Genomic DNA, 51,060 nt, shown 5'->3' on the forward strand with positions numbered 1-51,060 from the left:
AATTTCATCTATGGCATGATGCTCTCAGAAGGCGGCGGCTTTAAAGAAGGTCAAAAATATCTTGATCAAGCGGTCAGCCTAGGCTATACCGAAGCCGAGCAAAGCTTGGCGCAATCTGACGTATTAAGTGATCGCCGCGATAAAGCCTTAGAGCGCTTGCGCCGTTTAGCACAACAAGTGCCTGACAATGCGGTGATTCGCCAACAAATCAAACTTATCGAAGATGGTAAGTTCTATATTTGGGATATCCCTGCACCAGACGTTAATATCAAACCAAGTACTTAATAAAAAGTTATCTAAGTATTGGTTGTTTAAGTATTGATAGTTTACATATCAAGCAAAGTAACATTCATTACTAAAAATCGCGCTTAAATCCTCGTTATCAATAATTTGAGCGCGTAACTCTAGCGTCTTTGTTTTATATTGCTATGATGGCAGTATAAAATAAAGACGCTTTTTTTCGTCTAATACGCGTAACGCTAAGCTAATTATTCCTAAATTATTTACGGATTTATTTATTCGCTAAGCACGCGCCTTGCACCGAACTGACAATTTTTATGTTTTAACCTATGCTATTTTTTTCAAACACTTAGTTAAATATTAAATTCCAAGCGCTTTTATTTGAGCCCCACAATGCTGCATTAAAAACCAACGGTATTTTGCGATATTTGAATATAAGCCATCAAATACGATAGGCGCAGCACAAAAGTTACGCTACACTCATGCTGATATATGAATGAGTGATTTGTCATTTATTCATGATGCATTCCTGACTATTATTCACTGGAATTACCTATGATTTTCGCTGACCCTGCCAATGCGGCACTGACGCCAACCTCTAAAAATAAAAAACCTATTGCTCTATTGGCGGTAGTTGCAGCAATGGCAATATTGCCCGCTTGTAGTACTGTTTCTGTCAATAAACAGGCGTCGGCCAAGACCATTTCTGCTCAGCGCGGCAACATCGTCACCGATAAAAAACTCAGTAGCGATACGGCCTCGGCTTTATTGTCAGCAGGGCTTAACGAGCAAGCTTGTATGCAGCAGTTTGATCTGTGCTTAACGCAGCTTACGGACAGCATGCTCAATGAGCACTATCGTCCCGCATTGGCGGTATTTGCCGAATTGCATTATGCCAAAGCACGCCAGCTTGCAGCATCCAAAGACTGCCGCAATGCCCTTGCCCGCCCACCACTTGACCCTTACTATGCCAACGCCCCTTTAAGCGATGATGATGCCAAGGCACAGCAAAAAAGAACCGATAGCTGCTTGGTTGGTTATCAAGGCAGGCTTTTTGATGCCATCAAATCCAGTTATACCTATTTATTTTATGACAGCTTAGAACATGACTTTGAAGGCGCGGATAAAGAGATCGCTCGGTCGCAGGCGAAAAGCCGTATCCCAAGCGATGTGGATATCCAAACCCAAGATATTTATAACGCCGCCAGTAACGATGTCATCACCCAGCTCTATCAGTCGGCTGACGGCAGCAATAAAATGATGGGCAATACCAAAACAGAATATTTACCAACCACAGCAAGTAGCCGTCATAACAGCGAGCAAGCCGCGATTGCCAATCGTACCGCCGTAACTGGTCAGCCAACCGATCAAATCAAAGTCATGAAAATGCAAATAGACGACTATAATCTCAATGTCTATTTGCCCAATGAAAATAACTATCTAAAAAATGCCAATCAACAAACCTCTGCCTTAGCGGATTTGGTCTCTACCTACGAGCTGCGCCTATCCGGATTGAACTCCATTAGTAAACGCCCAGGTTTGGGTATCAGCTTGGTCGCCTCACTAGATGATCGCTATACCACCACCATTCGCCAACTATTGGTGTCCTCGTTGTCAGGCAGGCTCAATCAAGAAGCTAGCCCTCAAAAAGTCAGTAATCAAAATGCAGCTGAGAGCACAGAGGATGATTTAGTCAAGGACAACTTAGCAAAGGCAAGTGTAAACAGCGATGATGCCAGCACACGCATTTATCCAACCGGGCATTTACTGATGACCGGTTTGATTAAGCCTGCTGGTGATAGTGTGCTCGATACCCTGAGCAGCAAGCAGCTCGATATTCATTTATATAACCCGTACCGCAGCGAGAGCGCCAATATCTTGGGTGACGACTATCCGCTTGCCGCCAACTTTTCGGCAGGGTACGGCTTATGGCTGGCAGAAAATCAGCTCGATGGCGTCGGTTATTTAAACCTTATTACCCGCCAAAAAGAAGCCAGCTTACCAAAGCTCTTTATGTTAGAGCCTTATGACCCTGACAAGCGTGTCATCATTATGCTACATGGTTTGGCATCAAGCCCAGCAACGTGGGTCAATTTGACCAACGATATTTTCAATGACGATAAATTGCGTAATAATTATCAAGTTTGGCAAATTTTTTATCCAACCAACTTGCCTATACTAGAAAATCGTTACCAAATTCAAAAGCTCATCAATGCAACTTATGAGCAAACAGACCCTAAAGGGCAAAATATTGCTAGCAAAAATAGCGTCATTATTAGCCATAGTATGGGCGGTATCATTGCCCGTATGATGCTCTCTGATGAGAACTTGGTCGATGACTTGGACAGACTAGACGACCAAAATGTCCTGTCAATGAATGAGAAGCGCAAAATACGTGACGCGCTGAAAGAATCATTTGGCCAACAGCAGCTACGAGAGCGTTTTGAGCTAAAAGCCTTACCGCAAGTCGATACAGCAGTATTTTTATCGTCGCCTTTTCGCGGTACCGATTATGCCGACCGTTGGTTTACCCGTGCGCTACGCCGCATTGTTTATTTGCCCGTCGGTTTGGTAAAAACAGTCACTGATAACTTAGCAACGCTTGCCATTCAAGGCGACTTGGCACAAAACCCGCTCGGTGCGCTATATCTACAAAATGGTGCCAGTCAATTAAGCGACAAATCTTCTTTTATTCAATTAACCAAAGACATTAGTATCAATAAGCGCATCACCTATCATTCAATCATCGCTAATAACGATGCGGATATCACCAAAGGCTTGGCAGAAATGCAACCCACCGGCGCCAAGCTTGATTTATCGCATGAGATAGCAGAGGATGACGACAGTTTAAGCAAAACTATCGATTCCGATACCACCAATGAGTTAGCATCTGATGCAGATAAATTACCAAGCAAACCGCTCATTGCGGCAGTGACGGTTGATGGTGAGATTGGACAAGCATTAACAGAGCGCTTATCAGACGGTATAGTGCCCTATACCAGTGCGCATCTTGATGGTGCAGCGTCGGAGACGGTGATTAATGGTGGTCATAGCATTCAAGAAAACCCACAAACCATTTTGACCTTACGCCGTATTTTGCATCAACAATTACAGCAATAAAACAAAGTATTAGGGCATGAATATGGTTTTACTATTAGCTAGGCGCGTACACCTAGCTAATAGTACACACCCTCAAATTTTTATTACTCCTAAAAAGGTAAAAGCCTATTGTTAAAACATGTATTTTCATATTACTGTTATGTATATATTGATAACAATATTTAAACAATGGCTGTTATTTAGAATCTATTTGACTAACATTGTAAATACTTTATGACTAATAGGTGTGCGATAACCATATTGTGCAACTTGCGTGTACGAATGGGCGGGCGCATAATACTTAAGTACCAAATATCAGCAATACCGTCATTTGATGAATATTTAATAATTTGTAAGGATATGAATTATTTACTTTAGCTAAATAGTAACTATTTAGTAATTATAAACTAGTAGTTATGAAGGTATAGCAGCGATTACTGCTTAAATGACTGACTAATAGTTGCTAAAGCATAGCCGTTATTGACGCTATGTTAGCCAAAGGTTTTGTCTTAACCACATTTGCCGCTAAATAATACTTAGCCATTGCCCGTAATAATGAACGCCCTGATTGATGGACGGTTACGGACAGTTACTTGAGCGTATCATGGAAGCCAGCGCTATTCAGCTAACAGATAAGGGTAACCGTTTATGTTTGCTACATTTATGATTGATCAACTTGATGCGTTGATGCTGGCGCGTATCCAATTTGCCTTCGTTATCTCATGGCATATTGTTTTCCCCGCTTTTTCTATCGGACTTGCCAGCTGGCTGACGGTGCTTGAGTATCGTTGGCTGAAAACCGGTGAGCCTATTTATGCCGAAGTGTATAAACACTGGGTAAAAATATTTGCCGTGGTATTCGGTATGGGTGTGGTTTCGGGCGTGGTAATGTCCTATCAGTTCGGTACCAACTGGGCGGTGTTTTCAGACAGAGCCGGTAATATCCTAGGTCCGCTACTCGCCTATGAAGTATTGACAGCGTTTTTCTTAGAAGCGTCTTTCTTAGGTATTATGCTATTTGGTTGGGGACGGGTAAGTAAGCGTATGCACCTTGCCTCAACCGCCATCGTCGCCATCGGTACGATGATATCAGGATTTTGGATTTTGGCCGCCAACAGCTTCATGCAAACGCCGCAAGGCTTTTTGATGGGCGCTGATGGGCTGCTATATCCAACCAATTGGCTTGAGATTATCTTTAACCCATCATTCCCTTACCGCTATGCGCATATGATGACGGCGGCATTTTTGACCACCGCCTTTGTGATTGGTGGTATTGGTGCTTATTATCTACAGTCCAAAAAACATGCTGAACATCGAAAACACGGTCGCGTCATGCTAGGCATGGCGATGATTATGGCGATATTTGTCGCACCAGCACAGGTACTGATTGGTGATATGCATGGTCTAAACACTTTAGAACATCAGCCAGCTAAAGTAGCGGCGATGGAAGGTCTGTGGGAAAATGAGCGCGGTGCGCCTCTTGTCTTATTTGGCATCCCAGATCAAAAAGCGGAAAAAAACCATTACGAAATTAAAATCCCCTATGCCTCAGGTTTAATTTTAACCCACTCATTAGACGGTGAAGTTAAAGGACTTAAAAACTGGGCACCAGAAGATCGACCTTACGTTCCTATTGTTTTTTGGTCATTCCGTATCATGGTTGCTATCGGCATGTTGATGTTGCTCGTCGGTCTGTTTAGTCTTTATAAGTACTTTAAAAAACAACAGTTCAACCCTGAGAGTAAGCTATTTCACCGGGCATGGATGATGATGACACCACTTGGTTTTATCGCGCTACTTGCTGGCTGGTTTGTGACCGAAACAGGTCGTCAGCCATGGACAGTATATGGCGTCATTCGTACCGCTGAGAGTATGTCACCGGTTGCGGCGCAGCAAGTTGCGACAACCTTGATTGGCTTTATCGTGCTATATGTCTTTGTCTTTGGGGCGGGCAGTTTTTATATCCTACGTCTGATTGCCCAAGGACCAAAACCGTACGAAGATCCGTCAGAAGATCAGTTCTATGAGCATTCTGTCACTGAAGGCCAAGGTCGTACCTTGAGCGGTGATAAGCAGGCGGCTGATAAAACCAAAGGGCGTGAAGGCGACTTGGATAAACCTGCTGACGATGTCGATGATGGAGGGTTACGCTAATGTTTAACTATGGTGATGTATTAGATTTACCCTTAATTTGGGGCGGCTTAATTGCTCTATCTGTGTTTATTTATGTCTTGCTTGATGGCTTTGACTTGGGCTGCGGTATTCTGTTCCCATTTGCGGGATCCGATAAAAACCGCAGCCGCATGATGAACTCTATCGCCCCTTTTTGGGATGGCAATGAGACGTGGCTAGTGCTCGGCGGAGGTGGTTTATTCGCCGCCTTCCCTGTCGCTTATGGCATTATTATGACCGGTCTTTATTTGCCCGTCATCTTTATGTTATTTGGTTTGATTATGCGCGGTGTGGCGTTTGAGTTCCGCTTTAAAGCCACCTCGCACCGCTATGTGTGGGATAGTTTCTTCTTTATCGGCTCTGTCGTGGCAACTTTTGCCCAAGGTATTATGCTTGGGGCATTGGTACAAGGTTTAGAAGCCAGTAATCGTTTATATACCGGTGGTCCTTTTGATTGGTTCTCACCTTTCTCAATTATGTGTGGCTTTGCCTTGTTAATTGGCTATGCTTTATTGGGTTCTACGTGGTTAATTATTAAAACCGAACATACCCTACAAGTATGGGCACGTAGAGTCTCAGGCTGGCTGCTTTCGGCTTTAATCGTGGCGATGATTGCGGTAACGGTATTTATGTATTTCTCAGGGATTGATGCGCTTGAAGGCTGGTTTAGTTTCCCAGGTCTGCTGTATCTTGCTCCGATGCCAATTATCGTTGTGCTGTTATTTTTCTTGATGCGTAAAGATTTGACCAGCGAACGTGAATATCGTCCGTTCTTATTGACTGTCGCACTATTTTTGATGGGCTATATCGGGGTTTGTTTTGCCATATTCCCGTATATCGTACCGTATCAGATGACCATCTATGAAGCTGCTGCTGCCGATACTTCGCTATCCTTTATGCTCATCGGTGCCGGTATTATGCTGCCAATCATTTTGAGCTACACCGCTTTTGCTTATTATACATTTAAGGGCAAAACCGACCATGAGCATATGTATTAAAGCAGAATAGCCTTGGCTATTATCTATTGCACATAATGGATAATAGCTGTGCTTAGCTCAATGAGCTTAAGAATACGTTATGGGAGATTACGGAGAAATAGTTATGAAAAAGCTCAGTAAAAAACAGTCACAATGGGCGTGGTTTATTGGCTTATATGTGGCAGGGTTTTTGGTTATCTTTACGATTGCACAGTTAATTAAACTGGCAATGGGCGTATAAAACTTATCCTTTTACCTACATTCCTATATCCATAAAAAAGCAGCGCTGAATATTATAATATTCAGCGCTGCTTTTTTATTTGCTTAAATTTTAACTGTCGTAAAACAATTTATGCGCCGCGATGATTATCGACGCCGTGAGTTTCGATAAATTCGTTCACTTGCGTTAGGCGTTCAGGCGTACCAACATCTATCCAATTGTCTTTAATTACTTCAGCGGTAATTTGAAACTTTAGCATTGCTTGCTTTAGCAGTGGCGCAAGTGGCGCTGGCTGCCCTGAGACCAGCCCATCAACCAGTCTAGCTGATAGCACGCTGATACCCGCAAAAGTATATTTGTCAGCATCAGCAATCGGCTGCTCGCTTGCCAGTCCATTATTAATAGCGAAATCACCGCCATTATTATGCTCAGGATTGTCAATCAATAATAAATGTGCCAATTGGTCAGGCCCCAGCGTATAGTCCTGCAACTGAGCAAAATCATAGGTCGTCCAAACATCAGAGTTGACTAAGATAAAGGGCGCATCTTGCAGCTTGCCTGTTTGTAGCGCGTTAAAAATCCCGCCAGCCGTCTCAAGCGGCTCATCGTCTTCAACCGACCAATGCAGCTTGACGCCATATTCGGCTCCATCACCCAATGCCTGCATCAGCCTGTCCGCAAGCCATGACGCATTGATAGTGATATCGGTAATGCCAGCAGCTTGTAGCGCTTTAATATGCCAGACAATCAGTGGTTGCCCGCCGACTTCAACCAAAGGCTTTGGCGTTTCAAGTGTTAGCGGACGCAGGCGCGTACCCTTGCCAGCCGCCAAAATCATTGCTTGCGTTATTACCGACATACGCGCTCCTTGTTGTTGGCTGTTTTGCTGCCTATTGTTAATTATTGACTTTTAAGCACTATAAAGGCGGTTGATGTTTTAACCATTTTTACTTTATTAATGCTATTTAGATATATTGTTGTACAAATTTACTTTGATAAGCAGGCAAGATAACCTCTCGCAACCATTCGTTAAATGAGTTAACTGCTTGCTTCATATCGGAATTGCCGTATTCTGCCAGCCATTCTAGCTCAAAAATCAGGTCACGCATGACTTTTGGAATATCGGCCAAATAACGACTTTTGCCATCACGTTCAAATAAACGGATAAAAATACCCAACACTTTTAAATGCCGTTGTACGCCCATGACATTCACATCGTTTTCAAACTGAGCCGCATTCTCAGCGGTCACAAGCCCTGCCTGCTTTTGTAATTGCCAACAATCCTGCACCCAACTTGTGATTTGACTCTCCGGCCATTCTACATAGGCATCTCGTACTAACGATACCAAATCATAGGTATACGAGCCTACTACCGCATCTTGGAAATCAATAACGCCTAAGCGCGTATGATCTGCTTGGTCTTGCATAAGGTTGCGACTGTGATAATCACGATGCACTATCACCTGCGGCTGTGCCAAAATCTCAGCTATCAGAGTAGCTTTAAGATTTTCCCATAGCGTCTCTTCAAGCTCCACGCCAATATAAGGGATAAACCATTCGCTAAACAAATCCATCTCACGGGTTAAAAGTGCCGTATCATAATCTGGCAATTGGTGTTCAGCTTTTGCGGTGGCTACTGGCACTGTTTGTAGCGCAACTAAGGTACGCATCGCCAATTGATAATAATCATTAATCTGCACAGGCGGCGCATCTACTAATAGATGCGCAAACTCTACCGCCCCAAAGTCTTGTAATACCAAAAAGCCTTTTTCTATATCTTGGGCAACCAGCGTCGGGACATTGATTGCCGGTGACATCAGTTTTGCCACATTAATAAACTGCTGCAACGCCTCTTGTTCATCAGCAGAATCCATGACAATATAGCGCGCCGTTTCTGCCTCATTATTGTCAAGTAGCTGGATACGGTGATATTGGCGTGCGCTGGCGTCACCGGGCAAACTATCAAGAATGAATGGTTGATTGGCAAATACTTCTTGCAGCCATTGCTCTAATTGCTGCTGGCGAGTAGCGGGTACGCTAGGTTCTAACATAGTTTTATCGGTCATAAAAAGCATCGCAGGTTAAATATCAGTCGTAAATGACTAAAGTAGTGATAAGTGGGGCAAATAGTTGTTAAAATAGGGAGCGCTTGGCTTAGCCTAACAACGGCTCTAAGCAAATTAATTTCGGCTGTAAGCAAGTTAATTAATGCATCGAGCCATATTATATTACTCAGTATAGATCTAGTCTCTATATAAGCTAATAACTATAAGCTACTATCTAAGCAGTCTATTAACAATAGCTCGCCCAGTTATATTTAGCTATATTATAAATTTTGCTAAATAGTGTAGCTGATTTGGTTTTTTTTGACTATGATTAGTCGTCATTATATGAAAAACGTTCTGATTTTCGAGATTATCGTATGAATTATTGGTTTATTAGCCGTTAAATATCGCTAAAATACTCCTAGTAATTCAATGATCGCAATCCAATAGGCTCTACAATCATACATAGGTGTGCCCTTGTTATATTCTCCGCTTTACCAAAGCATCCGTTTGATTTTATTTGGCGCCTTAGGCTTATCAAGCTTGGCCGTCAGTGCCGCTATTAATAATGATGCACAGAAGATAGATATGCAGACCACTGAGCCGTTAGCGGTCGATAGTGCTAGCAGCGCTTATGCCCCAAAGGTTGCAGCTGATGCTAATAAAAATGTCAATAATAATATTAATACCGTCAATCAAGACATCAATTATCAAAGCGATTACAAGCAAAATACGGGCTATAACAATACCAATGGATTAACTGACAACATAGCAATAGAAAATGCAGCAGCTAATGTTAGTAATACAGGGACAAATAACTCTGTAGCCACTAATTCTACCTTTAACAATGATGATGCTTTAGATAATGACAATTATAATGCCAGTATAGATGTCACAGAAATTAATGACAGCAGTGATAGTAATAATGCCAATGCTAATGACAACAATCAAAATAATACCGCTGCGCCAGTAAATAATATTACTACAGCTGAGACTAAAGTTAACAGCCGCCAAGTTAACGACAGTGATGAAAGTATCCAAGAAAGCCTCAGACGCTTGGCAGAATTTTATGAACTAACGCCTGAAACTGACCCTGCAACGTTAAACAATAGTAGTAATGCTAATGTAGCAGATAACAATCAAAGCGATATTCAAAATACGTTTACCGCGCAAACCATTCCGGCCGTAGGCAACGACTTAAAACTGCTACCAAATACCATCGACAGCGCCCAACGCTGCGAAGGTCAATGGGTCTACCCCAAGAAAAACCCCAATTATCAACGAGCGGTTAATGAAACAGGTGCAAGCAATGGTCAGCCAGCACCCAATCTAAATGGCATTCTGAATAACCAAGCGCCGCTGTTTGCCGAGTCGGATTATGGTTACTATGATAATGTCGATTATGCCGAGCTATCAGGCAATGTCATAGTTGACCAAGGCACCCAGCATATCGAAGCGGACAAGATTGTTCTAGACTTGACCAATGGTGTGGCAGCAGCGCAAGGTAAAGTGATGTTTACCGATCAAGCCACTGCCAATGGTAACCCATCCACTCTTCCACCCCAAGCTGGAAACATTCAAAGCAAAAATAATAAGACCAGCCTTACTGATAAAGCTTCAAAAGGTGGTCTCATTGGGGTTGCTGACAGCTTAAATTATAATACTGAGACCGGACAATCAACGGCCAAAGACGTGGCCTTTGCTAGTGTAGAGCTACAAGCACACGGCTATGCCAAACGCTTAAACCGACCTAATGAGACACAATACGAGCTTGATGAGGTGATGTTCAGCACTTGCCCGCCCACCAACCGTAAATGGCAGTTTGATGCCAAAAGTATCGACTTAGATACCGAAACCGGTCGCGGCGAAGCTTATAATACGACCTTCCGTATCGCTGATGTGCCTGTCTTCTATTTGCCTTATTTTAACTTTCCTATAGACAATCGACGCAGTAGCGGGTTTTTACTGCCCAATGCTAGTATCAGTAGTGAAAGTGGTCTTGAGGTTGATGTACCTTATTACTTTAATTTAGCGCCGAACTATGATGCGACCCTTAATACCCGTGTTTATACCAATCGTAACCCGATGCTCTCAGGTGAATTTCGTTATTTGACTGAAGAGTATGGCGAAGGTATTTTTAATGGCTCATATCTGCCCAATGATAAAGAGTATGACGGCGAAGATCGCAGCAGTTTGTTTTATGATCATTATTGGTCATCTAAAAGCATTCCGCGCTTAAGTGGTGATGCAAAATACAGTTATGTATCTGATGCTGACTATCTTAATGACTTTGATACCTTAGGTTTATCAGACAATACCTTAAACCTACCACGCCGTGCGCGGGTTAATTATTATAATGATTATGTCAATGGCGAGTTAAAGGTAGAAACTTTTCAGACACTAGATGCCATCACCAATAATGGGCAGGTATTACAAGATAAAGATAAGCCTTATTCGCGCTTGCCGCAGCTCAAGCTTGATTATCGTTTACCGTGGGCAAAAAGCTTTGATATCACCGGCGTTAGTGACACCGCTTATTTTAAAAAGTCTATCGATGACGGCTCTGAAAATGAAAAAAGTGGCACGCGGATTTATAATAAACTCAGCGCCGTTTACCCCATGGAAAGATCTTGGGGCTATATTAAACCTAAGCTCAGCTTACAGCATCTGTATACCTCTTATGATGAAGACAGCTTAGCAGATAACGAGCTTAATAAAGACGATGGTAGCCAATCAGTATTGGTACCACAGGCCAGTATTGACGCCGGTTTGCACTTTTATCAAGCTGGCTCACCTTTTGGTGCATTTGACGATACCTTGGGCGGTTATCGCTTATTAAGTCCGCGCTTAAAATACACCTACTCACCCTATAAAGACCAAAACGAGATTCCTAACTTTAATACCCGTGTTGCCTCTATTAACTATGAGCAGCTTTTTTCGGACAGCTGGTTTTTAGGGCATGACCGTTTGCAAGATTTGCATGCCTTTACCCCCGGTATTAATTATCGTTACATCGATGCAACGGGTGTGACACGTTTTGATGGTAGCATTGCAGAGCAGTTTTATATCGATGACGGGCGTGTAACCCTTGATGAAGATAAACCTATCCTGACGTCATCATCTTCAGGAATGGTATGGGATACCAGTACTCAGCCTTATAATAACGTCTGGATAGACATGAGTGGCGCCCTTACCAATAGCTATGATTTAAACTATATCACCACCGAGCTACGTTATCAGCCGTCTGACAACAGCTTATTTAACGTCGGTTTTGTGAAGCGTATGCGTGATGAAAACACTGACCAATTACCCTTATCAGCATTTACCGCATCAGCCGTGTTCCCTATTAATAATAACTGGCGCGTATTGGCGCAAGGTCAGTATGATTATAATCGTGATAAGATGCTTGATTCGTTAATTGGTGTCGATTATGAGGATTGCTGTTTTGGTTTTGCCGTTTATGGTCGTCGTTACTATAACGACTTAAATATCAAAGACAAACCAACGCAAGCAATTATGGCAGAAATCAGACTTAACGGTCTTGGTAGCGGCAGCAGCCGTTTAACGCGCTTGCTTTCTGATAAAGTGTTAGGATTTGAGCCTGTTCAAAGCGCATGGAAGGATTAATAAAGCATCGTCTATACGATTAGATTAACGTATGATTGATGGCATTATTTATAGACTGTTATTTGTGATATAACATTCTACAACATTGTTTTTACCCTATTTATTATAGACAACCTTAGCCGCTACTTGAATATTCAAAGTATCGTCAATAGGCTTAACCGATTACCATCCGATGCAATGACATTGATGAGGAGCATCATGAGATTTTTTTCTTTAGGTCAAACTAGCCGAGCTGTATTGCTTTCTATGACTATGACTGGCGCTATTGCCCTAAGTTTTAGCGCACAAGCAGCAACCGTGAAGCCTGCAAAAGCACAAGCCTCCCAAGCAGCACAAGCAAATGCCGCAGCTGGACAAAATAGCGTGAACCGTTTGACGCCTGCCAATAGTACAGACGGCATCATTGCATTGGTTAATGAAAATGCTATTTTAAAAAGTGATTTAATCGCTGCTATCGCGCAAACCCAAGCACGTGCTCAAGCGGCTGGTGAACCGATTGCCAATTCAGCACAGCTACAGTCTGAAGTGTTAAACGCTCTTATCTTGCGCGAATTACAGCTAACCATGGTCAAACGTGTTGGCTTAAATCCTGATGAAGCCGCGATCAATCAACGCTTGGCTCAAATCGCCCAAGCGGAAGGACTTAATAGCATTGGTGCATTGCAGCAACGTTTAGACGCTGCAAAACCGGGCAGCTATGCCACCTTACGCGCGCAATTGATTGAAGATGCCGCTATCCAAGCCTTGCAACAACGCCAAATCTCTAGCCGTGTACGTATCAGTGAACAAGATATCGATGCATTTTTGGCATCTCCTGAAGCCAAGCGTTTAAGTCAAAGCGAATATCAAACTGTCCATGTGCGTATCCCATATATGGATGATTATAGCCGCTTGTCAGAGGCCCAACGTAATGAGGCATTAAAAGTCGCGCAGCGTCTACGTACACGCCTGCAAGCACCAAATGTTGATGTGACGGAAGCTATCGCAGCAAGCCAAGGCAGTTATCCTATTCAGTTGCAAGGTGGCGATATGGGCTTTCATAAAGCGGCAGCCTTACCGACTGAACTGGCAAGCGAAATCACCAAACTTGAGGTCGGTGCAGTGAGTGCACCTTTAATTACGCCTGAAGGGATTGATATCATCAAACTGGCTGATAAAAAATCCAGTGATACCATGCTAGTACCGCAATGGAATACGCGCCATATCTTAGTCAAAGTCGATGAGCTGCAAACGGATGCCCTTGCAGAACAAAAAATCAATGATCTCTATGCTCAATTACGTAATGGCGCTGACTTTGCTAGCCTAGCCTCGACTTATTCAGATGATCCCGGCTCAGCAGGACGCGGTGGCGATTTGGATTGGGTTGGTGAAGAGCAAATGATTGGTCCGTTTGAAGCGATGATGAAAAATACTGCGGTCGGCGATTATTCTGCACCATTCAAAACGCAATTTGGTTGGCATATCTTAAAAGTCGAAGGTAAGCGTCAACAAGATGTCAGCGATGAGTATCGTCGTAATATGGCACGCCAAGCGCTATATCAGCGTCTTGCCCCACAAGCCAAAGAAGACTGGCTACAAGAGTTACGTGCCGGCGCCTACATTCAAGTCCTTGGTTAGTTAGGATTAAGTTAATCAGGTATGAGTTAAAGTGCTTTATAAAAAAAGGGTATATGCCAATGCATATGCCCTTTTTTATCTAATAAGAAATAGTGTTAACTCAAATATGCTTACTTTTTGATTCCATACTTAATCCACCATAAAATAAATACCGTACTACGAGTATAAATTTTACGCAGCCTCTGTATAGGTATAGGCATAAAAAGCGAGGAAGGAAAATTTATAACAGTAGCGCGCTATAATATTTTCAAATAATGATAAAAAATCACACACAAAGAAAAGCCCCGAACCTAGGGCGATGGGTTCAGGGCTATGGCGTTTCATATTATTGTTATTATCTCTTCCGTGTTGACTCATCCTAAGTCACAAACAGTACTCTATAAGACAGCGGGCTGACCTGTGCTTTTATTAGTACAACCTCAACACTACATCCTTGCGTATCCTTGTGTTGATGGTTGTATTCTAGGCCAATTGATTGAGAACGCATAGAGGCTAATGACCTTATTTAGCGTAAGCATTTGCTTACGTCGCAATCGTTTAATTCGAGCTCTTTATAAAAGTACTTGAACCATCTTAACAATCACTCTTTTCCTCTGCTTCTGCGTGCTCTTTTGATACTTTACAGCCCTCTTTCTTGCCTGCTTCGATGGTATTTTTTGCCTCTTTGACATCCTCTGCTTTTTCAGTAGGCGCATTGCTTTGTTGTTTACTCGCCTGCTCTGGCTCATATTGTAGTGTCGTCATCACCGGAAAATGATCAGAGCCAATAGACGGCATACGCTTGATATCGACCACGGTAAAGCAAGCACTGTGGAAAATATGGTCTAATGCCCAGCGTAAAAATGGGTACTTAACATGAAAGGTATTGATAAAATGGCGCCCGATACGCGGGTCTAACAAACCCGAGATACGCTGAAAACGACGGGTGGTTTTTGACCAAGCAACATCATTTAAGTCACCCGCCAAGATAGCGGTCTGGTTATTCTCTTTGATATGTTTTCCAACCATCAATAGCTCAGCATCACGGGTCGTAGATTTATCCGCTTCTGTCGGGCTTGGTGGCATCGGGTGTAAGCAGTATAGCCAAATGATTTGTCCGCCTTGCAAGCGCATCTGCGTATGAATAGATGGTATGTCGTCTATCATCAAATACTTAACTTCAGGATTTATCAGCTCAAGCTTGGAGTACAGGTGCATCCCATACAGATTGCCTAATGGAACTTTTACTGTATAAGGATAATCTGCTTCAATTTGATTGAGCGCTGTTTCCCATTTTTTATCGGTTTCTAAAGTTATTAAGATATCAGGCTGTTTGTCTTTGACCAAATCAACCAGTTTTTGGGTCTCATCATTAGGGGTCAACACATTTGAGACCATGATTTTTAACTGACACTCCTGAACTTCCGGCTTATCCTTGGCATTTTTTACTTCTTTTTTCCACAGTTTGGTATAGGGCAATACCATACGCAGCTGAAAGGCCAAAGTGATGCTCAAAACGATAAATAGCAGCCACTGCCCAAGCTGCCATTCCGCGCCAAATGCCAGCATACCGACCCATGCAATGATGCCCAATATCATGATTTGGATACGTGGGAACTCAACGCCGCGCACCCACCAATTATCAAGTGGTAGCCAGCCCCAAATGGTAACAAATGCAATTAGCCCCGCTAACCACTGTGCGCCATAATATAATAGGGAGAAATCCATAATGTGTATCGACCGTTTCTTAAATGAATGGTGAAGCCAATGATTGTATTAATTAACTGTTTGCACTAACTGACAGTGACCAAGTTCAATTTGTTGCTATCTAAACCCTCGTTATCTAAATTGTTGCTGCCTAAATCGCCACTACCCAAACTGCGCATAGCAAAAATCTAATATCAAGTTGAGTAATAGCTGCTTACTTTAGCATTTCAGAAGTCCAACGCCTACTATTGAACATGAATTACGCTATAGCCACTATAAAAAATTACAATCTAAAGCGCTTGATAAACTGCCATTTTTCTAAACAATAACTGTCATAAATAGTTCGCTGCATAATAAGCGACAAGCCTTATTGCAATTATATTTATAATTATCACTCAGCGTGATAGTGAACATCATACTTACTGTCTATAAAACACTGTAAATTCTCTAAAAAACCTTGCTTTTTGGGGCTATTCACGGCATTGTTATTGGTTGGCGATGCAACAATTTATTGTAAAAAGGATTAAGTTTCATGAGTAATTTAACAGTAGGCTTGGTAGGCTGGCGCGGTATGGTCGGGTCAGTATTGATACAACGTATGCGTGAAGAAAAAGACTTTGACGGTATGACACCGGTGTTTTTTTCAACCAGTAACGCCGGCGGCGACGCACCAAGCTTTGATGGTATCAAGACCAGCCAACTAAAAGATGCTCATGATATTGCAGCACTTGCTGCTTGTGATGTGATTATTACCTGCCAAGGTGGCGACTACACCTCAAAAGTTCATCAACCACTCCGCGATAGCGGCTGGACTGGCTACTGGATTGATGCGGCAAGCACCTTACGCATGGAAGACGACAGCATCATTATTCTTGACCCCGTCAACCGCAGTGTCATTAATAGTGCGCTGGCAAATGGCAAAAAAGACTTTATCGGTGGTAACTGCACCGTGTCACTGATGCTCATGGCGATTGGTGAGTTATTTAATAAAGGCTGGGTCGAATGGGTCAGCGCCATGACCTATCAAGCAGCAAGTGGTTCTGGTGCCAACAACATGCGCGAGCTTATCGAAGGTATGGGCGTACTCCATGATGCCGTTAAAGATGAGCTTGCCAATCCTGCCAGCGCCATCCTTGAGATTGATAAAAAAATCGCCCAAACTCAGCGCTCAGATAACTTTCCAAAGCAATACTTTGGCGTACCATTAGCAGGTAGCTTGATCCCTTATATCGACGCGCAGTTAGAAAACAAACAGTCACGTGAAGAGTGGAAAGGCGGCGTTGAAACCAATAAAATCCTTGGTAATTCTGAAGCAGATAAGATTGCTATCGACGGTATGTGTGTCCGCGTGGGTGCCATGCGCTGTCATGCGCAAGGTTTAACGATTAAACTTAGAAAAGACATCCCGCTAGAAGAAATCGAAGCGGCATTGAAAAACAGCGGTAATAAATGGTTAGACGTGGTCGAAGACGATAAAGAAGCGACTATCAACCGCTTAACACCTGTAGCAGTGACCGGTACTTTGACGGTCGCATTAGGACGCCTGCGTAAGCTTAATATGGGTCCTGAATATCTAGGCGCGTTCACTGTCGGTGATCAGTTGTTATGGGGCGCAGCTGAGCCATTACGCCGTATGCTAAATATCATCCGCGAGCAAAACGGCTAAATTAATTGGCTTAAGCTTAAATAGAAAAAGACAGCGCTTGCTGTCTTTTTTTTGAGTCATTTTTGTTATTAATGGGTCATTTGGACTGATAAGCAATCATCACTTCGTTGCGGCGCAGAAACGGTAGTGTCCAAGGTGGATTGTAACGTGCCAACTCAGGTGTACCTGTTATGGTTAATTTTTGCGCCTGCATCCAAGATTGCAACTCCTCAGTTTTAGCAGCAACCTTTTCAGCACCAGCCAATCCTGAAAACTTAATAACACCATAAGTTTGCGCTGGCACTTCTACAATTTCGATATTTGGATTGTTAGGTTTGGGTAGCGTTTGCATAGTGTATTGGTTTGGCATGGTAAATTGTACGCGCCATTTATCATCAGTCTGTTGCTGGTGCTCTTGTTTAATAGACACAGGTGCGGTCATAGCGATTTTTTGCGACGCGCCATTTTTCTTAGTGTCAGCTTGCTTTTCTTCAAACTTCATGGCGACGGGCGCTGTCATACTGATTTTACTACTCTCCCCGTTTGATGCCGTATTATTACCAAAGATATAGTCCGCTAATATCTTAAACCCTTTACGACTGGCCTCATTTTGGTCACCAGATACCCAAGTCTGTGCTGCCAACTGCTCACCGTAACGACGCAATTCAAACTCCTCTGTTTGCGACAAAATCGTATACTTTGGCTCTTCGGTTGCCATAGCTGCTCCTGGTAGCAATAATGTACTGGTTAATAACACGCCACTTAATAGCGTTCTATTCAATAACGTTCTATTTAAAAGCGAATGTTTCGATGATAGGTAGGTTGCTTTGCTCATATTATTTCTCCGCCGTGCAAAAATAGGCTTCAATACTATTTAATTTGCAGCAGCTCTTTATTTACTGTAGCAATATCTTGGCAGAACTGTCTGTGTCTTTTGGTTATAGCGTGGCAATAAAAAAGATTGATCTTTTAAATTAACTTTAAATATGCTTAGGCTATTTTATAGCTTCTTTTGCTATCTATTCAAATTGACGCTACCTTAAATATCGATGTCCAAAAAAATGCCTAACAATGCTATAATTGGCGCTATTTTCTTAGCTTAAATAGCGGTTAACTTATGCAATTTGTCTTACATAAAACGGCCAGCGGCATCACGCGTGCGCGCCGTGGTACGGTTCATCTCAATCATGGCGATGTACAAACACCAGCCTTTATGCCTGTAGGTACTTACGGTACCGTTAAAGGTATGTTACCTCGTGATATCGAAGCGATTGGCGCTGATATTATCTTGGGCAATACTTTTCATTTATGGCTGCGCCCCGGTACGGATATCATTGATAAATTTGGTGGTCTGCATAAATTTATGCATTGGGATAAACCTATCCTTACTGATTCAGGCGGATTCCAAGTATTCAGTCTGGGTGCGATGCGTAAAATTACCGAAGAAGGCGTTAACTTTAAATCGCCCATTGATGGTGCGAAAGTGTTTTTATCGCCAGAAAAATCGATGCAGATTCAATATAGCTTGAACTCAGATATCGTCATGCAGTTCGATGAGTGTACGCCCTATCCTGCTACTCATGATGAGGCGAAAAAATCTCTAGAGTTATCACTACGCTGGGGACAGCGCTGCGTTGATGAGCATAATAAACTTGGCAATATCAATGCGTTATTTGGCATCATCCAAGGTAGTATGTATGCCGATTTACGTAAGCAATCTCTCGAAGGTCTGCTTGAGATTGGCTTTGATGGTTATGCCATCGGTGGTTTGTCTGTTGGCGAGCCAAAAGAAGAGATGATAGACGTTTTAGATTATATTGCAGATGATATGCCAGCTGACAAGCCACGCTATCTGATGGGTGTAGGTAAGCCTGAAGACCTCGTTGAAGGTGTACGCCGCGGCGTCGATATGTTCGATTGCGTCATGCCGACCCGTAACGCGCGTAATGGTCATTACTTTGTCGCAGGCGACGCTGAAAACGCAGGCGTGGTACGTATACGCAATAGCCAATATCGCACTGATGAAGGTCCATTAGATCCTGAATGCGATTGCTATACCTGTCAAAACTTTAGCCGTGCTTACTTATCACATCTTAATAAATGTAAAGAGATGCTAGGTGCGCAATTGGCGACCATTCATAACTTACGTTACTACCAACGTTTGATGCAAGGTATCAGAGACGCGATTGAACAAGATACCTTTGATGAATTCGTGAATGAATTTTATAGTAAACGCGGACAAACGGTTCCTGAACTTAATTTACGTTAAGCGTTTGTAGGACTATTCGAGACACTTAACGGCTATTGATTAGATTAGTTAACAAACAAAAAGGGCTTAAGATTAATCTTAAGCCCTTTTTGTTTAGCTGGAATTTTTATTACTTAAAATACTAATACTATAATAAGTAAGAGAAAGTCTATCCATTAGCTCATTAGAGTCGTTACAAAAACGATGATTACCGCGATAGGCGCAATGAATTTAGCAACGATTTGCCATAACTGCCAAGTGAAATTCGACAATCCAAGCTCTTGCTGGATGCTGCGCTGATCCATTTGCCAACCGACAAAGATAATCGCCGCAAGACCGGTCAAAGGCAACATGAATTTACTGGTCAGTTTGTCTAGCACATCAAAAATACCATTACCCATAATGGTAAAGTCAGCCCATAAGTTAAATGACAACAAGGCTGCGATACCTAGTAACCAAACTGCAATACTGGCCACGATGGTCGATACCGTACGGCTCATTGGCGTACGCTCTTCTAAAAGCTCAACCGTTGGCTCAAGTAACGAGATTGATGACGTCACGGCGGCAAAGGTAATCAATAAGAAGAACAATGTACCAATGACGGCACCAGCACCCATGCTACCAAACGCGATTGGCAGACTGACAAAGATAAGACCAGGGCCTGAAGCAGGATCAAGACCGTTGTTAAAGATGATTGGGAAAATGGCCAAACCAGCAGCCAAGGCAATCACGGTATCTAAAATTACCACCGTACGCGCGGTGCTTAATAGATTGACATCACGACCCAGATAAGAGCCATAAGCTACCATAATACCCATACCGATAGACAGCGTAAAGAAAGCATGTCCAAGTGCCGCTAGCATGACGTCGGCATTTAACTTACTAAGGTCTGGAGCAAACAGATAATTAACCGCTTCGCCAAAACCGCCGTTCATGACGTTATAACCAACGATAACGAATAAAATCACACCCAATAATGGCATGAGAACTTTGGCGGTGTTTTCAATACCCTTCGTCACACCCACACCAACAATCAAGGCGGTAATGACCATGAAAACCGTATGCCAAATAGTTAAGGTGCCCGCTGACGCCAACATCGCATCAAAGGTTGCAGCGACAGAGTCACTATCTTGACCCGCAAAGCTTCCTGAACCAACTTTGGTAATATAATTAAGCGCCCAACCACCGATGACACTATAAAACGATAGAATTAAAAAACCACCTAAGATACCGGTCGCACCGACAATACCCCAACTGCGTGATTTGCCTTCGCTTGCCGCGACATCAGAAAACGTATTGATAGGGTTTTTTTGCCCGCGGCGACCAATCAACCATTCTGCAACCAAAATTGGAAAACCAATAAGGGCAAGACAAAATAAATAGGCGATAACAAAAGCTGAACCACCGCTCTCCCCAACCATATAGGGAAACTTCCAGATATTTCCTAAACCAACTGCCGATCCTACTGCTGCCAGTACGAAGCCAAAACTTGAGCTCCACTGAGCATGTTCTTGTTTATTAATAGCCATTTTGCCTTCCTCATGCCTCAATTAATGTTGCTTATAATCTTCCTTGATTATTATAAATCACCCACTATTTTATGCGGTAATTTAATTAACGGGTCAATGTGACACGTCTAGCAACATTATGAAAGAATTGTTTACAATATCGTAAACGCTCAGTTTCTGCTAAGCAACCAAAAAAGTCAAGTAGCGATAAATATAAAAAGCCATAACTAATAGTTATGGCTTTTTATATTTTTAAGAACAACTTACAAGAGTTTACCGGTTTCAGGCTTATATCTAAGACGTAAGTTGCAGCATTTTTTATATATGTTTTATATATGGCTGCTTGATATTGGTCTCAGCTATTGCTTCTAGCGACTGCTTATATATTTAATTAAATGATATTAACGCACAACGCCGCGGCGACTTTTTTGTAGCGAATCGATTAGCAGCGCAATTTTTGGTTCTTGTGGTAACAGCTCTTCTTTTAATATCTCTAGCGCTTGAGCCGTCGTTAAGCCTGAACGATAGACAGTACGGTATGCTTGACGCAAGACATCAATCGTCTCTTTAGACCAGTCTTTACGGCGCATACCTTCGACATTTAGACCATGTGCTTTTGCAGGATTGCCAGATACCATGGTAAAAGCAGCCACATCCTTTAGAATAAGACTTGCGCCACCCACCAAGCTATAATCATCAACGGTACAAAACTGATGAATACCGGAATTACCACCGATAATCGTATGATTACCAATGGTCACATGGCCTGCAATGCCGACATTATTGGCCAACACATTATGATCGCCAATTAAGCAATCATGGGCGACATGGGTATTGACCATCAAAAGATTATGATTGCCAATCTTAGTTAGGCCGCCATCTTGTTCAGTACCACGGTGTAAGCTACAGGCTTCACGAATGGTATTATGATCGCCAATCTCAAGCCACGTACGCTCACCAGCGTACTTTAAATCCTGCGGGTCTTCACCGATGCTGGCAAACTGATAAAACTGATTATACGCACCGATACGCGTCAGTCGTGCCACGACCACATGACGGTGTAAAACCGTATGGGCGCCAATGGAAACTTCATCACCGACAATACAATAAGGACCAATGGTGGCAGTTTCATCAATCTTAGCGGACGGTGAGATGAGTGCTGTTGGATGGATCTGACTCATAATGAGGGCCTTTGTATCATCTGATGCGAGTAAATGGTAAAACAAATACAGACAGTTTAGCGTTAATAATCACCCTAATACCAGCTCTGTTTAAAAAACACTGTGTCTAAAACTATTATTCTGTCTAAAATATAAATATAACGCTAATCTTTACTATTCGCGGCAGCCAGCAGGTCTAAAAAATCTCACCGACCCGCTGCGCAACGTCTATAGAAATACTCTATTGTTCCTGACGTGCAATCATAATCTGAGCGCTAGCAGCAAGCTCATCTTCGACGTGGACGGTACAATCAAACTTATAAATACCCTGCTTTTGCATCACGGTTTTGGCACGGATAATCAGCTGGTCACCAGGGATAACACGGCGCTTAAAGCGTACTTTATCCACCCCAGCAAACAGATACAGATAACCATCTTCTGCCGTCAAACCGGCGCTGATAAAACCAAGAACACCGGATACCTGCGCCATCGACTCAACCATCAAGACACCTGGCATAATCGGCTCATCAGGAAAATGTCCATTAAAAAACTCTTCGTTAATGGTCACATTTTTGATACCGGTAATACATTCACCAGGGGTACAAGATATCACCCGATCGACCAGCATAAATGGATAACGATGCGGCAGATAATGCTTTAGGGTATGGTAGGTTAAGGGTAATGTTAAACCTTGTTCCGCCAAACTTTTGATGTCTTCATCAGTAGGTCTATCAATATCAGTTATGCTCATAATGGGGCTTCCTTGCTATATGCTAAGCTTTACTTTGTCTTTAAGCGTTGCTGTGTTTTTAAACTTTATATATAATTAACTGTTGCGTTAACTGAGTGCTTATTGTCAGGTATTAATTGCGCTGTGCTAGTCATGCTGTACCGGTCATGCTGTACCGGTCATGCTGGATTAGTCACGACCAAGCTGGCGAAAACGTACCGCTGCACGCCGCCAATTGGCAGTTGGCATGGCGGCTGTTCCAGAAGAGTATGAGCCCGCCTTTGTGATGGATTTTGTCACCATGGTCATGCCAGATAATGTCACATCATCAGTAATGTCAATGTGACCAGTAATGCCAACAGCGCCCCCTATAATGCAGCGCTTGCCAATCGTCGTACTACCTGCGATACCAGTTTGCGCCGCGATGGCGGTACCATCACCGATACGCACGTTATGGGCAACTTGTACAAGATTGTCAATAATAACATGATTGCCAATCACCGTATCGTCAATAGCGCCGCGATCGATACAGGTTTGGCTACCAATCCGAACATGATTGCCAATCACCACACGTCCTAGCTGAGCAATACGCTCCCAACCTGTAGTACTAGGATTGCTGGTGGGTGCAAAGCCGAAACCTTCAGCCCCTACACTAACCCCAGCGTGCAATCTAACATGATTACCAAGTACACAATCGTGTCCGATGACCACTTGCGATTTGAGCACACAATCGCTGCCAATCGTGGTATTTGCTTCGATGACCACATTTGCATCAAGCATACTACGGTCACCAATTTGCACCTGTTCGCCAATGACACAAAAAGGTCCAATAGTCACTCCATTACCAATCACTGCGCTTTCAGCGATTACGGCGCTAGGATGAATACCGCCTACCAATGGCTGATGAGCAAAAAGTTGACTGGCGCTAGCATAAGCCAAATAAGGCGCAGCAACGACTAATGCAACGGCAGTTTTGGCAACTTTATCATGATGTTCTGCCGTGGTCAGCACTGCCCCTGCCTGACTGTTTGCTAAGCTAGGAAGGTAGTGCGGATTGGCTAAAAAACTTAATTGCTGCGGATTGGCGGTCGTTAAATTACCAACACCGTCTAAATTTAGACATAATTGTGCAGCGCTAAGTTCGCCCTTGTTAAGAACAGGCTGACGCTGCTCAATCCGAGTGATGAGTTGCTCAATCGTTATCATAATTGTTATTAGTATAGTGGCTGTTAGTATTGGTATGAATAAGATGGTCGCCAAGGTGAGATATCATCTTGGCGACCTGCTAAAATCTAATTGTCTATTAATTTATTTAGCTACATAAACTAAAACAATTAAATGATTTTACATAGATTCTTTGGACTAAAAAGTATTACCAATTTGGAACTGAACCTTTTCAGTTTCATCGCCTTCTTTGTCACCGATCGGCACCGCATAACTGAGAGAAATCGGACCAATTGGCGTATACCAAGTGACACCTAAACCAGCACTAAAACGCATCTTATTATCTTGGGTTAATAATGGTACACCGGTATCTTTTCCAGTAGCCGGATCAATAAAGGTGCGGTCTTCTTTATCTGTCGTATCAAATACTTGACCGCCTTCAGCAAACAGTACCGGACGTACCTGATCTGCCCAATCACCTTTAAATGGCATAGGTAAAATCAGTTCTGTACCAAAGCTAACCAACGCATTACCACCAATCTCTTCTGGTTTCAATGAGCCTGGTTGATCACTAACGGCATCATAGTAGCTTTGCGATTTAGGCCCAAGCGTTGAGGCTTCGTAGCCACGTACCGAACCATAACCACCGGCATAGAAGTTTTCATAAAACGGCAAATCATTACCGTAGCCAAGTTTGGTATAACCGCGCGCCACCCAATCTTTATAGATAGGTTGATAAATATTGCCGCGATAAACCAGTTTCTGATAACTAGCATCACCAAGACCAATGGTCGCATCGACCGTATGGCTCATACCTTTATTTGGAAATACTGGACGATCTAACGTGCTGTAATCCCAGCCAAATAGTAAGTTATAGCTTTGATATTCGTTTTTAAAACCGGTACGACCTGAAAGCTCTTCTTCCCCTTTATCATTAGTAAAAGTGTACTTCTCAAACGTACCACCATCATCCATAATTTGCTGCACGTTTGATACACCAAGGCGGCTACCACCACGTACGGTCGTATTATCAACGTTCAAGCCCGCACTCACGCGTTTGGTTTCATCAACAGGATAACTATAGTTCAGCGTAGCACCATAAGCATCGGTGACATAGTTACTAACGTTTCTGTCATCGTACTTGGTTTCACGATAATAAGCACTGATACCTTGCGAAACACCGTTTTCTGTAAAATAAGGGTCAGTATAACCCAAGCTATAAGAGTCACGCGTCTCAGAACGCGATAGTGCCGCTTTCACACGGTTACCAGTACCCATAAAGTTGTTTTGGGTCAAGTCTAACTGGAACGTCACACCACCACTTTGCGAGTAACCCGCAGCAATAGTGGAGCTACCAGAAGGCTGCTCTTCAACTGTATAATTCACATCGACTTGGTCTGGCTGATTAGGTACGGGTTTGACATCGACATTGACGCCTTTAAAGAAACCGGTACGCATCAAGCGTGTACGTGATAGTTGAATCTTATCACTAGAGGCAAGAGCACCTTCTAACTGACGCATTTCACGGCGCAGTACTTCATCTTGGGTTTTTATATTACCCGTGAAGTTGATACGGCGAACATAGATAGGACGCGCAGGATCAATATAATAATCGACATCGACTACTTTAGTCTCATCATTGATACGCGGGACCGGTCTGATTTGGGCTAAATAATAACCTTCATTACCATAACGACTCTTAAGGGCGGCCGTTGTAGCATCCAGCTTAGCTTGTGAATATTTTTCATTGGGTGCAAAAGTAACCAGTTCTTTTAACTCGTTGTTTTCAAAGGTTGGCTTACCTAAGAAGTTCACTTCACCAAACTGATATTGCTCGCCTTCACTTAAGCTGACTTCGATAAACACACTGCTTTTATCTTCGCTAATGTTAAGTACGGCATTGTCTACTGAAAAGCGCACATAGCCATCGTTTTGATAAAGGGCTTTTAGATTCTCTAAACTGGCCGCCAGTTTTTCTTTGGCATAGCGATCAGACTTAGACAACAGACGCGTCCATGACGACTCTTTTACCGCAAAAACGTCTTTTATCTGCTCATCACTAAAGTGTTTATTACCAATAATATTGATATCGACGACTTTAGCAGGCTTGCCTTCAACAAAGCGCACATCCAGTTTTACGCGATTGCCATCTAATAACGTTTGATCGACTTCAATATTGCTATTGTAATAACCTTGACTGATATATTGCTGCTGTAACTCGTTGGCAACGCCTTGCAACGTGGCTTGTTTCAGCACATCACCGACAGACAAGCCTGCATTACCAAGCCCTTGTTCAAGCCCTTCTTTTGGGATGAGTTTATTGCCTTCAAAGTTGACTTCAGCGATGATAGGACGCTCGACGACATCAAAGCGCAGCTTGCCACCTTCGACACGGCTTTGAATATCGGCGAAGTTTTCAGTCGCATATAACGCCTTAATACTGGCAGCCAAATTACTATCATTAACCGTATCACCCACCGTAATAGGTAAAACTGGATAGAGACTATCAGGAGTTAGGCGTTGTAGACCGTTGAAACCAATGTCAGTCACTACAAATTCTGCAGCCTGAACGGGCATACTCATCATCGCTACAACTAACGGCAACCCAGCCGCGCTCATAAATAAAGGCGTACGCATAAACACTATCCGTCAATAAAAAACTTGCTTAAGTTAAGGTAAAAAGCACGTGTTGTCTAGCCCATTTCGCATAAAGTCGTAAACTTCAGCGTGGGAGACTCAGGACACTTTATATAAAACGCATCATAAAATAAACTAAAAAATAAAATTAGTACAGTGGCGACATTATGAAATAAACACCGTATCGCTTCAATCATCAGTGCTTGATAAGGGCGCAACCATTAGCCTATCGCGGCTTACTTGCCAAGCGACAGCATCCTTTGTCAAAATAGCCGACTGATATCATTACCAATTGCTAACACCATGAAACCTGCCAGCAAGAGTAAACCGATATTAAGTCCAACCATTTGCACGCCTTCAGAGAGTGGTTTACCGCGTATCAGCTCAATAACGTAATAGACAATATGCCCACCATCTAATACTGGAATGGGTAAAAGATTCAATACGGCAAGGCTTAAACTGATCAAAGCTGCTGTAGATAATACCATCTGCCAGCTAATATCAAAGCTTTGTTTGGCAACTTTTGCAATGGTAATGGGACCTGATAAATTCTCTAAACCTATCATGCCAGACAGCATCTTGCCCATTGAGCTCACCGTCATAACTGCTAACTGCTCCGTCTTCTCAAATGACTTCACCAATGACTCGCCAGGACCGTAAACGACGGTGGTTTTATAGGCATCAGGAATCACGATTTCAGACTGTGCCACCATAGCACCAATTTGCCCGTAATCGTTACCTAAATTGTCTTTTTTACCTTGCGGCATAATAGATAATTGTACCGACTTGCCATCACGCAGCACGGTGAAACTCAGTAAAACCTCAGGGCTATCACGAATGATACGCGTGGCACTGATCCAATCACTAATCTCTTCACCGTTAATGGCTGTAATGCGGTCACCAACCTGTAAGCCTTGGCGACTGGCAGCGCCATCGGGCGTTAAATCGCCAACGATTGGTGCGATGTTTGGTTGCCACGGTATCATACCAAAGCTTGATAACGCATCTTTGCCTTGCGCATCGCCTTGCATAAATTCTTTAATCGGTGCTTGATAAGTTTTGGTCGCGTTATTACCTTCTGCATCAGACTGTAAGGTGACACTGACATTATCCGTTTCACCCATACGCCCCGCCAAACGATAGTTAATACCTTCCCACGTTTGCACCTCATGACCATCGATTGCAACGATTTTATCACCAACGGGCAACTGTGCCATCGCTGCTGGCGTGTCGGGTAATACTTGCCCAATCTTTGTCGCTAATTGCTCTGATGGGGTCATAAACAACACCCAAAATAGCGCAATAGCGATGACAAAGTTCATGATAGGACCCGCAGCAACAATCGCAATTTTCTTCAGCGGATGTTGACGATTAAAGGCTAGATGCTGCTCATCGGCTGCCACCTCGCCTTCACGCTCATCGAGCATTTTGACATAACCACCAAGTGGTAATGCCGAGATGCGATAATCAATACCGCTCTTTTTACTGGTCCAACCAAAGAGTTTTGGGCCAAAGCCGATAGAATAGGTCAGCACTTTAACGCCGCAAAGACGCGCCACGATGTAATGACCCCACTCATGTAAGGCGATGAGCGGACCTAAGACAAATATTGCCGCAAGCAGCGTTAATAAAAACGTCATGATCTTTTCTCAGTATTAGCTCTTAGTATTGTCTTTTAACATCGTTTATCACTATCATTTCTTGGCGTACTGTTTAGCATCATCTGTCGATATCACTTTTTAACAGCATTTATCAAATAGCTAAATTTTATAGGTTTAGGCCAACTTTGCGACTAGCGTATCAGCATGTTGACGCGCTATTTTATCGATAACTAAAATATCTTCAATATCGGCGGTCTCATCTAATACGGGCACCTGTATCTCATCTAATGCTTGCGCATTAATATCCGCAATATCGGTGAGGCGAATTTGCCCGTTTAAAAATGCCGCAACCGCAATTTCATTGGCAGCATTTAGCACAATCGTGGCCTGTGTACCCGCTTGCATCGCCTGTCTTGCCAAACGCAAACAGGCAAATTTTTGCAAATCAGGCTCAATAAACTCTAAACCACTTAAGGCAAATAAATCTAATGGCTGCGAGCCGCTATCGATACGGTCAGGATAACTGAGCGCGTGGGCGATTGGTGTCTTCATATCGGGACTGCCTAGCTGCGCTAAAAAGCTGCCATCGCTATATTCTACCATTGAGTGAATAATACTTTGTGGGTGAATGACCACATTTATCTTATTTTCTGGCAGATCAAATAAATGGCAAGCTTCAATCAGCTCAAGCCCTTTATTCATCATCGTAGCCGAGTCGACCGATATCTTTTGCCCCATCGACCAATTCGGATGTTTGACCGCTTCTGCAACACTAGCTTGCTGCATCTGTGCAAAAGACTGTTGCAGAAATGGTCCGCCAGATGCCGTCAACCATAATTTACGCACACCATAATTTGGCTGATGGACTTGGGTATTGTCTTGCTGAATCGCTAATGGCAAACACTGAAAAATGGCGTTATGTTCTGAATCTAAAGGCAACAAGGTCGCATGATGCGTTTTAACCGCATTAATCATGACTTTCCCTGCCATGACCAAGGCTTCTTTATTGGCCAGTAAGATACGCTTACCTGCGCGTGCGGCAGCTAAGGTAGAAGGCAGACCGGCTGCGCCTACGATAGCCGCAACAACGGTATCAGTTTGCGTATCGGTTGCAATATCGACCAGCCCTACTTCACCGCCGACCACATCAATATTTAAACCTGCTGCGCTAAGACGCTGAGCGAAATCATCGACCGCTGCTGTCGGCACACTGACGCGTTTGGGCAAAAACTGCTGACAGAGAGCAAATAGCTTATCTAAACGGTGATAGCCTGATAAGGCATAAACTTCATAGTTCTGTGGTTGCGCCGCTAAAATTGCTAACGTGCTATCGCCAATCGAGCCTGTCGCGCCTAGTACGGCGATGCGTTGGGTCATAACCATCTGTGCCTATAATACGGTGAAATTAAATGAGAAATAAATATAAGTCATAAGACCTAATAATAGGCAGCTTAGTCGCTACCAAATACGTAAGCCTTACTTCTTTTTATATTTTTAGCCTGATAGCTTTTTACTTTTGGACTACTTATTGTTATGCGACAATTAAACCAAGCTGCTGTAGCGCCCAAAAGCCCAGTGCAAATATCGGTGTGGCAGATAATAACGAATCAATGCGGTCAAGAACCCCGCCATGCCCCGGTAAAATCGTTCCAGAGTCTTTGACATCAGCACGGCGTTTGAGCATCGACTCAAACAAATCACCCAGTACGGACGCTAAAATTGTCAGTGCCGACAAGGCTACAAAAGTGACTAATGGTACGCCAGTCAATTGTAGTTTAAAGACACTAATGACTATGACCACAAGCAAACCCGTGACTAAACCGCCTGCCAGTCCTTCCATACTTTTATTGGGGGAGACATTTGGTGCCATCTTGCGGCGACCGAACTTACGCCCAACAAAGTAAGCGCCACTATCGGCACACCAGACCAATAAGAATACATACAGCAGCCACCATGCTGACAGCTGCCATAAGTAGAACATAGCGGTAATGGCGGCGGTCAATATTACTGCACCCATCAATGCCAATTTTTTACCGTACCAGTTGGTATGAGTGGGAAATACCCGCACCCAAGACAATGCCATTAGCCAAATAACCAATGACGCCACCCACCAAAACAGCCAAGTGATCTTAAACATCAGCGAAACGATGGTCAGTGCTAAAACCAAGAGCACAAATAGTGCAGGCTGCTGCCATTTCGGCATCAGCTTGGTCCACTCGTGGGCGGCGATAATGACGCCAATCGCCAAAAGTGGCGCAAATAAAATAGGAGTTTGGCTCGCAAACATTGCAATACCAACGATAATAACGAGAACAATTGCCGTCTTAATTCGTTGCCACATACTTATCGAGCCTTATATAACGAAGAATGTTTGGTCAAAATGCATCATAATTATGAACTATAACAGTGAACCATAATAGTCCATCAATTATGATTAACGCTCATTAAAGCAGCTTATCATTGACCAAACAAGTGTAATTCAAATTACTAGAACTTCTTAACCTATCATTTTTACAGTCGCTATTGCCCGCGCCCTTCTTAATGAATTTGTTGCTCTATCACCACTTGTTCGCTCGTTTTACCAAAGCGGCGTTGACGTTGGGCGAATTCGGCTATCATCGCGGCCAACTCTGCTACTTTAAAGTCCGGCCATAGTGTTTGGGTAAAGAACAATTCAGCATAGGCAGATTGCCACAACAAGAAGTTCGACAGACGGTATTCGCCGCCCGTGCGTATCAACATATCGACTGCTGGCGCATCGGCTAATTGTACATAATCACCAAGCATCTCTTTATTAACGTCTTCTGCACGCAGCTTGCCTGCTTCTACTTGCTGTGCCAACTGTTTGGCGGCATGAGCAATATCCCACTGACCGCCATAACTAATAGCGATGACTAAAGTCATGGCTGTAAAATCAGCCGTTTTTGCCTCAGCATCTGCCATCAATACTTGCAAATCTTCACTAAGCTGACTGCGATCACCAATAAAGCGCAGGCGAATGCGATATTTGAGCATACGTGGCATTTGCTCATTGATGGTTAGGCTCAACAGTTGCATCAACAATGCCACCTCACTCGGTGGACGTTGCCAATTTTCACTAGAAAAAGCAAATACAGTTAGTACTTCAATGCCAGTACTGACACAGTATTCGACAATAGGATCTAGCGCATCTTTACCAGCGATATGCCCCTGACCTTTGCCTAAATGATTGATTTTACCGTAACGATTATTGCCATCCATGATGACAGCGATATGACGCGGAAGAAGAGCGGGAGATAAAGCATCTGGAGTAGACATAGGCTAACTTGCTTGTGGTTTGGATAAAGTAATGGTAATCGAACTGAATGACAGTCTGGCAAAAAATTATTGCCTATTTGCCTTACATCTACTAAAAAACCTAAGTGTATTAAAAAACGACGAAAAGGCTTGGATATAGAACTTATAGCAAAATAAAAGCTTAATTTCTTATACGACAATCATTCTGATACGGCAATAAACAGCCAATCATTATTCAATATTGGCTGTTTTTTTAGAGAAAGAATATGGACAACGAATTATCTTTGACGAAAGTGCATTGTCTTTAACTAACTAAATAACTAAATGAAAAGACAACGCTTCTTTCCTACACTTCCATCAAGTCACTTTCTTTTTTGCTTAAGCGGCTGTCAATCGTTTCAATATACTTGTCAGTGATTTTTTGAATATCATCACTGGCGCGGCGCTCATCATCTTCTGAGATTTCTTTCTCTTTTGCCAACTCTTTAATATCATTCATCATATCACGGCGGATATTACGGATAGAAACGCGGCTGTTTTCAGCTTCGCTACGAGCAAGCTTTTGCATATCGCGGCGCGTGTCTTCGGTCAACGCTGGCATCGGCACACGAATCACGTCAGCTGTCATCGGGTTTAAGCCCAAGTCTGCTTCGCGAATGGCTTTATCAATCGCTTGTACCATAGTACGCTCAAATGGCTGTACCAATAGCGTGCGCGAATCTTCGACGTTGACGCTTGCCACTTGATTCAATGGCGTATCTGCGCCGTAGTAGCTAACCATCACACCAGATAGCATACCTGGATGGGCTCGACCAGTACGTACTTTACTAAAGGTGCTTTCAAGCGCCTCTAGCGTCTTTGCCATACGTGCTTCGCCGTCTTTCTTAATCTCATTAATCATCATGTATCCTTATTTATCGCTATCGATAAAGCAGTCATTATTGTTAGGTATAAAGCTGTTAGGTATAAATCTTATTCAAAGATTGCTGCTCACCACATCAGTGATTTCATGCTCATATCAATGATAAAGCCTACGCTTAAGCTTAATGATAAACGCGCGTGCCTTCATTTTCGCCCATAATAACGTTTAATAATGCGTTAGGCTTGGTCATATCAAACACTTGCAGCGGTACATTGTGCTCACGGCATAAAGCGATTGCCGTTAAGTCCATTACACCAAGTTTTTGCTCGAGCACTTCATCAAAGGTTAAGCCATCATATTTTTTGGCATCAGCATGTAAGCTTGGGTCTTTATCGTAAACGCCATCAACCTTGGTCGCTTTTAGAATTAAGCCCGCCTCAATTTCAATACCACGTAAGCAAGCGGCAGTATCAGTGGTAAAGAAAGGGTTACCAGTACCAGCGACAAAAATACAAACTTCGCCGTTTTTGAGATAACGAATAGCGTTACGACTACTATAGCTTTCAGTGACTTCGCCAATTGGCAATGCTGACATCAAACGCGTTTTAATATTACGACGCTCAAGGGCATCACGCATCGCCAAACCATTCATGACAGTGGCAAGCATGCCCATTTGGTCACCAGTCACTCGGCCAACCAAGCCTTCTTTTTGTAGCTGGGCGCCGCGGTATAAGTTCCCACCGCCAACGACGATACCGACTTGTACCCCAAGTCCGCGCAAGTGGGCGATAGACAAGCTCATCTTATCGAGCACTTCGGTATCAATCCCCATCTCTTTACCACCGGCTAAGGCTTCACCAGAGAGTTTCAGCAAGATACGAGAGTAACGCGGGTTTTTGTCAGACATGAGGTCACCTTGTTAGCATTAAATTATAATTAAAATGAGCGGTAAAACACCAATAGAGTTTGCCGTTAGATTTACCCGACCTGCCATAACCCGAAGCACTATAAAAAACACCATGATTGATGACAAACGGGTAAAAAGGCTAAATTGCGCTAATTGTAGCAAAAACTGCCCGCTATTGGGCAATTTTCACTCGTATATTGTAGTGACTAATCAGCTATTATCACTAATCAGCTACTGTAACTAATCAGCCTTATAGCTAACTAGCCTTTGTAACTGGCAAACAAATCATACTCACTAGCGTCATCGATCGTGACGGTTAGGAACTGTCCGACTTTGACTTGCGCCGTGATATCATCAACGTAGACATGACCGTCAATCTCAGGCGCATCAGCGTAGCTACGGCAAATCGCAATGCCCTCTTCACTATCAATCTCATCGACCAATACCATTAGAGTTTTACCGACTTTCTCTTGTAGTTTTTGTGCTGAGATATCCTGTTGTAGCGTCATTAAACGCTCATAGCGCTCTTGCTTAACGTCTTCAGGTACGTGGTTTGGCAAATCATTGGCGACCGCACCCTCAACTTCTGAATAAGTAAAAGCACCAACGCGATCAAGGCGCGCCTCGACCAACCAATCAAGCAGGCATTGGAAATCTTCTTCCGTCTCACCAGGGAACCCAACCACAAAGGTTGAACGAATAACGATATCAGGGCAAATCTCACGCCATGCTTTGATACGCGCCAAGGTGTTTTCACTATGTGCTGGACGCTTCATCGCTTTGAGGATGCGATGGCTGGCATGCTGGAATGGAATATCAAGATAAGGCAGCAGCTTCTTCTCGCCCATTAGCTCAACGACTTTATCCACATGCGGATATGGATAAACATAATGCAAGCGCACCCAAATACCCAAGTCATTTAATGCTTGGCATAAGTCATAAAATTTTGACTTAAGCGGCATACCATTCCAAAAGCTGGTTCTATATTTTAAGTCCAGTCCATAAGCGGAGGTATCTTGCGAAATAATAAGCAACTCTTTCACGCCAGCGTTTTTCAGCGCCAAAGCTTCATTCATCACGCTATCAATTGGACGCGAGACCAAATCGCCACGTAAGCTTGGAATAATGCAAAAGGTACACCGATGGTTACAGCCTTCCGATATTTTTAAATACGCATAATGGCTTGGGGTTAATTTGATGCCCGCCTCATTAATCAAATCTATCTTTGGATCATAGTTTGCATCCTGACTGCGATTCGGCTTGGGCACATGCTGCGATACGGCGGTAATCACTTCATCATAAGCATGCGCACCGGTCACGGCTAGCACAGCTGGATGCATTTTACGGATTTTTTCCGCTTCTTTACCTAAGCAACCTGTCACGATAACTTTACCGTTTTTGCTAATCGCTTCACCGATAGCGTCCAACGACTCTTGCACTGCGGACTCAATAAAGCCGCAAGTATTGACCACGACCAAGTCTGCGCCTTCATAATCACTGGCAACTTGATAACCATCACGGCTGAGTTCCGTGATAATGCGCTCACTATCGACCAAGGCTTTTGGGCAACCTAATGACACAAAGCCAATCTTTGGCGCTGCGTTCACTGGCGCATTCATAGTCGCTGCTGTCGCTTTCGCTGATGTAGCTGAAACCACATCGCTACTTTGCTCAATGCTACGGTTTTGATTGTGGTTGGCTTTATGGTGATAAGGTTGAACACTGTCCGTCGAGCTTTGCACGGGCGTTGCCGTTGGCTTAGCAGGATTAAAAATAGTGGCAGTGTCTTTTGGCATAGAAGCTGAAGATGTAGAAGCTGGCTGTGAAGGGGCTATAGTCGTATTAACGGACTCGGTAGAAATATTGGGCATGGCTGACCTTGCTAGAGAAAAATGGCTGTGCGCATTGTACGTTTTTTTTGCAAAAACCGCCAGTTTTGCCGCTCTATAGTGTTGATTTATGGTTAAATATTATATCGAGCATCTCTTTACTCTAGGCAGCACTCATGACCGCTGATTTGATCACCGCAAAACCAACGCCAGATTTGGCATTTATATCGCAGCATTTATTTACAGCTATCTTATGGATCAACGATGAATTGTCTATCACTTGGCTAAATGCCCAAGCTGAGCAGTTACTGGCTATCAGTAGTGGACGCCTGCTTAATCAATCAATACTGACGCTGCTTGCACCCGATGAGTTAAGGTTAAAAGACAGTCTTATTAATAATAATCGAGAAGATAAAACTTACTCTTTGACGGAGCGCTTTTTTCAAGCAAAGAAATATCAACAACCCTTTATCGATCATGATCACCTTATACACACCCAGCTCAATGGCGGACTGACACTATCCGTAGATTATAGCGTGACGCCCGTCATCTACGAGCAGCAGCCTTATTTTATTATTGAGATGTGGGGCAAAGATCGGCAAAGTCGTATTTCAGAAGAACAACGCCAACAGCAGCAATATAGCGTTGCCCGTCATATGCTGCGTTCGGTCGCCCATGAAATCAAAAATCCATTGGCGGGTATTCGCGGTGCCGCGCAATTATTGCAGCGGCAATTCATCAAATTTAGCGATATGTCTTCTTTTGAAAGGGAGGCTACCGCTGTTATCAGCAATGAAAACACCGATTTAAATCATAACAATACCCTGCAAAAAAATGCGATAAAGCTCTGCAATTATACCGATATCATTATCTCAGAGACCGATCGTCTGACCCAGTTGATTGGACAGCTCCTTGGCTCAAGTCAGCTACCAAACTGGCAAATACTAAATATCCATGAGCCGCTAGAGCATGTTTTGGCCTTAATAGTTAACCAATATCCAGAAATGACGCTACAGCGTGATTATGATTTGTCATTGCCTGAGTTATGCGCGGATAAAGATCAGTTAATCCAAGTGTTTTTAAACCTTATTAATAATGCTTGCGAATCGATGACTGAGTTTAAGCAAACGCTGCAACAAAACGTGCCAGCCGCATCCAATAACTTGTCGTCAGATATTGTGCAGAGTCATCTTGACGGTGCTAGCAGCTATCAACCAAAACTGCATATTCAAACGCGGGTTGCCTTTCAACACACCATCGGTAGCCAACAGCATAAACAAGTCTTACAAATTACCATTACCGATAACGGCTCAGGGATAGATGATGCGCTGATTGGTCAGATATTTTTCCCGATGGTGACCAGCCGTGCCGCTGGCACTGGGCTTGGCTTATCTATCGTGCAAGATATCATCAGCCGCCATCATGGTATGATTGATGTCAGCTCAAATTCATCACAAAGGGATAATCCGAATTATAATCCCATTTATAATCGCATCTATAATGACAATAACAGTCAGACCCGTTTTACCCTTTATTTGCCTTTCCAACAGCCAATCGCTGCAAGTTAATGCTGCCACCTCCATCCTCTCACTGCTTATTAGGCGAAACACATGACTCAGTATAATGACACTCAACATCTTACGAGCAATGAGCAAATCCCAATGGTCACCGTCAATAACGCGCCTGATGCCACTCCAGCGACATTATGGCTTATCGATGATGATGCAGCGCTGCGTTTGGTATTGGCAGATACTTTTGAGGATGCCGGTTTCAACGTTATCAGCTTTACCCAAGCGCAAGCTGCATGGACCCGCCTTAATGATGTCTTGCAACAGCACGAAGCAGCCGACCAACTACCAGATGTGATATTGACCGATATTCGTATGCCTATGATGGATGGTCTGTCCTTTAGTGATTGGGTGCATCAACACTTCCCTAAGCTACCGATTGTCATTATGACGGCGCATTCCGACCTTACGTCTGCGATCAGTAGCTATCAAACTGGCGCATTTGAATATCTGCCCAAGCCCTTTGATTTAGATGATGCAGTCGCCACGATTTATAAAGCCATTAATTACCAACCGAATCTAGTCGTATCAAATCATTCAATCGAGTCTAATACGAATGTAAGTACCGATACCAAAGAACAGCCTGCGAGCAAACCAAATGTAGCCAAATCAGCTAGAAAACCCCCTAAAGCTGCTGAAAATAAAGCTCAGGAAAAACCCAAATCCCAAACTAATAACAACCCAAGCGGCATTATTGGTCAATCACAAGCCATGCAAACGGTATTTCGCGCTATTGGGCGCTTAGCGCACTCACCTATTACCGTCTTGATTACGGGAGAATCAGGTACGGGTAAAGAGTTGGTTGCTAGCGCTCTACATGAGCACTCTCCGCGAGCGCAGCAACCTTTTATTGCTCTTAATATGGCCGCTATCCCGCATGATTTAATTGAGTCTGAGCTATTCGGTCACGAAAAAGGCGCGTTTACTGGCGCAACAACAACGCGGCAAGGTCGTTTTGAGCAAGCTGATGGCGGGACATTATTCTTAGATGAAATCGGTGACATGCCGTATAGCACCCAGACGCGTTTGCTACGAGTACTGGCCAATGGTGAGTTTTTTCGCGTAGGCGGACAACAGCCGGTCAAAGTAGACGTACGCATCATTGCCGCCACCCACCAAAACTTAGAAGCGCTCGTCAAACAAGGTAAATTCCGTGAAGATTTATTTTATCGACTCAATGTCATTCGCCTGCCATTACCGCCATTACGGACGCGGCCTGAAGACATTCCAGCATTAGCCACCTACTTTATGCTGCGCGCCGCTAAACAGATGAATAGCGCTGAAAAGCAGCTTCATCCGACAGCACTACAGGTGATGCAATCTTCTGAGTGGCGTGGCAATGTCCGTCAACTTGAGAATGTCTGCCTCTGGTTGACGGTGATGGCAACGGGCGATACGGTCATGGTCGAGGATTTACCACCAGAGTTACTTGAAACTATTCCCTCGCCTCTAGAGCCTCGGTCACAGCAAGACCTGTCTGTAAAAGAAGCCACTCAAAATCAGCAACACAGTGATGGCGCGTATAGTCCCAATAAAAACCATCAAGACAATAAAAACGTTCAAAATAATCAAGTCAGTCAAACTAATGAAAACCAGAACTGGCAGCAGGCACTTGCCATATGGGCTGAGCAGTCTCTGCAAACTGGCGAAACTGATATCTTGCAAACCGCAGCGCCAGAGTTTGAACGTGTATTGCTTAAAGCTGCTCTAAACCATAGCGGTGGTAAAAAGATAGCAGCCGCTAACTTACTCGGTTGGGGACGCAATACTTTGACGCGCAAATTACAGCAATTAGAGATTACCGCATCAGAGCAAAATAATTGAAATTAAAACCAGAAATTATCATTAAAAATTCCTATAAATATCAGTATTTTATAAAATCCATCGAAAATAATTGCTAAATAATTAAAAATAATCGCAAATAGGGGTTGCCAAACGATTCAAACTCTATATAATAGCCAACCACTGAGACGCACTACCGAATCAGTTAACTATCTCGATGGCATTTGAATTTAACTGCCTTTGATGATAGAGTAACGAAAATGGGGCTGTGGCGGAATTGGTAGACGCACCAGATTTAGGTTCTGGCGCCGCAAGGTGTGAGAGTTCGAGTCTCTCCAGCCCCACCATTTTCGGATAGTACATCTTAGACCAAATATTAAAGCCTGCTTTTTAGCAGGTTTTTTTGTGTCTAGAGTTTAGCATTCATGATTATAATCTTTCCAAATCCACCACAATATCTTCCATACTTTGATACCTTCTCTCTACCCGCTTTGCCAACGTTTTATTAATGATACCTTGATAGCAACTATATTCTAACGGCAATGTTGGAACTAGCTGTTGGCAATGCTGAGTCGCCCATTCTCTTAACGGCGCACCACTCGGATTATCAATCTTAAACGGTCGCTTGCCCGTTAATATTTCATACATCATTATCCCAAACGCGTAAATATCACTTTGTAGCGTTGCGCCCTGTCCTTGCCAGCGTTCAGGGGCAAGATAGGCTGGCGTACCAGCACTATCTCCCGAATTATTTTTATCACTGTTTTGAGCAACATCGTGATTAATTGCTTCTGCCAAAGCAAAGTCAGTCAATAATAAATCAGGTACGATACTGCTATTATCCGCATGATTTGGCATGAAACCATCTAGCAAAATATTACTAGGCTTAATATCATTATGTAGCCAGCCAATGTTATGTAGCTTGGCTACGAGAAGAGCAGACTGCACAATAAAATGATGCTTTTGTATGTCTGTTAATCGTGAGTGATTTTGAGAATTAAGCTGAGATGCCAAGCTGCCATTTGGATAATAAGGCATGACCAATACAATCAGCTGCGAAGACGGTTTTAGTATTTGAATCGTGACGTTATCGTAGGCTAGTATTGGTGGAGCGATAGCAGGCAGGCTGTTTTCACTGATTGATATATTTATAGATTTTAAAACGTCAGCCTCGTAAGCTAAATCAGCCGATTTCTTATTGCTGTCAGCACTTAGCTGCCATTTAATCATCACCTGACCAAACTGTGCATGCTGGCCGCGCGTTAACCCTTGGTAATTGGCCTCACCACTATCACTTTGCTGACTGAGTCGTTGATGCGCTATCTTGCTATAATGCAAGCTTGAGAATAAAGTCGTCAGCACTGGCAGAGTTTGCTGCGCTTGCATTTCTAACGCTTGTTCTGTACTTACGTGCTTTGCACACGCTTTTTCTGTAGATGGATTACTGGCACTATTTTTCATGGTAAAGTGAAGCCTTTATGCGTCTAGTATGCCAAACGACATTTTAATTTATATAAGCGATCAATTATTATGCCCCAATCCACTAACACCCATATGAATTATGCCCTACCCGACCATTTATTGGATTTGCTTGGGCAGTACCTCCAAGAGCAGGTCACGCCAACCATCGAGATTGATCCTGAACAGCTGGCCTATCGCTGGGTTGGCGGTCATCAGGGTCATCTAGAGCCGCTGGCTGTTAACTTGTTTTTAAGTTTAGATGACTTGCATGGTATCGATACGCAAAAGGCAAAACTGGTACAGAATACACGGCAGTTTCTAAAGGGCTATCCTGCCAATCACGTCTTGATGACAGGTACACGCGGCGCTGGCAAGTCATCGCTGATTCGGGCATTGCTACAAGCTTATCATAGCGAAGGACTGCGTATTATTGAAATTGCCCGTGATGACCTGCGGGTGCTTGATAAGATTCGCGCCGCCATTAATGCGCTGCCAGCGGATTGTGGCTGCCACTATGTGGTGTACTGTGATGATTTGGCGTTTAACGGTCAAGATGAGAGTTATCGGACGTTAAAAAGTGTGTTGGACGGCTCGCTGGATTCAGAGCAAGACAAGCTATTGGTCTATGCAACCAGTAACCGCCGTCATCTTTTGCCACAACTGATGAAAGACAATGTCAATATTTATAATGGTCAAACCGATGAGGTCAACCCTTATGAAACCATTGACGAGACGGTATCGCTGTCTGATCGATTTGGGCTTTGGTTGTCCTTTCATCCCATGGATCAAAACACTTACTTACACATCGTGCGCCATTATTTATCGCTTTCGCCAAACCGCACTCTAGATAATGCGAATGACGTTAAAGAAAGTAATCATAATGAAGAAGAAAATAAGACGCTACCTGATAATATCAGAGCAGCAGCATTACGCTGGGCATCAGAGCGCGGTGGACGTTCAGGACGAGTGGCATATCAATTTAGCCGCTACTGGATAGGACAGACACGCTTGGCAGCTGAGGATAATAACTCTTAAAAGTTATTTAGATTTATTGTTTATAATCGCGTGCAGAGCCTAGATACTGCACGCGGCTACCCTCTTCTTCGTCTATCAAATCAGCTGAGCCATTCACCATATATTGGTCAAAATCTGCTGCCAACCATAGATTGCCTGCATAAGCACTTTGGGCATCCAAACGAATATGCGCCATGTTCGGCGTACTACTCTGTGGGTTATCAAAGCTTTGGTAGCGAGCGCTAAAATGGGTCAAAATTAAATTTTTAAGCTCGTATTTTTGGGCAAATTGACCTACTAACTGCGCGCTACTATGCATGGGATCAAAGTCTGGGTTTTTTACCTGAATCTTATTTAACACTTCATGAGTATAAGTGGCTTCATGCACCAGTAGATCTGCATCGACTACCGCAGCACTTAGGCACTCTGGGGTATCGTTATCACCTGCAATCACTACCCGAGTACGTTGGCTGTCATTATCGACATAATCTGCTGAGTAAAGCTTACGGCCACCTTCGGTCACAACATCTTCGCCCTGTTGCAGTCTGCCCCACAGCGCGCTTGCTGGAATACCTGCTGCTGTTAATTTATCGTTATTAAGTGTACGTCGGCTGATGGTTTCAGTCATTGCAAATCCATAAGAGGCGACACGATGCGATAAAGGATGAATATCTATAACTAGCTGATGCTGGTGGTCTAAATTGATCGTTACTTCACCTTTATGCTTATTATTTGGCTCAGACAACAAATCTTCTATCACCATAAAGTTAATGGCAAACGGAAAGTACAGCTCAGTCGTTACCGTAATGGCCTCAAGCAGCGTTGCTATCGCTTTTGGCGCAATAAGCGTTAGCGCCGCAGTACGTCCTGACATGGCCGCACTCGCCAGCAATCCTGGCAGACCATAACAATGATCGCCATGCACATGGGTAATACAAATCGCTTCGAGCTGATGTAAAGATAGCTTGGTATGTAAGAGCTGCTGCTGTGTGCCTTCACCGCAATCAATTAAAACCCAAGGACGCGATTCTTTCTTTTGTTGTTGACTTGCCCCTGAGCTATAAGGATTGACGCACTCAATGGTAAGCGCCGTGACATTACGCTGCTTAGTTGGCACCCCTGCGGAGGTACCCAAAAAAGTGAGCTTTAGCATAGACGTCCTCTTCTATCTAAACCGTTATTTTCTACAACGACTGGCATAGCATGGTTCTTTGACCTTCAATCATTTGCCCGCCATTGGCCGTACATTCATTGACCATATTGGACTCATAAGATTTCCAACCACCATAAAAGCTGGCAACACATAAAATCACTACCAGCAATTTTTGTGACCATGCTTTGATAGATACTTGCTGGCTATGCACACTACCATCGGTACTATTCAGCGCTTGTTTAGCAGCAACCTCACTGTCAGTGGGTTTACTATTGGGTTTATTCAGGTCTGTCATTTTTTATCCTAAAAAAGGTTTTGTCTATAAATAAACAAAACCTTTTATTATCATATTAAATTAGTCATTGATTAACGATTAAATGCGCCTCGTTTAGAACTGTAAACGACCGCCCTTTTCTTCGGCACGCTTAAAGGCATCGCGCTCTTCACAACGTTTGAGCCAGTTTAAGATATTGGCATATTTACTGCTATCTAAACCGCCACCAGCATTGGCACCGACAACAGCAAGATGCATTTGGATATCAGCGGCACTGAATTCGCTACCGGCAAACCAATGATTGTCTTGCAGATGCTGCTCCATCATGGTCAATATGGTATCTAAGCTTTTGCTAATCATGCTTTTTTCGACTTGATTGCGGATGCTTTTGCTCACAGGCTTGATAAGCATCGGCGACTGTTCAACCACTTTGGTAAATACCAAACGCATCACCAATGGCGGCATCACTGACGCTTCGGCAAAATGCAGCCAAAAGGTATACGCTTCCCACGCCGCTTCGTTGTCATCCGCAGGCTTAAATTGCTTCTCGCTATCATAATGCTTAAGCAAATACTCAATGATAAATCCTGACTCAATGAGCACACGCTCATTTACTTCTAACATCGGCGCATGACCGAGCGGATGTATTTGTTTTAAACTGTCAGGCGCGCGGTAGGCTTTATTGCGCGCATAGCAGGTCAGTTTATAATCAACCTCAAGCTCTTCTAATAGCCAGATAATACGAAACGAGCGTGAGTTTGCTAAATGATGAAGGTGTAACATAAACCATCCTAGTTATAGTGTGAATAAGCGATAATAGTAAGCAATAATAATGATAGGTAGCGCCCGCATTCCATTGCTAACATTGCTAAGCCTTTTGAGCAGCATTAGACATGATTGATTAGGCATGATTAAGCATTGTTTTCAGCGTGGCAGCACTGCTGTCGATAATAGCGCAATTAACCAGCCTTTAACACAGAAACTGTGTAGAGCACGGCTACAAAACCATGCCTAGCAAGTCAAACTTATCGCCCTTAAGCTGTCAGTGTTATTTAGCATGTAACTCTTCAATTTTGCGCGTCATCTTGTCTATTTTTTGCTGATATTTTCTAATCTTACGGAAACGATGCGCGGTCAGTACGCCTTTGATACGGCGATTTTTTAGGCGGCGGCGCGGCGGGAAACTGCCGACCTGAGGCTCGTTATACCCTTGCAAGCGGTCGTCACGCTTACGAGTCACATAACCAAGCGCACTATCGGCAATCATAATCAGCAGCGCGATAAAAATCATGCCGTACATAAATAACGAGCCACCTTCATCGATGCTTTGGTGCAAAATCGTAATAGAAAATATAAATAGGAATATCGGCTCAAGGTAGCATAAAGTGCCAAATAGCGAGACCGGCAGCTTTTGACTAGCGACCATAGTCAGCGCCATCGCCGCTGTACTGATGATACCCAGTAGCGGCAACAGATACCAAAATTTATCCGTCGCTATCGCAAGCTCAAAGCCACCGCTCATATACAAGGCGATGATAACCACCGGTGTTAATAAAACCAAATCCGAAATAAGCCCCGTAATCGGCGGTACAGCAAGCTTACGACGCAGGAGATAATAAGGCGGATAACCCAAACAGACAAATAAGGTTGCCCAAGAAATAGCGCCATATTGCCAGACGTCATAGGCAATACCGAGCGCAGCACAGATGGTAGCCACCCACTGTAGCAGCGTCATGTCTTCATTATAAAAAAAGCGCCCCACGATAATCATAATCATTGGGTATAAGAAATACCCCAATGTCACCTCTAGACCCAAATCATTGACGGGTGCCCACATAAATATCCAGATTTGCGCGCCCAAAATCGGTGTGGGTATGATAAATAAAAACCACTCTTTTGCGGTCTTTAAGGTTTTGAGATAATCAAAAATATGCTGCCATTGCTTAAGGACACTGACCAGTAGCACCAAGCTGAGTAGCATCATCAGCACACGCCAAGAAGCAACTTGCGTCCCCGATAATGGCTGCATCAATAGACCAAATAAAAATAGCAATGCATAGAGAAAATTTGCTGCCACTGCAACGATGGTGCCCTGCGACGTCTGATTGGTGGGGAACATAACAACAGCCTTTAGAGATAAGCGCACGTCCTTGGCAATTTTGAAAAAAAACAAAAGCCTCAGACGCGAACGTCGGAGGCCTTCTGTCTATAAGCTTTTTATCTATAGAATCTTTTGCTGATAAATCAATCGTATAATGTTGAGATAAACGCTGTAAATACTGAGTGCTTATATCAAGCTTTACATTATGTCAAAGTCAGAATAGATAAGCAATACATTGACTTAACCCGCCTATTCATTTTGATATATGGCTTATTAACTCTATCCGTTTAACGCATATCCATCGCTCTATTTACTTAGTATCTAGCTGCTCGATTTTACGCTGTATTCTATCCATCTTTTTTTGATAACGACGCATCTTACGGAAACGATGGGCGGCTAACACCCCATCGATACGGCGATTTATCAAACGGCGGCGCGGTGGAAAGCCGCCCACTTGTGGCTCGCGGTAGCCATGCAAATGATTATCACGGCGACGACGAAGATAACCCATTATACTATCAGCAATCATGATAAATAACGCCAAAGTAATCATGCCGTACATAAATAACGAGCCGCCTTCATCGAGGCTTTGGTTTAAAACGGTAATGGATAAAACAAACAGCAGCATCGGTTCTACATAACTTAGGGCACCAAATAATGACACTGGCAGCTTACTACTGGCAACCATGGTCAGCGACATGGCAAGCGCACTAAAAGCACCGAGCAGCGGCAATAAATACCAAAACTTTATGTTTTGTGCCGCCACGCTAAAGCCGCCACTGCTATACAGCATGATGAGCACCACCGGCGTCAGCAAGGTCAAATCCGACAGCAAACCAGTAATAGGCGGTACGGCAAGCTTACGCCGCAAGAGATAATAAGGCGGATAACCCAAGCATACAAATAACGTTACCCACGATACCGTCCCATATTGAAAGATATCATAGCCAATCCCCAGTGCTGCCAGTAGTGCCGCCATCCACTGCAATGCACTCATATGCTCATGATAAAAAAAGCGCCCCAGCACTATCATCACCAGTGGCAATAAAAAATAACCCAAAGTGACATCAAGACCGAAACCATTGACCGGCCCCCACATAAACAGCCAAATCTGCCCACCCAATATTGGCGTAGGTAATATAAATATCAGCCATTCTTTCGGGGTTTTTAAAGTTTTTAGATAATCAAAAACGTGTTGCCATTGCTTAGTAAAACTGACCAATATCAGCAAACTCAATAGCATCATCAGCACCCGCCATGACGCTACTTGCGTACCTGTTAAGGGCAACATAAATAGCCCAAACAAGAACATCAATGAAAACAAAAAACTGGATGATATTGCGGCTAATGTTCCCTGAAAAGTTTGATTGGTCGTAAGCATAACAACGGCCTTAAAATAGCGCTTAATGGGTATTATTTATAATAAGTTTATAAAGGTTAGTAATCATAATCAGTCAAATGTAATATCAATATTTCACGTATTGCTGGTATAAGTTTTTTGCAGCCTCTGTCTGCGTAGGCACAGCAAGCAAGAAAAACTTATACCAGCAGTGCCGTAGCGTTTTAATGTATTTTAACTATAAAAGCTAAGATGTATAGGTTAAAAGCTAGAAAATGGACTTTGACAATAAACAGCACTCAAAAAAAAGCCCCCAACGATATCGTCAGAGGCTTTTTCTAGAGCAGTATTGCTAACTAAACTAAAAAGCTAACAACTGAGATATTTACTCGTCATCGTCTGTGTTTTCATCTGCTGCATCATTCGATGTTTCGTTATCTACTAAGTCATCATTTGCACCATCAATAACGCCATTGATATCGGTCGTCGCGCTGTTGCCAGTTTCGGCATCAATATCGATTTGCTCTTGACCCTCTACTGCAAACGTTCCATCTTCTCTCATAGCATCAACTAGCTCGTCGTCGCTTTCTTCGTGCTCAACACGCGCCATAGCAACTAACTTCTCGTCTTTTGATAGACGAATCAGCGTCACACCTTGCGTATTACGACCAGAGCTTGCTACATGCTCAACTGGGGTACGCACTAATGTACCTTTGTCAGAGATTAAGATAATATCGTCTGTAGAGTCAACCTTGGTAGCACGAACCAGCGCACCATTACGCTCACTGGTTTTAATAGCAATCACACCGCCACCACCACGATTTTGCGTATTGAACTCATCGATAAAGGTACGTTTACCAAAGCCATTTTCACAAGCAATCAGAATTTCGCGCACATCATCTTCGATAACCACCAATGATTTAATAAACTCATCAGCCGCCAGACGCATACCACGAACGCCTTTAGCCGTACGACCCATTGCACGCGCATCATTTTCATCAAAACGAATCGCTTTACCACTTGAAGCAAATAGCATCACTTCTTGGCTACCATTGGTGATACGAGCGCTCACCAATTTATCGCCTTCTTCTAAACCAACCGCAATCAAGCCGTTCGAGCGAATATTGGCAAACTGTTTTAGCTCGACACGCTTCACGGTACCATTGGCAGTTGCAAAGAATACAAAAGGTGGCTCCGCTTGCGTGCTATCGTCTAAATTATTATCTTCTGATAAGCTGTCATCGCCATCTGCTGATGTCTCAGCTTTGCTAGATAACTCTTCTACTATTTTTGGAATAGGCAGTATCGTGGTGACCGTTTCATCAGGATTTAATCCAATTAAATTCACCAATGGACGACCACGCGCACCGCGACTGGCAATCGGTACTTCAAAACCACGTAGACTAAAGACACGACCACTATCCGTGAAGCATAGTACGGTGGCGTGCGTTGAGGTCACAACTAAGTGATCAATCACATCGTCTTCTTTCATCGCGGTCGCAGATTTGCCTTTACCGCCACGTTTTTGCGCCACATAATCATCAATCGGCTGCGTTTTTGCATAACCCGTACGAGAAACCGTCATGACCACGGTTTGTTCTGGGATAAGGTCTTCACGGTTAAAGTCCATACGTGAATCGATAATATCGGTACGACGCTCATCACCAAAGTTTTCACGAATCTCAATCATCTCGTTTGAGATAATGGTCATTAGCTTATCAAAATCGCCAAGGATAGACTCTAAATTTGCAATTTCACGCAGCAAATCTTGGTATTCTTCGGTCAATTTGTCTTGCTCAAGACCGGTTAGACGATGCAGCTGCATGTCTAAAATCGCATTGACCTGCTCAAGTGATAAACGATAGCGCTCTTCACCTTCAATCAGACCAAACGGCGCTTTTGGATCTTCGCCTTCGATAAAGTCAGGACGTACCGACTGGCTACCTGCAGCGGTTAGCATCGCCACCACGCTACCTGAGCCCCACGTATTAGTCAGTAAATTTTCACGAGCCAAACCGCGGTTAGCCGATGCTTTAATCGTCGCAATAATCTCATCAATGTTCGCTAGTGCAACGGTTAAACCTTCTAACAAGTGACCACGAACGCGTGCTTTATTAAGCTCATAAATGGTACGGCGCGTCACCACTTCTTGGCGATGGCGTACAAATGCTGCAATCAGCTGACGTAAGGTCAATAGCTTTGGCTGACCGTTATCTAGCGCCACCATGTTGATACTAAAGCTAGATTCAAGCGGTGTCTGCAGGAACAAATTGTTAACAATCACTTCCGCCGTTTCACCGCGGCGCAAATCAATGGCAATACGCATGCCGTCTTTATCAGACTCATCACGAATCTCGGTAATACCTTCGATTTTCTTATCACGTACCAATTCAGCAATACGCTCAATCAGTTTGGCTTTATTGGTTTGATAAGGTACTTCGGTGAAGACAATACGCTCACGGTCACGGTTGACACCGGTGTCGCTCATCGGTTCAATAATATAACGACCACGTACGTGCAGGCGACCTTTACCGGTGCGATAGGCATCTAAGATACCCGCGCGACCATAAATAATACCGCCCGTTGGGAAGTCAGGACCTGAAATATGCGACATCAACTCTTCGGCAGATATTTGCGGGTTTTCAGCATAAGCCAAACACGCATTAATCACCTCAGTTAGATTGTGCGGCGCCATATTGGTCGCCATACCAACTGCAATACCGGTTGCACCGTTGACCAATAAGTTTGGAATACGCGCAGGCAAGACACTTGGCATACGCTCAGAGCCATCGTAGTTGTCTTCCCAGTCGACGGTGTCTTTGTCCAAGTCAGCAAGCATTTGATGGGTCAGCTTGGTCATACGGACTTCGGTATAACGCATCGCTGCCGGTGGATCATCATCAATCGAGCCAAAGTTACCTTGGCCGTCAACCATCGGGTAACGCAAGCTAAAGTCCTGCGCCATACGTACAATCGCATCATAAACAGCACTATCGCCATGCGGGTGATATTTACCGATGACGTCACCGACCACACGTGCCGACTTCTTATAAGCTTTATTATAATCGTTAGACAGCACATGCATCGCGTACATCACGCGGCGGTGTACCGGTTTGAACCCATCACGCACATCAGGCAGCGCGCGCGAGACGATCACGCTCATCGCATAATCCAAATAGGACTGCTTTAATTCATCCACGATGGCAATAGGACTGATCGAGTCGCTCATATACACTCCTTCACTCACATACTTTCTCTAAGGGTTGCGCGCCTAAAAAAGTGCTTACACTGATATAAAAATATAGCTGCACAAACGCGCAACTATGATTGCTATACCAACACGAAAAAGCACTATCAAACGGGCAAAACCATAGGAAAATGGCGATACGGTTTTTGTTAAAAGTAATGTTTAATTAAAGAAGCTATTTTAGCACATTTTTGTCGATTTAGGGGGTTCTCGATGCTATTAAAATCAAGCAAAACAGCTCATTAGCGTTGAGTTCTGCCTTTAGCAATAAGGATAAAAAAGACTTTAGCAATAGAGTGTTGTCTTTGTCGTTTTTAAAGGCTGTTTCATAAAAAAACTGTACCCCGAGGATACAGTTTTTTCGCGAGGAAGACTAAAACTACTTATATGTTTAACTAGCAAGCATTTTAAACAGGTTTGAATTCCTGATTAAAGAATTCACGCGTAGCTTCAGTACAGGCTGGGCTGACCAGACCGCCATGATAGTTGGTATAAAATGCCAATAGCGACGCGACACCGCCCTGTGGGGCTGCATCATCCTTGATTTTCTTAACGCTATTACTAAAGTTGGTTTGCACGCTATCTTTGACAGCAACCGCATCCCATTTATTCATTGACGCCTGCCCAATCAGGGTAAAGGTTTCTTTGTCGGGACGATCTGCTTTATTATCTGCATCCACATCTAACACCGTAATATTAATTTTCTTAGCAGGATTTTTGGCCACTTCTGCTTGTAGCAGTTTTACCACCGCGCCGGTATTAGTATCAAAATAAACGGTCGGATCTTGGTTGCCACCACAAATAAACGTCGGCATCGTAGGCACATAACCACGTAAGTCATTATCCTTAAGCGCCTTACGCAAATTATTTTCAGGGTTTACCGCTGTCCGCCCGTTGCCATTGTCTGCCCATAGACCATCAGGATTTTTTTGCGCATCTGCCACATAAGCAGCACGAAAATCCGTTTTAATCAGATAATCGGTCTCATCGTAGCCCCCTAAAATAGAAAACAGCTTGCCTGGTGATAAACCTGCCAGCCTTGGATCGCTAGGATTTTTTTGGAACATAGCATTATTTGGCAGTTTTTTTGCTTCGACTAACTCACTAAATGGGATATTACTAGGCAGCTGCGCGTCGGCATACTTCTCTAAGAAAATATCTGATTTTTTATTGTAAATATTGCCGTATTTTTCCTGTAAACCAATACCAAGCAGAGGTGCAAAACGTGACGCGCCAATATTGACATTGCCCATAAAGATTTCATCACCAAAAGCCGCCAACGCATAAGGACCCGATGATGGCGCAATCGCCGTCACTGGTTTTTTCTGTGATTCTAGTAATCTCGCAGTTGCCATAGTGACATAGCCGCCTTGCGAGTAACCGGCGATAAACAGCTTACCCGAGTCATCAATTTTACTGTAATGGGCATCATTGGCGCGTTTTTTGCGTTTGATAATGCTGCGCGCGCTATCTAGAGCGTCGACCATGTCGGTCGACTGCTGCTGGGCAACCAAATAAGGATGGTAGTCAAGTTTTGAGGTATCATAGCCCGCATAGTTGGGCGCGACAACGATATAGCCTTGGGCGGCAAAGTTTGCAGCAATTAAGTTTGCTTCCCCTACTGCAGGGTTTTTAGTATTACCTACTTGGGCAAAATCATAGCCTTTATCAGTCGTCGTGCCATGCGCGTATAATAATACCGGGCGATCACCTTGGCATTCAGGCGCATCGCCAGTGGGTAGCATTAAAGCGGCCGTGGCATTGGTATCTTCATCGGCGGCACCTTTGGTATCGTAGCTGACTTTTTCTATGGTAACGCCGCATTTGGCTACAGGCGTTGCGGTACTTCCAAGCCCAAAACTGTTATTTAT

Annotated in this window: 36 protein-coding genes and 1 tRNA gene (1 of these 37 cut by a window edge); 13 read left to right on the forward strand and 24 right to left on the reverse strand. The window is 43.5% G+C overall.

Annotated features, from left to right (window positions below; genetic code table 11):
* From PG901_RS07805 to PG901_RS13695, 5 genes are all read left to right on the forward strand, one after another.
* Nucleotides 1-285 carry the end of a tetratricopeptide repeat protein gene (locus PG901_RS07805; protein WP_271134106.1) on the forward strand. The gene continues 897 nt to the left of window position 1, outside the view, so only the last 285 of its 1,182 coding nucleotides appear in the window; its start codon lies off the left edge, out of view; it ends in the stop codon at nucleotides 283-285.
* A gap of 510 nt (nucleotides 286-795) precedes the next feature.
* On the forward strand, nucleotides 796-3,360 hold the full coding sequence (locus PG901_RS07810) for an esterase/lipase family protein (protein ID WP_271134107.1): 2,565 nt from the start codon (nucleotides 796-798) through the stop codon (nucleotides 3,358-3,360).
* Nucleotides 3,361-3,987: 627 nt separating this feature from the next.
* On the forward strand, nucleotides 3,988-5,493 hold the full coding sequence (locus PG901_RS07815; protein WP_442966866.1) for a cytochrome ubiquinol oxidase subunit I: 1,506 nt from the start codon (nucleotides 3,988-3,990) through the stop codon (nucleotides 5,491-5,493).
* Nucleotides 5,493-6,509, forward strand: coding sequence for a cytochrome d ubiquinol oxidase subunit II (gene cydB / locus PG901_RS07820; protein WP_271134108.1), 1,017 nt, complete (start codon nucleotides 5,493-5,495; stop codon nucleotides 6,507-6,509). The genes PG901_RS07815 and cydB overlap by 1 nt, the downstream gene beginning before the upstream one ends.
* A gap of 103 nt (nucleotides 6,510-6,612) precedes the next feature.
* Complete coding sequence (locus PG901_RS13695; protein WP_372829867.1) at nucleotides 6,613-6,729, forward strand: DUF2474 domain-containing protein; 117 nt, start codon at nucleotides 6,613-6,615, stop codon at nucleotides 6,727-6,729.
* Nucleotides 6,730-6,838: 109 nt separating this feature from the next.
* Here PG901_RS13695 and murU read toward each other — a convergent pair whose 3' ends face one another.
* Both murU and PG901_RS07830 read right to left on the reverse strand, forming a co-directional pair.
* Nucleotides 6,839-7,567, reverse strand: coding sequence for an N-acetylmuramate alpha-1-phosphate uridylyltransferase MurU (murU, locus tag PG901_RS07825; protein WP_271134109.1), 729 nt, complete (start codon nucleotides 7,565-7,567; stop codon nucleotides 6,839-6,841).
* 106 nt (nucleotides 7,568-7,673) lie between these two features.
* Nucleotides 7,674-8,783 (reverse strand): aminoglycoside phosphotransferase family protein, encoded by a 1,110-nt coding sequence (locus tag PG901_RS07830; protein WP_442966867.1) that lies wholly within the window; start codon nucleotides 8,781-8,783, stop codon nucleotides 7,674-7,676.
* A 447-nt stretch (nucleotides 8,784-9,230) separates the two neighbouring features.
* On the opposite strand from PG901_RS07830, the gene PG901_RS07835 reads away from it, so the two are divergent.
* Together PG901_RS07835 and PG901_RS07840 are read left to right on the forward strand one after the other, a co-directional pair.
* Nucleotides 9,231-12,380: an LPS-assembly protein LptD gene (locus tag PG901_RS07835; protein ID WP_271134111.1), complete on the forward strand. Its 3,150-nt coding sequence runs from the start codon at nucleotides 9,231-9,233 to the stop codon at nucleotides 12,378-12,380.
* 198 nt (nucleotides 12,381-12,578) lie between these two features.
* The gene (locus PG901_RS07840) at nucleotides 12,579-13,997 is read left to right on the forward strand and encodes a peptidylprolyl isomerase (protein WP_271134112.1); all 1,419 of its coding nucleotides are present in this window, start codon (nucleotides 12,579-12,581) and stop codon (nucleotides 13,995-13,997) included.
* A gap of 573 nt (nucleotides 13,998-14,570) precedes the next feature.
* Here the strand turns inward: PG901_RS07840 and PG901_RS07845 are convergent.
* Nucleotides 14,571-15,704 carry an endonuclease/exonuclease/phosphatase family protein gene (locus PG901_RS07845; protein WP_271134113.1) on the reverse strand — a complete coding sequence of 378 codons (1,134 nt, stop codon included), beginning with the start codon at nucleotides 15,702-15,704 and terminating at the stop codon, nucleotides 14,571-14,573.
* A 511-nt stretch (nucleotides 15,705-16,215) separates the two neighbouring features.
* On the opposite strand from PG901_RS07845, the gene asd reads away from it, so the two are divergent.
* Nucleotides 16,216-17,349, forward strand: a complete 1,134-nt coding sequence (gene asd, locus PG901_RS07850; protein WP_271134114.1) for an aspartate-semialdehyde dehydrogenase — start codon at nucleotides 16,216-16,218, stop codon at nucleotides 17,347-17,349.
* A gap of 76 nt (nucleotides 17,350-17,425) precedes the next feature.
* Here the strand turns inward: asd and PG901_RS07855 are convergent, their stop codons facing one another.
* A complete protein-coding gene (locus PG901_RS07855) occupies nucleotides 17,426-18,163 on the reverse strand; it encodes an SOUL family heme-binding protein (protein ID WP_271134115.1) in 738 nt (245 codons plus the stop codon).
* A gap of 282 nt (nucleotides 18,164-18,445) precedes the next feature.
* Between PG901_RS07855 and tgt the strand changes: the two genes are divergently transcribed.
* The gene (tgt, locus tag PG901_RS07860) at nucleotides 18,446-19,597 is read left to right on the forward strand and encodes a tRNA guanosine(34) transglycosylase Tgt (protein ID WP_271134116.1); all 1,152 of its coding nucleotides are present in this window, start codon (nucleotides 18,446-18,448) and stop codon (nucleotides 19,595-19,597) included.
* A 155-nt stretch (nucleotides 19,598-19,752) separates the two neighbouring features.
* Here tgt and PG901_RS07865 read toward each other — a convergent pair whose 3' ends face one another.
* From PG901_RS07865 to rimO, 12 genes are all read right to left on the reverse strand, one after another.
* Entirely contained in the window at nucleotides 19,753-21,105 is a 1,353-nt protein-coding gene (locus PG901_RS07865) for a sodium-dependent transporter (RefSeq protein ID WP_201628053.1), read from the reverse strand.
* A gap of 380 nt (nucleotides 21,106-21,485) precedes the next feature.
* Nucleotides 21,486-22,265, reverse strand: a complete 780-nt coding sequence (lpxA, locus tag PG901_RS07870; protein WP_271134117.1) for an acyl-ACP--UDP-N-acetylglucosamine O-acyltransferase — start codon at nucleotides 22,263-22,265, stop codon at nucleotides 21,486-21,488.
* A 220-nt stretch (nucleotides 22,266-22,485) separates the two neighbouring features.
* Complete coding sequence (gene fabZ, locus PG901_RS07875; RefSeq protein ID WP_227670482.1) at nucleotides 22,486-22,995, reverse strand: 3-hydroxyacyl-ACP dehydratase FabZ; 510 nt, start codon at nucleotides 22,993-22,995, stop codon at nucleotides 22,486-22,488.
* Between the two features lie 168 nt (nucleotides 22,996-23,163).
* Nucleotides 23,164-24,180, reverse strand: a complete 1,017-nt coding sequence (gene lpxD / locus PG901_RS07880) for a UDP-3-O-(3-hydroxymyristoyl)glucosamine N-acyltransferase (protein WP_271134118.1) — start codon at nucleotides 24,178-24,180, stop codon at nucleotides 23,164-23,166.
* Nucleotides 24,181-24,336: 156 nt separating this feature from the next.
* The gene (bamA, locus tag PG901_RS07885) at nucleotides 24,337-26,775 is read right to left on the reverse strand and encodes an outer membrane protein assembly factor BamA (RefSeq protein ID WP_271134119.1); all 2,439 of its coding nucleotides are present in this window, start codon (nucleotides 26,773-26,775) and stop codon (nucleotides 24,337-24,339) included.
* Nucleotides 26,776-27,038: 263 nt separating this feature from the next.
* On the reverse strand, nucleotides 27,039-28,415 hold the full coding sequence (gene rseP / locus PG901_RS07890; RefSeq protein WP_271134120.1) for an RIP metalloprotease RseP: 1,377 nt from the start codon (nucleotides 28,413-28,415) through the stop codon (nucleotides 27,039-27,041).
* A gap of 135 nt (nucleotides 28,416-28,550) precedes the next feature.
* Nucleotides 28,551-29,759 (reverse strand): 1-deoxy-D-xylulose-5-phosphate reductoisomerase, encoded by a 1,209-nt coding sequence (gene ispC / locus PG901_RS07895; RefSeq protein ID WP_271134121.1) that lies wholly within the window; start codon nucleotides 29,757-29,759, stop codon nucleotides 28,551-28,553.
* A 148-nt stretch (nucleotides 29,760-29,907) separates the two neighbouring features.
* Nucleotides 29,908-30,717: a phosphatidate cytidylyltransferase gene (locus tag PG901_RS07900; RefSeq protein ID WP_271134122.1), complete on the reverse strand. Its 810-nt coding sequence runs from the start codon at nucleotides 30,715-30,717 to the stop codon at nucleotides 29,908-29,910.
* 197 nt (nucleotides 30,718-30,914) lie between these two features.
* Entirely contained in the window at nucleotides 30,915-31,673 is a 759-nt protein-coding gene (gene uppS / locus PG901_RS07905) for a polyprenyl diphosphate synthase (RefSeq protein ID WP_271134123.1), read from the reverse strand.
* Nucleotides 31,674-31,998: 325 nt separating this feature from the next.
* On the reverse strand, nucleotides 31,999-32,553 hold the full coding sequence (frr, locus tag PG901_RS07910) for a ribosome recycling factor (RefSeq protein ID WP_201565416.1): 555 nt from the start codon (nucleotides 32,551-32,553) through the stop codon (nucleotides 31,999-32,001).
* Between the two features lie 142 nt (nucleotides 32,554-32,695).
* Nucleotides 32,696-33,421: a UMP kinase gene (gene pyrH, locus PG901_RS07915; RefSeq protein ID WP_149489717.1), complete on the reverse strand. Its 726-nt coding sequence runs from the start codon at nucleotides 33,419-33,421 to the stop codon at nucleotides 32,696-32,698.
* A 260-nt stretch (nucleotides 33,422-33,681) separates the two neighbouring features.
* Complete coding sequence (rimO, locus tag PG901_RS07920) at nucleotides 33,682-35,292, reverse strand: 30S ribosomal protein S12 methylthiotransferase RimO (protein WP_271134124.1); 1,611 nt, start codon at nucleotides 35,290-35,292, stop codon at nucleotides 33,682-33,684.
* Between the two features lie 134 nt (nucleotides 35,293-35,426).
* Here rimO and PG901_RS07925 point away from each other — a divergent pair, with 134 nt between their 5' ends.
* The 3 genes from PG901_RS07925 (at nucleotide 35,427) to PG901_RS07935 (ending at nucleotide 38,947) form a co-directional block, all read left to right on the forward strand.
* The gene (locus PG901_RS07925) at nucleotides 35,427-36,818 is read left to right on the forward strand and encodes a two-component system sensor histidine kinase NtrB (protein ID WP_271134125.1); all 1,392 of its coding nucleotides are present in this window, start codon (nucleotides 35,427-35,429) and stop codon (nucleotides 36,816-36,818) included.
* Between the two features lie 42 nt (nucleotides 36,819-36,860).
* Nucleotides 36,861-38,642 carry a sigma 54-interacting transcriptional regulator gene (locus PG901_RS07930; RefSeq protein ID WP_271134126.1) on the forward strand — a complete coding sequence of 594 codons (1,782 nt, stop codon included), beginning with the start codon at nucleotides 36,861-36,863 and terminating at the stop codon, nucleotides 38,640-38,642.
* Between the two features lie 220 nt (nucleotides 38,643-38,862).
* Nucleotides 38,863-38,947, forward strand: a tRNA-Leu gene (locus tag PG901_RS07935).
* Nucleotides 38,948-39,029: 82 nt separating this feature from the next.
* Here the strand turns inward: PG901_RS07935 and PG901_RS07940 are convergent.
* Complete coding sequence (locus PG901_RS07940) at nucleotides 39,030-40,061, reverse strand: serine/threonine protein kinase (protein WP_271134127.1); 1,032 nt, start codon at nucleotides 40,059-40,061, stop codon at nucleotides 39,030-39,032.
* A 69-nt stretch (nucleotides 40,062-40,130) separates the two neighbouring features.
* Between PG901_RS07940 and PG901_RS07945 the strand changes: the two genes are divergently transcribed.
* Nucleotides 40,131-41,096 (forward strand): ATP-binding protein, encoded by a 966-nt coding sequence (locus PG901_RS07945; RefSeq protein WP_271134128.1) that lies wholly within the window; start codon nucleotides 40,131-40,133, stop codon nucleotides 41,094-41,096.
* Between the two features lie 13 nt (nucleotides 41,097-41,109).
* Here PG901_RS07945 and PG901_RS07950 read toward each other — a convergent pair whose 3' ends face one another.
* The 7 genes from PG901_RS07950 to PG901_RS07980 form a co-directional block, all read right to left on the reverse strand.
* Nucleotides 41,110-42,228 carry a ribonuclease Z gene (locus PG901_RS07950; RefSeq protein WP_271134129.1) on the reverse strand — a complete coding sequence of 373 codons (1,119 nt, stop codon included), beginning with the start codon at nucleotides 42,226-42,228 and terminating at the stop codon, nucleotides 41,110-41,112.
* Nucleotides 42,229-42,259: 31 nt separating this feature from the next.
* Entirely contained in the window at nucleotides 42,260-42,523 is a 264-nt protein-coding gene (locus PG901_RS07955) for a hypothetical protein (protein WP_271134130.1), read from the reverse strand.
* 93 nt (nucleotides 42,524-42,616) lie between these two features.
* The gene (locus tag PG901_RS07960) at nucleotides 42,617-43,285 is read right to left on the reverse strand and encodes a glutathione S-transferase (protein ID WP_201625113.1); all 669 of its coding nucleotides are present in this window, start codon (nucleotides 43,283-43,285) and stop codon (nucleotides 42,617-42,619) included.
* Nucleotides 43,286-43,550: 265 nt separating this feature from the next.
* Nucleotides 43,551-44,621: an EamA family transporter RarD gene (gene rarD / locus PG901_RS07965; protein ID WP_201565401.1), complete on the reverse strand. Its 1,071-nt coding sequence runs from the start codon at nucleotides 44,619-44,621 to the stop codon at nucleotides 43,551-43,553.
* Nucleotides 44,622-44,913: 292 nt separating this feature from the next.
* A complete protein-coding gene (rarD, locus tag PG901_RS07970) occupies nucleotides 44,914-45,984 on the reverse strand; it encodes an EamA family transporter RarD (protein WP_201628069.1) in 1,071 nt (356 codons plus the stop codon).
* A gap of 343 nt (nucleotides 45,985-46,327) precedes the next feature.
* Nucleotides 46,328-49,171: a DNA gyrase subunit A gene (gene gyrA, locus PG901_RS07975; RefSeq protein WP_271134131.1), complete on the reverse strand. Its 2,844-nt coding sequence runs from the start codon at nucleotides 49,169-49,171 to the stop codon at nucleotides 46,328-46,330.
* 425 nt (nucleotides 49,172-49,596) lie between these two features.
* Nucleotides 49,597-51,060 (reverse strand): alpha/beta hydrolase family protein (locus tag PG901_RS07980; RefSeq protein ID WP_271134132.1); only part of this gene is annotated, 1,464 nt, incomplete at its 5' end.

Origin of the sequence: Psychrobacter sp. ANT_H3 (genome assembly GCF_027919975.1) — a bacterium.
Taxonomy (GTDB): Bacteria; Pseudomonadota; Gammaproteobacteria; order Pseudomonadales; family Moraxellaceae; genus Psychrobacter; species Psychrobacter maritimus.

What these genes read in the sequence shown, in the direction of transcription:
- PG901_RS07810 (WP_271134107.1), top strand. Translation starts at nt 796, where the DNA reads ATGATTTTCGCTGACCCTGCCAATGCGGCACTGACGCCAACCTCTAAA.
- PG901_RS07815 (WP_442966866.1), top strand. Translation starts at nt 3,988, where the DNA reads ATGTTTGCTACATTTATGATTGATCAACTTGATGCGTTGATGCTGGCG.
- cydB (WP_271134108.1), top strand. Translation starts at nt 5,493, where the DNA reads ATGTTTAACTATGGTGATGTATTAGATTTACCCTTAATTTGGGGCGGC.
- PG901_RS13695 (WP_372829867.1), top strand. Translation starts at nt 6,613, where the DNA reads ATGAAAAAGCTCAGTAAAAAACAGTCACAATGGGCGTGGTTTATTGGC.
- murU (WP_271134109.1), bottom strand. Translation starts at nt 7,567, where the DNA reads ATGTCGGTAATAACGCAAGCAATGATTTTGGCGGCTGGCAAGGGTACG.
- PG901_RS07830 (WP_442966867.1), bottom strand. Translation starts at nt 8,783, where the DNA reads ATGCTTTTTATGACCGATAAAACTATGTTAGAACCTAGCGTACCCGCT.
- PG901_RS07840 (WP_271134112.1), top strand. Translation starts at nt 12,579, where the DNA reads ATGAGATTTTTTTCTTTAGGTCAAACTAGCCGAGCTGTATTGCTTTCT.
- PG901_RS07845 (WP_271134113.1), bottom strand. Translation starts at nt 15,704, where the DNA reads ATGGATTTCTCCCTATTATATTATGGCGCACAGTGGTTAGCGGGGCTA.
- asd (WP_271134114.1), top strand. Translation starts at nt 16,216, where the DNA reads ATGAGTAATTTAACAGTAGGCTTGGTAGGCTGGCGCGGTATGGTCGGG.
- PG901_RS07855 (WP_271134115.1), bottom strand. Translation starts at nt 18,163, where the DNA reads ATGAGCAAAGCAACCTACCTATCATCGAAACATTCGCTTTTAAATAGA.
- tgt (WP_271134116.1), top strand. Translation starts at nt 18,446, where the DNA reads ATGCAATTTGTCTTACATAAAACGGCCAGCGGCATCACGCGTGCGCGC.
- PG901_RS07865 (WP_201628053.1), bottom strand. Translation starts at nt 21,105, where the DNA reads ATGGCTATTAATAAACAAGAACATGCTCAGTGGAGCTCAAGTTTTGGC.
- lpxA (WP_271134117.1), bottom strand. Translation starts at nt 22,265, where the DNA reads ATGAGTCAGATCCATCCAACAGCACTCATCTCACCGTCCGCTAAGATT.
- fabZ (WP_227670482.1), bottom strand. Translation starts at nt 22,995, where the DNA reads ATGAGCATAACTGATATTGATAGACCTACTGATGAAGACATCAAAAGT.
- lpxD (WP_271134118.1), bottom strand. Translation starts at nt 24,180, where the DNA reads ATGATAACGATTGAGCAACTCATCACTCGGATTGAGCAGCGTCAGCCT.
- bamA (WP_271134119.1), bottom strand. Translation starts at nt 26,775, where the DNA reads ATGCGTACGCCTTTATTTATGAGCGCGGCTGGGTTGCCGTTAGTTGTA.
- rseP (WP_271134120.1), bottom strand. Translation starts at nt 28,415, where the DNA reads ATGACGTTTTTATTAACGCTGCTTGCGGCAATATTTGTCTTAGGTCCG.
- ispC (WP_271134121.1), bottom strand. Translation starts at nt 29,759, where the DNA reads ATGGTTATGACCCAACGCATCGCCGTACTAGGCGCGACAGGCTCGATT.
- PG901_RS07900 (WP_271134122.1), bottom strand. Translation starts at nt 30,717, where the DNA reads ATGTGGCAACGAATTAAGACGGCAATTGTTCTCGTTATTATCGTTGGT.
- uppS (WP_271134123.1), bottom strand. Translation starts at nt 31,673, where the DNA reads ATGTCTACTCCAGATGCTTTATCTCCCGCTCTTCTTCCGCGTCATATC.
- frr (WP_201565416.1), bottom strand. Translation starts at nt 32,553, where the DNA reads ATGATTAATGAGATTAAGAAAGACGGCGAAGCACGTATGGCAAAGACG.
- pyrH (WP_149489717.1), bottom strand. Translation starts at nt 33,421, where the DNA reads ATGTCTGACAAAAACCCGCGTTACTCTCGTATCTTGCTGAAACTCTCT.
- rimO (WP_271134124.1), bottom strand. Translation starts at nt 35,292, where the DNA reads ATGCCCAATATTTCTACCGAGTCCGTTAATACGACTATAGCCCCTTCA.
- PG901_RS07925 (WP_271134125.1), top strand. Translation starts at nt 35,427, where the DNA reads ATGACCGCTGATTTGATCACCGCAAAACCAACGCCAGATTTGGCATTT.
- PG901_RS07930 (WP_271134126.1), top strand. Translation starts at nt 36,861, where the DNA reads ATGACTCAGTATAATGACACTCAACATCTTACGAGCAATGAGCAAATC.
- PG901_RS07940 (WP_271134127.1), bottom strand. Translation starts at nt 40,061, where the DNA reads ATGAAAAATAGTGCCAGTAATCCATCTACAGAAAAAGCGTGTGCAAAG.
- PG901_RS07945 (WP_271134128.1), top strand. Translation starts at nt 40,131, where the DNA reads ATGCCCCAATCCACTAACACCCATATGAATTATGCCCTACCCGACCAT.
- PG901_RS07950 (WP_271134129.1), bottom strand. Translation starts at nt 42,228, where the DNA reads ATGCTAAAGCTCACTTTTTTGGGTACCTCCGCAGGGGTGCCAACTAAG.
- PG901_RS07955 (WP_271134130.1), bottom strand. Translation starts at nt 42,523, where the DNA reads ATGACAGACCTGAATAAACCCAATAGTAAACCCACTGACAGTGAGGTT.
- PG901_RS07960 (WP_201625113.1), bottom strand. Translation starts at nt 43,285, where the DNA reads ATGTTACACCTTCATCATTTAGCAAACTCACGCTCGTTTCGTATTATC.
- rarD (WP_201565401.1), bottom strand. Translation starts at nt 44,621, where the DNA reads ATGTTCCCCACCAATCAGACGTCGCAGGGCACCATCGTTGCAGTGGCA.
- rarD (WP_201628069.1), bottom strand. Translation starts at nt 45,984, where the DNA reads ATGCTTACGACCAATCAAACTTTTCAGGGAACATTAGCCGCAATATCA.
- gyrA (WP_271134131.1), bottom strand. Translation starts at nt 49,171, where the DNA reads ATGAGCGACTCGATCAGTCCTATTGCCATCGTGGATGAATTAAAGCAG.